This window comes from Paenibacillus sp. P4_A9 (genome assembly GCF_056402415.1).
On sequence record NZ_JBFUHL010000042.1, the window covers coordinates 1 to 48,054 of the forward strand.

The 48,054-nt window shown below is 44.6% G+C and carries 44 protein-coding genes; 8 read left to right on the forward strand and 36 right to left on the reverse strand.

Annotation, left to right across the window (positions count from 1 at the left end; all coding sequences use genetic code 11):
• The 6 genes from AC1DVJ_RS22100 to AC1DVJ_RS22125 form a co-directional block, all read right to left on the reverse strand.
• Positions 1-171 (reverse strand): transposase (locus AC1DVJ_RS22100; protein ID WP_477591112.1); only part of this gene is annotated, 171 nt, incomplete at its 3' end.
• Between the two features lie 200 nt (positions 172-371).
• Positions 372-1,328 carry an NAD(P)/FAD-dependent oxidoreductase gene (locus AC1DVJ_RS22105; RefSeq protein WP_477593344.1) on the reverse strand — a complete coding sequence of 319 codons (957 nt, stop codon included), beginning with the start codon at positions 1,326-1,328 and terminating at the stop codon, positions 372-374.
• A gap of 92 nt (positions 1,329-1,420) precedes the next feature.
• Positions 1,421-2,650: an MFS transporter gene (locus AC1DVJ_RS22110; RefSeq protein ID WP_477593346.1), complete on the reverse strand. Its 1,230-nt coding sequence runs from the start codon at positions 2,648-2,650 to the stop codon at positions 1,421-1,423.
• A gap of 104 nt (positions 2,651-2,754) precedes the next feature.
• Positions 2,755-4,077: an ABC transporter substrate-binding protein gene (locus tag AC1DVJ_RS22115; protein WP_477593348.1), complete on the reverse strand. Its 1,323-nt coding sequence runs from the start codon at positions 4,075-4,077 to the stop codon at positions 2,755-2,757.
• 160 nt (positions 4,078-4,237) lie between these two features.
• Positions 4,238-5,074 (reverse strand): carbohydrate ABC transporter permease, encoded by an 837-nt coding sequence (locus tag AC1DVJ_RS22120; RefSeq protein ID WP_477593350.1) that lies wholly within the window; start codon positions 5,072-5,074, stop codon positions 4,238-4,240.
• A complete protein-coding gene (locus tag AC1DVJ_RS22125) occupies positions 5,074-5,943 on the reverse strand; it encodes a carbohydrate ABC transporter permease (protein ID WP_477593420.1) in 870 nt (289 codons plus the stop codon). Before AC1DVJ_RS22125 ends, AC1DVJ_RS22120 begins: the two co-directional genes overlap by 1 nt.
• A 171-nt stretch (positions 5,944-6,114) precedes the next feature.
• Here AC1DVJ_RS22125 and AC1DVJ_RS22130 point away from each other — a divergent pair, with 171 nt between their 5' ends.
• The 4 genes from AC1DVJ_RS22130 to AC1DVJ_RS22145 are packed head-to-tail and all read left to right on the forward strand — an operon-like array spanning position 6,115 to position 11,131.
• The gene (locus AC1DVJ_RS22130) at positions 6,115-7,944 is read left to right on the forward strand and encodes a cache domain-containing sensor histidine kinase (protein WP_477593352.1); all 1,830 of its coding nucleotides are present in this window, start codon (positions 6,115-6,117) and stop codon (positions 7,942-7,944) included.
• 1 nt (position 7,945) lies between these two features.
• The gene (locus AC1DVJ_RS22135; RefSeq protein ID WP_477593354.1) at positions 7,946-9,574 is read left to right on the forward strand and encodes a response regulator; all 1,629 of its coding nucleotides are present in this window, start codon (positions 7,946-7,948) and stop codon (positions 9,572-9,574) included.
• 52 nt (positions 9,575-9,626) lie between these two features.
• The gene (locus AC1DVJ_RS22140) at positions 9,627-10,058 is read left to right on the forward strand and encodes a hypothetical protein (RefSeq protein ID WP_477593356.1); all 432 of its coding nucleotides are present in this window, start codon (positions 9,627-9,629) and stop codon (positions 10,056-10,058) included.
• A complete protein-coding gene (locus tag AC1DVJ_RS22145; RefSeq protein ID WP_477593358.1) occupies positions 10,058-11,131 on the forward strand; it encodes a phosphodiester glycosidase family protein in 1,074 nt (357 codons plus the stop codon). Before AC1DVJ_RS22140 ends, AC1DVJ_RS22145 begins: the two co-directional genes overlap by 1 nt.
• Before the next feature lie 369 nt (positions 11,132-11,500).
• On the opposite strand, the gene AC1DVJ_RS22150 is transcribed toward AC1DVJ_RS22145, so the two are convergent.
• Together AC1DVJ_RS22150 and trmL are read right to left on the reverse strand one after the other, a co-directional pair.
• The gene (locus AC1DVJ_RS22150) at positions 11,501-11,755 is read right to left on the reverse strand and encodes an AbrB/MazE/SpoVT family DNA-binding domain-containing protein (protein WP_477593422.1); all 255 of its coding nucleotides are present in this window, start codon (positions 11,753-11,755) and stop codon (positions 11,501-11,503) included.
• Positions 11,756-11,950: 195 nt separating this feature from the next.
• Entirely contained in the window at positions 11,951-12,415 is a 465-nt protein-coding gene (gene trmL / locus AC1DVJ_RS22155) for a tRNA (uridine(34)/cytosine(34)/5-carboxymethylaminomethyluridine(34)-2'-O)-methyltransferase TrmL (RefSeq protein ID WP_477593360.1), read from the reverse strand.
• 143 nt (positions 12,416-12,558) lie between these two features.
• Between trmL and AC1DVJ_RS22160 the strand changes: the two genes are divergently transcribed.
• A complete protein-coding gene (locus AC1DVJ_RS22160) occupies positions 12,559-13,272 on the forward strand; it encodes a response regulator (RefSeq protein ID WP_477593362.1) in 714 nt (237 codons plus the stop codon).
• A gap of 65 nt (positions 13,273-13,337) precedes the next feature.
• Here the strand turns inward: AC1DVJ_RS22160 and AC1DVJ_RS22165 are convergent, their stop codons facing one another.
• Genes AC1DVJ_RS22165 through AC1DVJ_RS22180 form a run of 4 tightly spaced genes read right to left on the reverse strand, consistent with a single transcriptional unit; the run spans position 13,338 to position 17,031 of the window.
• Positions 13,338-14,885: an MDR family MFS transporter gene (locus tag AC1DVJ_RS22165; protein ID WP_477593364.1), complete on the reverse strand. Its 1,548-nt coding sequence runs from the start codon at positions 14,883-14,885 to the stop codon at positions 13,338-13,340.
• A 56-nt stretch (positions 14,886-14,941) separates the two neighbouring features.
• Complete coding sequence (locus tag AC1DVJ_RS22170) at positions 14,942-15,682, reverse strand: bactofilin (RefSeq protein ID WP_477593366.1); 741 nt, start codon at positions 15,680-15,682, stop codon at positions 14,942-14,944.
• Positions 15,683-15,707: 25 nt separating this feature from the next.
• Positions 15,708-16,385 carry a polymer-forming cytoskeletal protein gene (locus AC1DVJ_RS22175; protein WP_477593368.1) on the reverse strand — a complete coding sequence of 226 codons (678 nt, stop codon included), beginning with the start codon at positions 16,383-16,385 and terminating at the stop codon, positions 15,708-15,710.
• Positions 16,386-16,398: 13 nt separating this feature from the next.
• Positions 16,399-17,031 carry a YhbD family protein gene (locus AC1DVJ_RS22180; RefSeq protein ID WP_477593370.1) on the reverse strand — a complete coding sequence of 211 codons (633 nt, stop codon included), beginning with the start codon at positions 17,029-17,031 and terminating at the stop codon, positions 16,399-16,401.
• 289 nt (positions 17,032-17,320) lie between these two features.
• Between AC1DVJ_RS22180 and AC1DVJ_RS22185 the strand changes: the two genes are divergently transcribed.
• Together AC1DVJ_RS22185 and AC1DVJ_RS22190 are read left to right on the forward strand one after the other, a co-directional pair.
• Entirely contained in the window at positions 17,321-17,638 is a 318-nt protein-coding gene (locus AC1DVJ_RS22185) for a transposase (protein ID WP_477593372.1), read from the forward strand.
• A gap of 11 nt (positions 17,639-17,649) precedes the next feature.
• A complete protein-coding gene (locus tag AC1DVJ_RS22190) occupies positions 17,650-18,513 on the forward strand; it encodes an IS3 family transposase (RefSeq protein ID WP_477593424.1) in 864 nt (287 codons plus the stop codon).
• A gap of 293 nt (positions 18,514-18,806) precedes the next feature.
• Here AC1DVJ_RS22190 and nrdF read toward each other — a convergent pair whose 3' ends face one another.
• The 19 genes from nrdF to liaF form a co-directional block, all read right to left on the reverse strand.
• On the reverse strand, positions 18,807-19,793 hold the full coding sequence (gene nrdF / locus AC1DVJ_RS22195) for a class 1b ribonucleoside-diphosphate reductase subunit beta (RefSeq protein ID WP_477593374.1): 987 nt from the start codon (positions 19,791-19,793) through the stop codon (positions 18,807-18,809).
• A gap of 21 nt (positions 19,794-19,814) precedes the next feature.
• Positions 19,815-21,899, reverse strand: a complete 2,085-nt coding sequence (gene nrdE / locus AC1DVJ_RS22200; RefSeq protein WP_477593376.1) for a class 1b ribonucleoside-diphosphate reductase subunit alpha — start codon at positions 21,897-21,899, stop codon at positions 19,815-19,817.
• Entirely contained in the window at positions 21,886-22,245 is a 360-nt protein-coding gene (gene nrdI / locus AC1DVJ_RS22205; RefSeq protein WP_056609533.1) for a class Ib ribonucleoside-diphosphate reductase assembly flavoprotein NrdI, read from the reverse strand. The genes nrdE and nrdI overlap by 14 nt, the downstream gene beginning before the upstream one ends.
• 590 nt (positions 22,246-22,835) lie before the next feature.
• Positions 22,836-23,924, reverse strand: a complete 1,089-nt coding sequence (gene serC, locus AC1DVJ_RS22210) for a 3-phosphoserine/phosphohydroxythreonine transaminase (RefSeq protein WP_477593378.1) — start codon at positions 23,922-23,924, stop codon at positions 22,836-22,838.
• 80 nt (positions 23,925-24,004) lie between these two features.
• The gene (locus tag AC1DVJ_RS22215) at positions 24,005-24,475 is read right to left on the reverse strand and encodes a mismatch-specific DNA-glycosylase (protein ID WP_477593426.1); all 471 of its coding nucleotides are present in this window, start codon (positions 24,473-24,475) and stop codon (positions 24,005-24,007) included.
• Between the two features lie 57 nt (positions 24,476-24,532).
• Positions 24,533-25,765: a DUF1501 domain-containing protein gene (locus tag AC1DVJ_RS22220; RefSeq protein ID WP_477593380.1), complete on the reverse strand. Its 1,233-nt coding sequence runs from the start codon at positions 25,763-25,765 to the stop codon at positions 24,533-24,535.
• Positions 25,766-25,777: 12 nt separating this feature from the next.
• Positions 25,778-27,106 carry a DUF1800 domain-containing protein gene (locus tag AC1DVJ_RS22225; protein ID WP_477593382.1) on the reverse strand — a complete coding sequence of 443 codons (1,329 nt, stop codon included), beginning with the start codon at positions 27,104-27,106 and terminating at the stop codon, positions 25,778-25,780.
• Between the two features lie 124 nt (positions 27,107-27,230).
• Positions 27,231-27,788 carry an NADPH-dependent FMN reductase gene (locus AC1DVJ_RS22230; protein WP_477593384.1) on the reverse strand — a complete coding sequence of 186 codons (558 nt, stop codon included), beginning with the start codon at positions 27,786-27,788 and terminating at the stop codon, positions 27,231-27,233.
• Between the two features lie 190 nt (positions 27,789-27,978).
• Positions 27,979-29,403, reverse strand: a complete 1,425-nt coding sequence (gene glnA, locus AC1DVJ_RS22235) for a type I glutamate--ammonia ligase (protein WP_477593386.1) — start codon at positions 29,401-29,403, stop codon at positions 27,979-27,981.
• A gap of 239 nt (positions 29,404-29,642) precedes the next feature.
• Complete coding sequence (gene aroF, locus AC1DVJ_RS22240; protein WP_477593388.1) at positions 29,643-30,686, reverse strand: 3-deoxy-7-phosphoheptulonate synthase; 1,044 nt, start codon at positions 30,684-30,686, stop codon at positions 29,643-29,645.
• Positions 30,687-30,840: 154 nt separating this feature from the next.
• Complete coding sequence (locus tag AC1DVJ_RS22245) at positions 30,841-31,353, reverse strand: DUF2062 domain-containing protein (RefSeq protein ID WP_477593390.1); 513 nt, start codon at positions 31,351-31,353, stop codon at positions 30,841-30,843.
• A gap of 63 nt (positions 31,354-31,416) precedes the next feature.
• Complete coding sequence (locus AC1DVJ_RS22250; RefSeq protein ID WP_477593392.1) at positions 31,417-32,373, reverse strand: 4-hydroxy-3-methylbut-2-enyl diphosphate reductase; 957 nt, start codon at positions 32,371-32,373, stop codon at positions 31,417-31,419.
• A gap of 46 nt (positions 32,374-32,419) precedes the next feature.
• Positions 32,420-33,910, reverse strand: a complete 1,491-nt coding sequence (locus tag AC1DVJ_RS22255) for a sensor histidine kinase (protein WP_477593394.1) — start codon at positions 33,908-33,910, stop codon at positions 32,420-32,422.
• A gap of 1 nt (position 33,911) precedes the next feature.
• Positions 33,912-34,601 (reverse strand): response regulator transcription factor, encoded by a 690-nt coding sequence (locus AC1DVJ_RS22260; RefSeq protein ID WP_477593396.1) that lies wholly within the window; start codon positions 34,599-34,601, stop codon positions 33,912-33,914.
• 123 nt (positions 34,602-34,724) lie between these two features.
• Positions 34,725-36,314 carry a S1C family serine protease gene (locus AC1DVJ_RS22265; protein ID WP_477593398.1) on the reverse strand — a complete coding sequence of 530 codons (1,590 nt, stop codon included), beginning with the start codon at positions 36,312-36,314 and terminating at the stop codon, positions 34,725-34,727.
• A gap of 139 nt (positions 36,315-36,453) precedes the next feature.
• On the reverse strand, positions 36,454-36,867 hold the full coding sequence (locus AC1DVJ_RS22270; RefSeq protein ID WP_477593400.1) for a YugN family protein: 414 nt from the start codon (positions 36,865-36,867) through the stop codon (positions 36,454-36,456).
• Positions 36,868-36,968: 101 nt separating this feature from the next.
• A complete protein-coding gene (locus AC1DVJ_RS22275) occupies positions 36,969-37,619 on the reverse strand; it encodes a response regulator transcription factor (protein WP_477593402.1) in 651 nt (216 codons plus the stop codon).
• Between the two features lie 2 nt (positions 37,620-37,621).
• Positions 37,622-38,656 (reverse strand): HAMP domain-containing sensor histidine kinase, encoded by a 1,035-nt coding sequence (locus AC1DVJ_RS22280; RefSeq protein ID WP_477593404.1) that lies wholly within the window; start codon positions 38,654-38,656, stop codon positions 37,622-37,624.
• 9 nt (positions 38,657-38,665) lie between these two features.
• Entirely contained in the window at positions 38,666-39,724 is a 1,059-nt protein-coding gene (gene liaF / locus AC1DVJ_RS22285; RefSeq protein WP_477593406.1) for a cell wall-active antibiotics response protein LiaF, read from the reverse strand.
• A gap of 272 nt (positions 39,725-39,996) precedes the next feature.
• Between liaF and AC1DVJ_RS22290 the strand changes: the two genes are divergently transcribed.
• Positions 39,997-41,283 carry an ammonium transporter gene (locus AC1DVJ_RS22290; RefSeq protein ID WP_477593408.1) on the forward strand — a complete coding sequence of 429 codons (1,287 nt, stop codon included), beginning with the start codon at positions 39,997-39,999 and terminating at the stop codon, positions 41,281-41,283.
• Positions 41,284-41,323: 40 nt separating this feature from the next.
• Here the strand turns inward: AC1DVJ_RS22290 and AC1DVJ_RS22295 are convergent, their stop codons facing one another.
• From AC1DVJ_RS22295 to ytxC, 5 genes are all read right to left on the reverse strand, one after another.
• The gene (locus tag AC1DVJ_RS22295) at positions 41,324-41,704 is read right to left on the reverse strand and encodes a hypothetical protein (protein ID WP_477593410.1); all 381 of its coding nucleotides are present in this window, start codon (positions 41,702-41,704) and stop codon (positions 41,324-41,326) included.
• A gap of 78 nt (positions 41,705-41,782) precedes the next feature.
• Positions 41,783-43,306, reverse strand: coding sequence for a methyl-accepting chemotaxis protein (locus AC1DVJ_RS22300; RefSeq protein WP_477593412.1), 1,524 nt, complete (start codon positions 43,304-43,306; stop codon positions 41,783-41,785).
• A gap of 338 nt (positions 43,307-43,644) precedes the next feature.
• On the reverse strand, positions 43,645-44,295 hold the full coding sequence (locus AC1DVJ_RS22305; RefSeq protein WP_477593414.1) for a 3D domain-containing protein: 651 nt from the start codon (positions 44,293-44,295) through the stop codon (positions 43,645-43,647).
• A 185-nt stretch (positions 44,296-44,480) separates the two neighbouring features.
• The gene (gene thrS / locus AC1DVJ_RS22310; protein ID WP_477593416.1) at positions 44,481-46,415 is read right to left on the reverse strand and encodes a threonine--tRNA ligase; all 1,935 of its coding nucleotides are present in this window, start codon (positions 46,413-46,415) and stop codon (positions 44,481-44,483) included.
• 347 nt (positions 46,416-46,762) lie between these two features.
• A complete protein-coding gene (ytxC, locus tag AC1DVJ_RS22315; protein ID WP_477593418.1) occupies positions 46,763-47,710 on the reverse strand; it encodes a sporulation protein YtxC in 948 nt (315 codons plus the stop codon).
• Positions 47,711-48,054: the final 344 nt, after the last annotated feature.

Sequence of the window (48,054 nt, forward strand, 5' to 3'; positions counted from 1 at the left end):
GTTAACAGGTTCATGATCAAACTCCCGGTATTTCCCCAACCAGTTTCGTAGGGTACCAGGATTGATGTTCAATTCATCCGCGATATGCTCTAAAGATTTAGTCTGCTCTTGCACATACTTTACAGCTTCACGTTTGAAAGTTTCATTATATCGTTGTCTTGAATCGCTCATGGACAGACACCTCTTAGTTATAGTTATGATTATTATTACTTCTACACTAAGAGACGTCCACTATTAATTCTAAGAGCATAGTTCGGCAGAATCGGACTATTGGACTTCTTTTAAAGTAATTTCTCGTTTTAATTCGGTAATATCGGACTAATGCACCTTTTGGAGAAGAATAAGTGATGCAACAATTCGTTCCACTCAAACTAAGAACGAATAACAACCCGATGAACACTCGCTTCCTCGTTCATCCGCAGCAGCGCTTTGTTCATCCAAATCGCCGACTGCGAGCCTTCACCCATCGCGATCGTCACTTGCTCCGCATGAACGCCAACATCGCCAGCGGCCCAGACGAAGGGGACGCTCGTCATCTTACTGCGGGGATCGGTCATGATATGCCGATTCTCCATGCGTTCAGCCCCCAGCTGGCGCGCCAAGTCAGATTTCACTTCATTCCCGCCAAATGCAATAAAGCCTCGCTCAGCTTGTAGACGCCCGCCATCTCTAAGCACGACTCCCTTGAATCGTCCAGGTGATTCGACCTCAATTTCTACAAGATCTTCTGCCACATAGGTGATGCCCTTATTCTTCATTTCCGTCAGGTACTCACTTTTCACTGCCCGTTGCTGATGATTCACATAAGTCATGTTCTCCGTTCGATCGCGGAGCTTAATGGCCATCGCAGCCCCTGCATCTCCAGAGCCCATCACGAGCGTGCTCTTATCCCTAATCTCGTATCCGTCGCAATCGGGACATACATACACTGTTAGTCCCAAGCATTCCTTCAGGTTCGGTAGTTCAGGCATGCGGTCCAATAAGCCCGTTGCTAGCAGCAGCGTTCTCGCTTCGTAGCCGCGTCCGCTTTTTCCCCATAGCTCAAAGCCATCACCGATTCTTCCTTTGGCGACAGCTTGTACAACTTCATCTTGGACAAAAGTAACCCCTAGCTTCTCGGCTTGCAGCCTGCCTAATCGACGCAGCTCTTCCCCCGATACCCCATCTGGCCAACCTAGAATATTATGATAGCTCCTGCACAGGGTAGAACGGCCATAACCAGCGTCAATCACAAGTACTTTATGCTCATATCTGCCTAGCTGAATCGCCGCTTGAAGTCCGGCAATGCCTCCTCCGACGATAATACTGTCGACTTTCTCCATTTGCATAATGCCCCTCTTTTCCAATTCACTACCAACTAGGATAACCGAATTGAGGGACTATCATCCTTATAGAGGTTGTTGAACACGCACTTATCTGCCTATCGATTCTTAAGCGACCAGACGATACCAAACTGCGTTAGAGCGGCTACCAGCAGGATCCAAGGAATTTGGCCGCCATCCAAGTCTTTGCCGAAGGTAATGAGAACTAGAATGGAAATAACCCGCCCCACATTCAAGAAAAATTCCCGTACGACCACACTTTCTACCTTTAACTCCCCTTTAAGTGGCAGTCTAGCAATCAAGCTATAGTAGTAGCCCGTCATGGTATTCCCTTGAAGCGGTGCAAAAATCGAATACAAAATCATGAAGCCGACTACCGAGTACACATTTAAACTTCCTATAATACAAGAAATGCCAACGAGATAACCCACAGTCGATATCGTCAAATATAACCTCGCTCTGCCCGCGTTCGCATATTTCGAAATAAAGATGCCCATGACAATACTTAAACTCGAATAGAGTACACCTAAATATCCGACCAGATCTTCACGCGGCAGCACCTTGAATAAAAGAATGTTAGGTAGAAACAACATCGTGCCTTGCAGCAAGCCCATACCGAAGAAGCCAAACAGTGCTTTCGACCACTCTTGCTTTTTCTTCATGATCAGACCTGTGTATTTCAAGTAGTAGACTCGATGATGACCGCCTAATGCCTTAATCTTCAAGGAAATGATGGCAGCCAATAAAAACATAATGAAAGCAATGGCGAAGACAATTGTATATCCGCTAAGACCCTCTTTTAAACGAATAATGAAGCCTGCAAGTGCCGGTCCTGCGAGTGTAGCCGCGGTGAAAAACATCATATTATAAGCCAGATATCGGATCCGATTCTGCTCGGTCGACACGTCATACATCAGGGTTAAATAACCGACCCAGTAGAAGCTGCCCGCAAGTCCATTAAATATCGCAAATAGCACGTAATAATCGACAAGCCGCTCCCCAGCAATACTCACACTTAAATAGAAGAGAGCGATCAGTACGATACCCAGACGGTATGATACCATGCGATCCTTCTTCTTAATCATATAACCGCCAATGGCGAACCCAATCGGTGTTAAGATATACACAATCAAGCTGTAGGTCCCATTCACAACAACGCTATGCGTTAACCGCCATAAGTATAAATTAAGAAATACCCCTGACATGGAAGCACCGAATTGAAAAATGGAATGAATGATTAAGGAAATGACCGCTTCACGAGACAGTTTTTTCTCTAGAGGTAGCGTATTCCCTCTGCTCTGCAGCCAAGCTCTGATTTTAAGATTCATGGTAAACCTCCAGTCCTCTTCATTGTAACAGCCATTCCATCATCTGTTAAACAGCAAAAAGCCTCAGCATAAGCGCTGAGGCTTTATTAACGTCGGGATTAGTGTTACTTCTTAAGGCTATCCCATGTTTTCTGGAATTCTTCCAACATTTGATCCTTCGTGTACTTCTTCGCTACGTAACCTTGCATAACATCGCCGAATTTTTTGCTGGACGCTTCGCCGCCTGGGAATTTGAACCAGTTCCAGCTCAATGTTTTACCAGCTTTGCTATAAGCGATAATGTCTGCTGCTAATGGTCCAAGAACTTTTTCGTCAGCAGGGATTGATTTGAAAGCAGGGATAAACTTGAACTCTTCCGTGATATATTTCTTACCGATATCGGAGCTAACCATCCAATTTAAGAATTTCTTAGCTTCGTCTTTCACAGCGGAGTTCTTGTTGATAACCCAGTTATTCGGTACGCCTACGAACAATTTATCATTCGCAGTGGCGTCATCGCTGATCGGCATTGGCAAGAAGCCAATTTTGATGTCTGGGTTTGTTTTGGTAATTTGAACTTGTGTCCAGTTACCTTGTTGCGTCATCGCTGCTTTACCCGTAGCAAAATCCGTTACTTGGGTATTGTAGTCGGTTTGTAATGGGTTTTTGTTGCCGTATTGCAATTGCAAGTCAAACAATTTCACCCATTGATTGAATACTTCGTTACCTGTAATCTTCGCAGTTCCTTTGTTCAAGCCATCGATGAACGCATTCGGATCCTTTTGATAAGCAAATGGAAGGTTTACGAAATGGTTACCAAGTACCCACCACTCTGCGTAACCTGTTTCAAACGGTGTGATACCTGCATCTTTTAGCTTTTTAGCCGCTGCTTCTAATTGAGTGAATGTTTTAGGCAGCTCTGTAATGCCCGCTTTTGCAAAAAGATCTTTGTTGTATTGGAAGCCATAGCCTTCAAGGTTTAGCGGTTGACCATACAATTTACCACCTTTGGTCATTGGCTCTTTGGCTACATCCACAAGGTCTTTCACCCAAGGTTGATCCGATAGATCTTCCAAGTTATCGATCCATTTATCTAAATCCGTGAAACCGCCATTGTTGAAAATATCCGGTTTGTCACCTGAGTTAAATTTCGCAAGCAAGGCAGCACCGTAATCTGCTCCACCGCCGACGGTGTCAATTTGAATTTTCACATTGGGATTCAACTTCTCATATTCTTTTACCATTTTGCCAAGTTGATCTGCGATCTCCACTTTAAATTGGAACATCTTAATTGTAACAGGTTTGCCGCTTGCCGCAGGCGTTGTCGTTGCTGCACCTGTAGTTGCTGCTGGACTTGGACTTACTGTCTCGTCTTTTTTTCCACAACCAGCTGCGAGTACGGATAAAGATAGTACAGTCGCCATTGAAACCATTGTTAATTTTTTCATGTAGGTAATGCCTCCCTTTAAAATGTTTCTTCTTTTGAACTCACCGTGCTTGTTCCTGCTTTGCTACCTTACAAGATTCATTGTAAACACTTACATCCTGGCTTAACACCGAGTATATTGAACATAAAGGTGGAATATCTTGAACATATTTGCAAATTTGTTATCCTTTTACTGAACCTGCCGTAATACCTTCTACAATGTGCTTCTGTAAGAACAAGAAGAAGATAACGATCGGTAACACGCTTAGTGTTAACCCAGCAAGTGCTAAATCCCACTGCTTCGTATACTGTCCAAAGAAGGAGAACGTTGCAAGCGGAATGGTTCGCAGCTCCGGGTTGCTTAGTACAAGAGAAGGAAGCAAATAGTCATTCCAAATCCATAAGCTGTTCAGGATGATAATCGTAATCGACATCGGCTTGAGCAATGGGAATATGATTTTCCAAAACACACCATACGCCGAGCTGCCATCTACTCTGGCTGACTCTTCAATTTCCAGCGGAATGGACTTAATGAAGCCATGATACAAGAACACATTCAAGGAAACACCAAATCCGTAATAGCATGCAACCAATCCCAGCTTGCTATCCATCAAGCCAACTTGGCTTGCTACGCGAACAAGCGGAATCATAATCGACTGGAAAGGAATGACCATTGCGGCAACGAAAGCCAAGAAAACGAGATTATTGAACTTACTCGATCTTCTCACCATGCGATATGCGGCCATGGAGGAGATGATCACGAGACCTGCGTTACTCAAAACGGTAATGAACAACGAGTTGAAGAACGCCTTGGGAAACTTCATAATACTCCACACTTTGGTGTAATTATCGAGATATAGCGAGCTAGGAAGTTTAGCTGTATTCGCTGCTAGCTCGGGAAAGGTCTTTAAGGAATTCGCGATGACGAAGTAAAACGGAACTAAGAACAGTAAAGCTAATAGGATGCCGAGTACTTCTAGGGTAAATAATCGACCTGTGTATTTTTTTACGGAATCCATTACACTTCAACCTCCTTGCGCTTGGTGTACATCACTTGGATGGTTGATATAATCGCAACTACGATGAAGAATACGAGCGCCTTGGCTGTACCCAAACCATAGCGGTTGTTCCTGAATGCTTCTTGGTAAATGTTGATCGAAACCGATTCAGTTGAATTGAAGGGTCCACCTTTGGTTAAGGAGAAGTTCAAATCAAAGATTTTGAATGACCACGAAATCGTCAAGAACAAGCAGACCGTAATGGCTGGCATAATTAGCGGAACGATGATGCTTCGCAGTACTTGCAAGCGTGATGCACCATCGATGTGCGCTGCTTCGAGCATATCTTTAGGTACGTTGGATAAGGCAGCAATGTAGATAATCATGAGATAACCCGAACCTTGCCACACACTAACGATGACAATTGCCCAGAAGGCTGTTGGGGCATCCCCTAACCAAGGCAGTTCGAAGAATCCGATATGCGTAAGATCTCCTAGAGTTGCAAACCCTTTTACAAAGATAAACTGCCATATAAAGCCGAGCAATAAACCACCGATCACGTTAGGCATGAAAAAGATCGTGCGCAGCACATTCCTTGTTTTCAGCGCTTGTGTGAGCAGCAAAGCCAGTAAGAAACCTACAAGGTTCGTCAGAATCACATTCGTCACGGTCAATCGTGAAGTGAAGCTAAAGGCATTGCGATAATCCTTATCGTGGAATAGGATTTGTTTGAAATTGTCCAGACCATTAAATACTACTTTCGTTGTAACACCATTCCATTCGGTAAACGAATAATAGATGCTCATCATAAATGGAATCAGAACTATGATACTAAAAAATATCAATGCAGGTCCGATGAATACCCATTGTTGTAGCCATCCTGAAAGCATTCTTTTTGTTTTCACTGGGAGTCCCCCTTACCATTCTGCTACTATACCCCAAGTATAGAGTGCTGCAGTACCCCAAAACACAGACGATCGTGACGCATTAGGTGGAATTTGTTGACCTCTCCTGCTACAATGTAGGGGAAAATCCCAATACAGAAACCGAGTTGATGACGTGTGATTCGACACAGTATCCGTAATAAATTGATCTTATTTTTACTCATTGCCACATTAATCCCCTTCCTAACCTCCCTTGTCGTGTCCTACTATTTCACGAAGCAGAAGGTTACCGAGGATACCCTTACGAACAATTCTGCGTTACTTTCACARGGCACAACGAATCTCATGAACTATCTGGATGGTGTGGTTCAAGCCTCCTCCACGATTTACACGGGAAGGACTCCCCTCTCTGAGATTGACCAATTCTATGAGATTATTCAAACGAAGCCCGAGATCGATTATCAGAGTGATAAAGTGATCAAAAGCGGTCTGCAGGTCATGTCACACTCTGTGAAGGAAATCAAACAAATTTATATGTATGCTTCCATTAGCAATAGTTCTTTTCTCTCCAACAATGATGCTCAAGTTAGCTCCGCCGGTAAGTACGATGGACTACAGCCGTTCCCGGAGGGCAAGCTTGTGTATTTCGAAACAACTCACCCAAGCCATTTGTATGGGATGTCACTCCCTGCATATTCTAACCAAACGCCAGTTATTTCTATGCACCGAAACATCATGTACTCCCCTAGTAATCAATCCATTGGCGAGCTTATCATTGACTTAAAATTGGACTTGGTTTCTGACATTTCCCAGAGCCTATTCACGCATGATCAAGAAGAACTATACATTTTAGATGAACAAGGGCATATCGTATTCGGTCCGGATCCCACCAAGTGGGGACTTCAATTAGAAGGCATGTGGGGAGATGAAGCGATACATAGTTCCTTGGAGAAGGGCAGCTATGAATGGAATAAAGGTGCTTATGCAGGGATTAATATGTATGAGAAAATGCGGACGGACTATTTGAACTGGACGATTGTCAAGCGCCTTCCATATGACCAGCTAACTAAAAACGCTAAACAATTGACCTTTATTAACGCCCTCATTCTTTCGTTCTCTATGCTGATTGTCATGGCCGGCACGGTGTATATTAGCATTCGTTTTACCGCTCCCATCAAGCAATTGATTCGGTACATTACAAGAATTCAAACTGGACAAGTTGGGCTCGGTGATCATCAGAGCGACATTGAGTTAACCAGGGTCGATGAGATGGGGATACTAGCGAACCGTTTCCATGGGCTTATGCAGGACTTAAATCATATGGTAATGCGCGAATATCGGTTAGAGCTGGCGAATAAATCGAATCAGCTGATGGCGCTGCAAGCGCAAATTAATCCCCATTTCCTGAATAATGCCTTACAATCGATCGGAACACTTGCTTTGCAGCATGAAGCACCTAAGATCTATGCCCTGATTAATTCGCTAGCCAAAATGATGCATTACAGCATGAATACGAATGAATCCGTCGTGCCATTGCGGAAAGAAATCGACCATATTAAGGCCTATTTAGAGCTGCAGAAGCAGCGTTTTGAACACCAGTTTGATATCATCTATGAGATTGAAGAAGAGACTCGAACCTTTACTGTGCCGAAAATGATTCTACAACCGCTTGTCGAAAATTATTTCAAGCATGGTTTTAAACCAAGCCATTCTCAAGACGTGGGTATATTACGCATCGAAGCTGCGAAGCTGACCACCCCTGAGGGGGACTTTTTAAAGCTCACCGTAGCAGATAATGGGATCGGGATGACGGATCAGCGGATGAGCGAGGTCCGTAGTCGATTAAAAACGCCATCCGTCACGGATGATTCCTATATTGGGTTGCGTAACGTCCTGACGCGTGTCCAGCTCTATTTTAACGATGATGCAACACTTGCGATCGACCATGTGCATCCTCAAGGCCTGCGGATTGTCATCCATATTCCGATGAAAAAGGAAGGCGCCTGATATGAAAGTATTACTTGTAGATGATGAAAAGCACGTTCGGGATGCGATACGATTGCTGGTAGATTGGAAGCAATATGGGATCGATACGATTTTGGAAGCACCTGATGGGGAAGTAGCCATTGCATTGGTTCAAAGTGAGCATCCTGAAATTATTATGACCGATATGATGATGCCCATCATGAACGGCGTCAAGCTGCTAGAGTGGCTGCATCGCTACGCGCCTAATTCCAAAACCATTGTCATCAGCGGTCACGACGACTTCTCTTTACTTCGACATACGGTGAAGTTTGGCGGAACGGATTATATTTTGAAACCAATTGATCCGGATCAGTTAAATGAAGCTTTGGATAAAGCCATTCAAACATGGCTCAAGGATGAGGAGCAAAGGCATACCAATCGTGAGTTGAATATGGAGGTTAATCAATTTAAACCTATTTACTGGGATAAGCTGCTTTCCGCATTAGTCGCTGAGCCCAGTACGTATGAGCCGGTGGCAGACCAGCTGGAGCGCGAGCTTCATTTGACCAGGAGCGTTGCAACCTGTCGTGTTGCCATTCTCACTTTAGATACGATGGAAGCTAGCATCAAGAATAAATTCAGTCAGAATATCGATCTTCTTCTCTTCTCATTGATTAATATTTGTAATGAATTTCTCGTCACGCAGAAGCGCGGCTACGCATTCCGACACTGGCATAATGCCAATGAAATTGTGCTCTTCTTATGGTCATCCCCATCCAAGGGGGAAGAGCTGTTGGCGACGATTAATGATGGCATTCGAACTGCGCTCCATGCTCGTGTGGATTTTGGGATTGGGAGTGCCCACAGCTTCCCTGGTCAATTGAAGCTGTCCTATCAAGAAGCTCGTGATGCCCTGCGACAACGTAATCTGAGAACCAAAGAAACGTGGGTACATAACACATGGCATCCTAATAAGGGTTCACAGCCTACGCTGACTTTTCACCAATTTGAGGAACAGATGAGTCTCGCTTTGCGCAGCGGAAATGTCGAGCAGATTCAGGATATCGTGAAGATTTGGATCGATGCCGTGAAAAGCTGTGAAATCATCACACCTGAACAAATTGAGCATTGGTGGGGAGAATATCGGGTGATGATGCGTCGATGGGTGCAGCAATTGATACCTAATAGCCGAGAGGACGATATCCATCCGCTGCTCCTTGATGATAGTTCAGCCGCGATTATTACACTCGACGAGAAAGGCACTCTCTCCTTGTCTCTATGGCAGCAAGAGCTGACCCGCAGCCTCGTTCAGGTATCCAAGCTTCATCTTGAAAGTCAACACAAGGATAATAATGTGATTTTTGAAATCGCTAGCTTCTTGGAAAAGCACTATCATGAGGATATTTCCCTCGCGGATATTGCCAGTCGATTCTATCTCAGCCGGGAGTACATTTCCCGCAAATTCAAGCAGGAGTTCGAAGTCAACCTCTCTGATTATTTAGGGCAGCTCCGAATGAGTAAGGCAAAAATATTGCTCTGTAATCCGAATCTTCGCATTTCACAGGTAGCTGAGATGGTTGGCTATCAGGATGAGAAGTATTTCAGCAAGGTTTTCAAAAAAATGTCAGGCATGACCCCCAATGAATATCGAAAAACAGCGAATTCTATCTAATATTCCGAGAAAATAATGGAATATGCTATACTAGTAATAAGAGGTGATTTTCATGAGTATGCCCATGGAGAGTGCAACGGCGAATTCTTTTCCCCGAACGTCGAAAGCAACTAGGGTCAAGAAGAAAACGTATGCCTTCCTATTTGTGGGTTGGGTCATGCTGATCGCAGTCGGAGTAGCAGCTACGATGATGTACACGGAGCATCTGAAGCAACAAATATCAACCGATATCGCACAGCAAACCCAACAGCAATTACAAGTCATTCAACAAGATTATCAGAAGCAAGTCTCTCAATTGAAGGATAGTGTGACTTCCGATATGAAGACTCTGCAAGCCAAAGTAGATTCATTGAATGAATTACTGGCTTTCACCAAAGATAGTGCTAACAGCAAGACCGATAATAGCAATCAACTTTATACCCAGCTAGCTGACGTCAAGAAGAAGCTGGATGAGCTGACCAAAAATCTGGATGTGTTGAAATAATGACAGCGAATTCGATCCAGCAATTCAACCGTGTTATGTTGCTTGCCTGCGCACCTTTTGTGGGTATGCTGATTTGGCTGCTCTTCATCTCTCTGGATATTTCTATTCCAACGATGATGCCTCAGGCATCGACACCGATCAACTTAGGGCAAGAATCAGCCAAGCTCAACAGCTCGTTAACCCAATCGAATAACGATGCGGTCCAAACCAAAACCATTATTCAGCAATATTTCCAGCTGTATGAGAAAAGCACGGCAGAAGTAACCGCCTTGCTCCAAAGCGCGGCTTCGCAAATCGCAAAACCCGGACTTATCTATGATGTACGGATTACAGACAAGCTTGGCAGCCCCATCCGCCAAGCCACTTCTGGCAATATCGACATTCAACTGTTCGCTTTGAATGAAAAACATTATTCAGGTTATGCTCTTAAAGTGAACCTCAAGAGCGATAAAGCCATTAAGCTCGTGTTGGGGAACGATAAGCTCGGCTCCAGTGAAACAACATTAGCCGCGGCTTCGCGCTATGGCGCCGTTGTTGGGATTAACGCAGGCGGCTTCGCGGACGACAACCGTGGAAGACGCTATCCGCTTGACACAACCGTGATGAATGGGAAATATGTCAACGGCTTCTTCCCCACCAACAATGACACTGCTTTCATCGGCTTGAACAAAGACCGCAAGCTGATTGGCGGCAAGTTCAGCTCTCAGTCGGAGCTCGACAAGCTGAACCCTCTGATGGGTTCGACCTTCGTCCCTGTGCTGATGAAAAATGGCAGTAAGACGTCCATTCCGTATCAATGGCAAAGCTCACCAGCACGAGCAGCTCGAACGGTGATGGCCAATTATAAACATGATCAGCTCTTATTCCTAGTCACGGACGGCTATGATGAGAGCGGTAATTCAGGTGCTACGCTTGCTGAGCTGCAGGACAAATTGCAGCAATTAGGCGTTGTTGATGCTTATAATTTGGATGGAGGCGGCTCTACGACATTAGTCTGGGGAGGAAGCGTGATCAACCGCCCTTCTGATGGAAGACTCCGACCTCTCGCTACGAACTTCTTGTTTTTCAAATGACCCAAATTATTCACACAAAATTCGTTTCTTTTTTGGGGATGGTTGGGTATAATAAGCCTTAACTATGCAAAATAAACGGCTACACCGTCCTCTAAGGACGTATCACAGTGTTTATGGGGAAATATAGCCGGCTTATTATGTGAAACATATAAATTCTATATTTTGCAAAATCGCTCTTTAACCCTATAGGAGGTGCAGCAATGTTCGGTTTATCCACAACATTTTGGCTCGTTAATTCCGTTTTTCTTTTATTCATCGTCGCTATGATGACGGCTTCCTATAACGAGGACAAAACAAAAGGCCTTTAAGCCAAGAAAAAAAGCATCGCTCTCCATTGGAGGAAGCGATGCTTTTTCTTTTTGCCGACTACTAGGCTTTCGCCTTAAGCAGGTTCATTTCAGTTATACAAACGCCGCAAATATAACGATCTTTGAATTCACTGACACTTTCCATGCTGCCGCAGAACACACATTTCGGACGGTATCTCTCGAGAATGATATGGTCACCCTGCACTAGAATTTCTACAGGATCTCCCTCATTCATTTGGTATCGCTTTCGTAACGATTTAGGCAATACGATTCGTCCCAATTGATCGACTTTACGTACGACTCCAGCTGGCTTCATCATAGGACTTCACCTCTCTTTTCGCAGACGTTTACAACGCTTCCTGCAATTTCACTTCGACCAACGAATTAGTTTCGAGCTTACCGAGTACTATTCGCCGTGATTCATGAAATTCCTTCTGCAAAAGACCCAAAATCTTTCTTTTCTTGCCAAAAATGTCGGCTTAGCACTAAAAAACATAGGTCGTCAGAAATCCTACTCCAGACCTACAAACCCAGTTTGGCGTAATCCCTCATATAAAATAATAGCCGCAGAGTTGGAAAGATTTAACGATCTTACCACATCGGACATTGGCAACCGTATTAAGGTATCAGGGTGCTGACGTAATAGCTCCTCTGGTAGCCCTTTCGTCTCTTTACCAAACACGAAGAAATCGCCATCTTGGAAGGTAAAGTCCGAGTAGCGTTTGCTCGCTTTCGTCGATGCAAAGAAGAATCTATGGCCCTGGTATGCAGCCAAAACCTCATCGAAAGAGTCGTGGTAGTCAATCTTCACCGAATGCCAATAATCAAGACCAGCACGTTTGAGCGTCTTATCATCGGTGTCAAAGCCAAGGGGTCTAACCAAATGAAGATGAGTGCCTGTTGCGGCACATGTTCGTGAAATATTGCCTGTGTTTGCAGGAATTTCGKGTTCTACTAATACAATATGAAAAGCCATCTCTGTTCATTCACCTCATTCTCTATCCTATTATAACCTGTGGTGGATTGCAATTTAACACAGGGTTAACTTTATCTTAATATCGCGATGATAGAGGTACGTCATACTAGAGATATCCTTCATTAAAAGGAGTCTACCTAACGATGAAAAAGAAAATTCTTATTGTTGATGACGAGCCTTCCATCTCCATGCTCATTGAATTCAACCTCAAGCTTGCCGGCTTCGAGGTACACTGCGTGTTCGACGGGGAAGCTGTCTTCGGTGCGATTCAATCGTTCCGCCCTGATCTTATCGTCCTTGATCTCATGCTGCCCAAAATGGACGGCTTACAGGTATGCCGCAAGCTTAGAAGCCAGAACAACCTCGTTCCGATTATTATGTTAACGGCCATGCAGGATCTTACCGATAAAATTGCCGGCTTGGACAACGGTGCAGATGATTACATGACGAAGCCTTTCTCACCGCTCGAGCTCGTCTCTCGCATTCAAGCGATTCATCGCCGCATCCAGACATTGCCTTCGAACACGGAAGAAGCACCGATTGCGATTGGTCAAATCTCTGTCAAAGCGGAGCAACGCGAAGTGACGATGAATGGCGCGCCTATCGAGCTTACACCGAAAGAATTCGAGCTGCTGCTTTTCCTCTGTAAGCATCGTGGAAAGGTGCTTAGCCGGCAACAGCTGCTTCACGGCGTATGGGACTATCATTTCCTTGGGGATACGCGCATCGTTGATGTCCATATCTCACATCTACGAGACAAGATCGAGCAAAATGCACGGCATCCTGAATATATCATGACGATTCGCAATGTCGGCTACAAGCTGACTGAGCCTGTCATCAAGGAGTCTTACGCTTGACCCGGTCTCATAAAAAAAAGGCCTCATCAAAGTAGAATTATCTACGTTGATGAGGCATCTTTCATTTAAGCTTTCTGTTCTGCTGCAGCTTGTTCAGCTTGCTTATGCTCTAACGATTCGGTTAAGCGTTCTTTACTCATGAGCACAGCTGCTACGACAGCCAAAGCTGTTGGAATCAGCGCCCACATGAATGTATACGAAATCGAGGATGATAGACCATCTGTAATTTTCTCTAATATTGGCGCCGGGATTTGTGCACGAGCCTCGGGAGCAAGAAGTACCCTTGGATCACTGAACGCCGGATTACTCGCCATATCACCTTGCCCGCTACTAGCGAAAATCTCCTTGAGCTTCGCTGTAAAATCATTCCGTTGAATGATACCAAATAGCGTGATCCCTAACGTCATACCCAGAGAACGGACGAAGGACACAGTCGCGTTCACTGAACCGCGTTGGGACGGATCAAAGTGATGAATCGCAGAATTGGAGAGCACGGAGAAGCTCGCACCGATACCAACACCGACGACAATCATGCACATTGTCACATACAAGCGGCTTGTATCAGGCTCAAGCTGCGTTAGCATGACCATACCTGCTGCTAGAATCACAACAAAGACCATCATAATATTGCGGTATGGCATTTTGTTCATTAAGAAACCGCCACCTACGGCTGAGAACACGGAACCTACCATCATAGGCAGTAGAACAAGTCCTGAGTTAGTCGCTGTTCCGCCAAGTACACCTTGAACATAAATCGGGATATACACAGACGCTGTAATAAAGCCCATCCCACTTAATAAACCAAGCGCATTACTTGTCGTGAACAAACGGTTTTTGAACATCGGGAACGAAATGATCGGTTCAATGACTTTTCTTTCAATAAAGATAAAGGAAACCGTAAGAATCGCAAAAGCGGCAAATAGTCCTATAATAATACTGGAATCCCATGCATATTCATTCCCGCCAAGCTCAAGGGCGAACATCATGCTGACAACGGCACCAACAAGCGTGACGGCCCCCCACCAGTCGATCTTTTGCTTCGTATGGATAGGTGATTCTTTATAGAACATCGCAACAAAGATAAGAGCCAAAATACCAAGTGGAATATTCACATAAAATACCCAGTGCCAGCTAATATAATCCGTTATATAAGCACCAAGCAGCGGTCCGAAAATACTCGATAAACCGAACACCGCTCCGAACAAACCGCCTAGCTTTCCACGTTGCTCTACAGGTACGGTATCAAACATGATTGTGAAAGCAATTGGGATTAGCGCACCGCCGCCAATACCTTGCAGGGCACGGTAAATACTAAGCTGTACAATGCTTTCTGCAGTACCACATAGGATGGAAGCTAACAAAAATACGATCAATCCAAAAATAAAAAAGCGTTTGCGTCCGAACATATCGGACAATTTTCCGAAAATCGGCATACCAGCCATTTCAGCAACCATATAGGCGGATGTAACCCATACAAACTTATCAAGTCCGCCAAGATCTCCTACGATAGTTCCCATTGCTGTGGCAACAATCGTATTGTCCATAGACGCCATCAACATGGCCAAGAGTAGACCTGCTAAGACAAAGCCTACATTATTATTTTTACTCGTCATGCTCACACATTCCTTTACATTTGTTTTCGCCTTACCAGCCTGTATGTACAGGCATTCTACATCTTGCGTGATTCCTTCACAAGGGCACCCTTCTTTTTCTCTAGATGCACCTTATATTCCACCAGATCAATTTCGCAACCAGGACCAATGACGACTTGGTTACCGCGAACAACCTTCGCTCTCGTATGCTCCAAGTAAATGTCATCACCTTCAATGACCGAAACCGTTACCGCGGCATGCGGTGAGGGTCTGAAGAATAAGCTGAACGGATGAAGCATACTCGCTTTACGGATTCTTATTTTCTCTCCGCCGATCTCCTTCGCCGTAGAGTCCTGGAACAGTTTGATATCGATCTCACCTGCGTTAAGCAGTCCCCCAACATCAAACATGCCCTTCAACTTAAAGACATCGACTTCGCAATCCCCGCCAGATGAGATATGACCATATAGTGCGAGCTTGTTTCCTTGGATATGGCCTTTCACTTCCATCGTCCCAGAACCAGTAAGTGAGCCAATTTCCGCATCACCACTGATACTCACCGTCCCCGAATTTTTCATTGTATCGCTTTGAACATTACCCGTCAATGAAAATGTGCCCACAATGCCAGTATGGCCTGCTTGCAGATCACCCTCCATCTCTAAGGTTCCTACACATTTCAGATGACGGCATTTCATCTCACCTTCGATGATGCCTTCGCCAACAATTTTCACTCGATCATAGAGGCCGCCTGCCGCGGTCGAGCTGCCTGTAATCTTCAAATTCCCGATTAACGAACGCTTGTTTGTATCTTTTCCCATTGTACCTCAAACCCTCCTCTCTTTGCTACAGTTTTTCGCTATGCTTCACTTTGGATCTTTTATCTTGCTCAAGCTTCGCCGTATATTCAATGAGTGCGATCTCACAGCCGGGTCCAATCTTAATATTCGCTCCTCTTACAACTTCAGCAGTGGTATACTCCAGATATATATCATCGCCTTCAATCGTTTGAGCCGTCAAATGATTGCCAACAGCAATAGGCAGAATCTTCAACCAACGAGCCAAATTAATGCCCGGCTGCTTACGTACTTGGATCCGTTCTCCGCCGATCTCTTCAATTTTGCAATGCCCATGCAGCGTAACAAGGATGGTATCCGCATTGAGCGTTCCAACTTGCAGCCTGCCGTTCGCATTAAACTTCTCAGCCTCACAGTTACCTGTAATCGTTGTCGCACCATTGATTTCAAGGCTCTCACCAGCATAATTGCCCTCAATCTTGACCTTGCCATGAATACGTGTACGGTTCGCCTTCAGATTCCCGTGAATCGTTAGGGTTCCATTCATCTCAGCTGTTTCAGCTGTCACGCTGCCATTCACTTCTGCTCGACCATTTAGATTAAAATCGGAGCAAGTAATGTCCCCTTCCAACCGTCCAAGGCCATCAATTTTGACTGCACGAAAGCTCCCGCCGTTCGAAGAGCCTATCCCGGAAATCATCAAATTACGTTTCGTTTCTGCATGCATGGATACCACCTCCTCACAATGTTGTAATTCTCAGCTTGAGCTCTTCAATCTTCTTCGCCACCTGCACGCGGAGCACGACCTTAACACCATGCTCGAAATACAGCTCACTGCCTGTCGTTACGAGCAGAAACACAGTTAAGCCCATCTTACGTATAAAAATCAAATCACAGGGCTTGCCTTCTAACTTGGCATATTGCTCTTTCATCGTAAGAAGCAGGTGCTTCCCTTCATCGAGGCCCATTTCGCCGGATTGTAAGCAATCCTCTAATAAGAACAGAAACAATGTTTCTTCAAAGCTATATACCGCAGTCGAGCCCMAAAATGGGGACGCATAGTCAATCGTTTGCAGAGAAACAATGTTACGTTTCACTAACTCTAATTTGTCTATTTTCAGATCACTTGAAACGATGGAGAATACATCCGCTAATTCGTCCAATGATAAATCATCTTTCATATTCAAAATTTTATCGATACGCGCAAGCATCTGTCCCTTCGGAAAAAAGGTTTCCTGCCCGGTAAATGCCGATTTACGTATAAACCATTCCTCGGGAACTAAGTTTTTACGTTTCCAACGGTATAATTGACCATAAGATATACCTGTTAGCTCTAGCAGCTCTTTTTTCGATATCAATTCCTCTTCCAACATGCATCCCTCCTTCGCTATTCCAATGTAACATAACATTGTTACGCAGTAAATCAGCCTTGCGACTGAACTATTCCCAATTACTCCAATGGAGCCAATTGGCCGGAGTTAGTCGATTTTTTCGACTTAGGGGACTCCAATAGAGCCTTTTGGCCGGAGTTAGTCGATTTTTTCGACTTAGGGGACTCCAATGGAGCCTTTTGGCCGGAGTTAGTCGATTTTTGCAACTAGAATAAAAAGTGGACACTTCGTTAAGAGATCAAGATAATAAACTTAACGAGGAGGTGTTCACATGGGTGAACAGCGGCAAAGGTTTAATGATGAATTTAAACAACAGACAGTAAAATTTATTCAAGAGCAGACGAAGTCCATAACGCAGATCGCGGAAGAATTGAATATTCCAGCGGGGACCCTACATAAATGGGTTGCGAAATATCGACAGTTTGACGGTGAATCCATTGCAACCCCAGAAAGACTCCGTCAACTGGAGCAGCTCTTGAAAGAGAAAGAACGTGAACTCGCAGAAAAAGATCGCCTAATTGCAGATGCCCAAGAAGAACTAGCGATCGTAAAAAAGGCCGTACACATCTTCAGCAGACCAAAGAACTAAGGTTCCAGTTCATTGAAAATCATTGCTCAGAATTTTCAGTGGAGAAGATGTGTCAGATACTCGAGGTATCGAGGAGCGGTTATTACAAATGGTTACTTGGAAAAGCACTTGTGAACAGCTACCAGAAGCGCAGAGCTGCCCTTTTAGCACGCATTACATTCATTTTCCATGACTACTTTGGCCGGTACGGAAGCCCTAAAATCACAGAGACATTAAAACGTGAAGGCTGGACGGTTTCTGAGCGTCTGGTAGGGAAACTGATGAAAGCCAACGGGCTTCGTTCCTGCGTTTCCAAGAAGTTTCGAGTGAATACCACCGATTCCAATCATGAATTTCCGATTGCACCAAACGTGCTGAATCAGAAGTTCCAAACAACGGCGCCAAACAAGGTTTGGGTAACGGATATCACCTATATTCCGTGTCGACAGGGCCGTTTGTATCTAGCAAGTGTTTTAGATATATACACACGCAAAATTGTAGGTTGGAAGCTCGGAGACCGTATGACGACCGACTTAGTTCTCGCTGCCTTAGATCAAGCATACGAGGCTCAGAAACCTCCGGAAGGCCTGCTACATCACTCAGATCGCGGTTCGCAGTACGCATCAATTGAGTACCGCGAAAGACTTGAAACATACAAAATGCAAGCAAGCATGAGTCGGAAAGGTAACTGTTATGACAATGCGTGCATCGAATCATTTCACAGTGTATTAAAGAAAGAGTTTGTTTACTGCACGAGATTTTTGACAAAAGCCCAAGCACAACAAGATATGTTCGAGTACATTGAACTTTTTTACAATCGTAAAAGGATCCATGGTTCTTTGGGTTACCTTTCACCAGTTCAATTTGAAAAAAGCTTCTACAAAAGTGTTGGTTAATTCTCTTAACAGGTGTCTACTTTCTTGACAGAGGTCCATTTTTCGACTTAGGGGACTCCAATGGAGCCTTTTGGCCGGAGTTAGTCGATTTTTTCGACTTAGGGGACTCCAATAGAGCCTTTTGGCCGGAGTTAGTCGATTTTTTCGACTTAGGGGACTCCAATGGAGCCTTTTGGCCGGAGTTAGTCGATTTTTCAACTTTCTCCTTCCTACTGGAACTTCAACTACAAGAAACAAAAACAAACCACCCAGAAATCCTGAGTGGTTTGTTCTTCATCTATATGCTTCAAATCTTAAAATACAAAGTCATCGTCCGTCAAAGCCTCGACGTGGATTGTGCGCACATAGCCGTTTCCTTTTTTGGAGAAAAAGTCATGCTGCTTAGTCCGCGTGCTCAGTCCGTTGAGAACAATCGGGTTGATCTCCTCTTCAGGGAACATCGGTTCAACACCCAAATTCATAAACGCTTTATTCGCGTTATAGCGCAGGAATGCTTTCACCTCGTCTGCCAGACCCAGCGGTCCGTACAGACTATCTGTATAGCCTTCTTCATTCGCATGAAGCTCTTTCAACAGCTCACACAGCGTCGCGTATGTAGCGTCCTGCTCTGATTGACTAAGCTCCGCATAGACCTCTTGTGCCAACACGCCGATGTACAACCCGTGGATGCTCTCATCGCGTAGAATCAAGTCAATGATTTCGCCGCTGCTCGTCATTTTACCTTGTCCAGCCAAATACAACGGATAGTAGAAACCGCTATAGAACAAATAGCTTTCCAGCAGAACAGACGCCGCCATCGCTAGATACAGCTCTTTGGTCGAATTAATATTTTCATAGAAATGTGAAATCTTATTCGCCTTAAACTGCAAGTGTGGATTGCGCTCCACCCATTGGAACAGCTCATTAATCTCTTCTGTGGAAGATAGTGTAGTAAAAATCGAACTGTAAGACTTCGCGTGGATTTGCTCCATCATCCCCATGAAGCTGAGCACAGCTTTGCGCTGAAGCCCTTCAACATGCTCAAGAATCTTCGGCATCCCGGTGCCACCTTGCATCGTATCCAGCAAAGTCAGGCCGCCAAGCACCTTCATATAGAGCTCACGTTCCATGTTGCTGAGTGTAATCCAGGACATTTTATCATCAGACAGCGGAATTTCTTCATCTGTCCAGAATTGCATAATATTTTGATTCCAGAACGTAATCGTAAAATCATCATCAGGCCGGTTCCAATTCACCGCTTTTTTGACGATTGGTTTATTGATCGTTGGTGCACTTGTCATGAGAGGTATTCCCCTTCCTAATTATACTGAGCAGCTTACACATTCCTCAACGGATAGCTGATTGGTTCGTGTGTAGTAGAGCGATTTAAGTCCTTTGTGTGCCGCATACAGGTATAATCTAGCAAGTTCTCTTGTTGAAACATCACTGTTTACGTGTAAAATGGTCGAGATCCCTTGATCCACATGCGTTTGAATCTCCGAAATAAGGTCAAGAATCTTGAACTGATCCATTTGATACGCGGATTTATAGTAGAAGAAATTGTCGCGCGCCATGAATGGCATCGGGTAATACGTTGTTGAGTTCGCATATGTACGCGTCTCAATCGGTTCAACAATTGGCATAACGCTGGATGTTGAATTTTGAATATACGAGATGCTTTGCGTCGGCGCAACAGCCAAACGGTAGGCATGGTAAAGACCGTGCTTCTGCACCTCCGCTTGCAACGCTTTCCAATCGCTTGGCGACGGAATCGGCATGCCTTCGAATAAAGCCTTCACTCTATCCGACAGCGGGCGGTAATCTGTTTCCGTATAACGGGTAAAAAAGTTTCCATTCGCATATTCAGAAAGCTCAAAGCCTTCGAATGTTTGACCCGATGCTTTGGCAATCTCCATACTTTTTTCGATGGAATAGAAATTCATCGCTGCGAAGAAGGTGCGTACGAAATCCCTCGCTTCGGCACTCTCGTAGGCAATTTTGTTCTTGGACAGATAGCCGTGCAGGTTCATGACACCAAGACCGACAGAATGCAGCTCACGGTTCGCTTTGGCGACACCTGGCGCATTGTGAATTGTCGTCATATCACTCACCGAAGTTAAGGCGATCATGCCTTCGTGTACGGTTTCGCGCAGCTTTTTACGATCCATCACGTTCGCGATGTTCATGGAAGCTAGATTACAGCTGATATCGCGAAGAATCGTATCTTCTTGGCCATAATCTTTTATTTCAGACGTTTCCTGCAGTTGGAAAATTTCCGTACAGAGATTGGACATCTTGATCGTCCCAATCCCCTTCAGGGCATGATCCTTATTGGCATTGGTACGATTCATCATATATGGATAACCGGATTCCAGTTGAGTTGTCGCAATTTTGGTCAGCATATCACGCGCATTCATGACGGCTTTCTTTTTTACCTTCGGGTTCGCTAAGAGTTCCTCGTACATGACATCCATATCAAGATCATCCATATGTTTGCCGTAAGCTTGGAGAACGGTGTAAGGTGCGAAAATATGTAGAGGCTTATTCTCCTCCGCTAGCTTATAAAACTTATTCGGTACAATAAGTCCGATCGAGAGAGTTTTCAAACGGGATTTCTCATCCGCATTAATTTTCTTGCTATCTAGGAATTCCAATACATCCCAGCCGAAAATGTTGTAATACGCCGCTCCTGAGCCCTTGCGTTGACCCATTTGATCCGCGTAGGAGAACGCATCCTCCATAAGCTTTAGTACAGGTATAATGCCTTTGGCCGCGCCTTCAACGCCTTTAATCGTTTCACCGCGCCCGCGAAGCTTGGATAAATTCACGGCTACACCGCCGCCAATTTTGGAAAGCTGCATGCACGTTGCCAACACATAATTGATGGAGTTTAAAGAATCATCCATTTCTAATAAGAAGCATGATACCATTTCGCCACGACGACTCTTGCCTGCGTTCAGGAATGTAGGTGTCGCTGGCTGCAAGCGCTGCTCCATCATGGACAAGGCAAGCACGCGTGCTGTCTCCGCGTTTCCGCGACCCAAGTATAGTGCTACGATCGCTACGCGATCAGCGAAATGCTCTAGATAAAATGTCTTATCATCACTGCGTAATGCGTAATCTGTATAAAATTTCGAAGCTGCCATGTAAGATGCGAACTCGAATTGATTGTCATGTGCTACTTGATACACGCTGTTAACTTCAGCTTCGGTGTATTTATCATAAACGTTCTCGTAGAAGTTGTTATCGATCATATAACGAACCTTCGAAGAGGTATCKGGGAATGTGAGGCTTCGGCTGTGGACTTCCTTCATGAACACTTCAACAGCTTCTTTATCCTTCTCTAATTGGAAAAAACCATCCGTACCGCGTTGCATTAATTCATTATTAAGTTCAATGTGCCGCAATTGCCTGTACCCCCTGAACAAATCGTTCTACGTCATTTTTGGTGCCTGATAATTCAAATTTGGTTAAAACGGGAACATCGTAAAGCGCTGAGATTGTATCTGCACTTTTGGCGAAGCCGTCTCCCCAGTTGCGGTTACCGCTTGCTGCTACGCCTTGAAGACGAGAGGAATTACTTTCTAAGAAAGAAGCTACCTTGGGAGGAATTTGACCAAAACCCGTTGTATATGTCACCAGCACGAAAGGCTCGTCCATTGTCATCGCTTCCTCAATTTGAACAGCGGGCATTTGGAGCTTCGCAATAAAACGGCGAACATTTCCAGTCTTCGAATCGTAAGCAATCAACATAGCTTCCGTCTCCTATCATTCTCAATTCACTCTATCTTAAGCATTCACTTGCGGGCAACCTATATGTAGTAAACATTCACATTCTATCGTCTGTCATTCGTGGGTGAAGCCAATCATTAATCGACAGAATCTGCATTTTCTTACCTACTCCGTATGCGGTCAAAAAAGCTTGATACCTGTGATTTCGCTTGATTTCCGGCTCTATTTAAGCCTTCGGCTAGCAATCTCGTAATGCGCTTTTGATCACGACATCTAGTTGATAGATTCAAATTTATATCAATATATTGTGTTTGTCAACGAGCAAAACGGCCTATTTACTTTTACAAAACACCTAAACCTAGACAGGGCGTGGCTCGCTAGGTTTATAAAAAATATTTTCATTTTTTACTTGATTTTTTCGGAAATGTCGAAATGCCTAGGACTATAAGCTCCTACTATATCTAGTTACTGATCCTGCCGAAATAACCGTCTCTAAAACCTCTCAGAGACCCTCTACAGGCTTCCAAACCTTCAATCGAAATCTACTGCCTCCAACAAAAAAAAGCTATTCACGCGCACACGAGGGTGCCATGAATAGCTTAATTGGTTTCCTAGCTGTTGCGACGTTGGAAATCCGTCATGAACTCAGCTAGTGCTTTACATGATGTGTAAGGTACAGCATTGTACGTTGAAGCACGTAATCCGCCAACACTGCGATGACCTTTCAACCCAACAAAGCCTTGTTGTTCGGTTTCTTTAATGAACTTCTTCTCCAGCTCTTCATCTTGCAAGCGGAAGGTGATATTCATCATTGAACGGCTTCCAAGATCCACAGGTCCGCGATAGAAGCCATTGCTATTGTCGATTGCACTATAGATAAGGCCTGATTTTTCTACATTATTCTTCTCAATAACCGTTAATCCGCCTTGCTCCTCAATCCACTTCAATACGAGATTCACCATGTAGATGGAATAAGCAGGCGGCGTATTGTATAGGGAATTGTTTTTGCTATGCGTTTCATAACGCATCATAGTCGGAATTGTTTTTGGCAGATCAACAAGCAAATCGTCTTTAATAATCGCTACAGTCACACCAGATGGCCCTAGGTTCTTCTGTGCACCCGCGTAGATCATACTGAACTTCGACACATCCACTGGACGGCTCAGAATATCACTGGACATGTCACCAATCAAAGGAATGTTCCCTGTCTCAGGGAAGCTTTGGAACTGTGCCCCTTCAATCGTTTCATTGGACGTGATATGCAGATAAGCTGAATTCGGATCCAGATTGATGTCACTCAATGCAGGAATTTTCATAAATTTCTGTTCCTTCGAGCTAGCCGCAAGGGAAACTTCTCCGAATAGAGCTGCTTCTTGCACAGCCTTCTCGGCCCAAGCGCCTGTCAGCACGTAGCTGCCAACCTTGCCTGGCTTCAAGAAATTCATAGGAATCATTGCAAACTGAGAGCTTGCTCCACCTTGCAAGAAGAGAATTTGGTAACCATCTGGAATACCAAAAATACGCTTCAACAATGCTTGCGTTTCATTATGTACTTGCTCATATTCTGCACTACGGTGAGAAATTTCCATGATGGACATGCCAATACCTTTAAAATCAACAAACTCCTCTTGCGCTCTCTGAAGTACTTCGAGCGGTAACGCCGCAGGCCCTGCGTTAAAGTTATAGGCCCTGTTTCCCATGATGACCACACCTTTGCTTTTTTGTATTATGGCTATGATAGCAATATTCTGTTCAAGCATCAAGTAAAACCTCAAACGAGTTATACGAAACTTGTCAGAATTCCACGATATATCGCTACCATGTCTTCCAGCTTCATACGCACAAGTCCGCTAGAAGATGGGCACACATAATCAATAACGCCCTCTACCATCGGCTCCGGTTGACTTCCCCATGAGATGCCTTTGCGACCGCTATACTGCTCGTAAACGCCCTTTCCAACGAAGCAAACAACTTTGGGTCGGTAGGTCTGAATTTTCTCTTTTAAAATGTGCCGGCCCTCTCGGTACTCTTCTGCAGTGATTTCCGCTGCTGTCAACGAGGGGCGTGACACAATATTCGTAAAGCCGTAGCCGATTTGAAGCAGATCGCCATCTTCTTGCGGCTTGTAGAGCCAAGGGGTTAATCCCGCTTGCAGCAGGATGCGATAAAATCGATTGCTCGGATTCGCATAATGATGTCCGGTTTCCCCTGATCGGATACTCGGGTTGTAACCAACGAAGAGAATTTTCATATTCTCCGCTAGATGATCTGAGATTGCCGCAAGTTCCAAGCGCGCACCTCTTTCTATTTATATAAACTTTAAATTCTCATAAGTTTTACCTAATACGGTCGCTGTATCACCTTTTAACCACGAATCGATTAACGTACTATATACGGAGCGGAAATCCACCTCATATTTTAAATCACCATTATCCAGGTTGCTCAAACTCGGATAGCTCCCATACAGCCCGCCTTTCACCTTACCGCCAAAAACGAACATCGGTGCCGCTGTACCATGGTCTGTACCGCCGCTTCCGTTCTCCTTCACGCGACGTCCGAACTCGGAGAACACCATCACGGCAACACGATCCTGCAGCCCTTGTGCCTGCAAATCCTGATAGAACGCAGTTAGCCCTTCATCGACCTGCGTCAGCATTTGCGCATGCTGCTGCTTCTCATCCGCATGATCATCGAATCCGCCCACTTCTACATTGAAGAGCCGCGTGCCTGACTTTCCTGCTAATAGCTTCGTCACTAGCTGTAAGTCCCTTGCAAAATTCGTATTCGGATACTCGATTTTCTTCGTATAGGTAGCAGCAAGCGTTTGAATGGCTTCAACACTTTTGTACGCCTCGGAGCCTCTCGCCGATACGACACGCAGTTGCTCCAACGGATTCGATGCACCATACATATCCAAGAACGCTTTGGTTATTCTATTCTTGTCCATCAATGCGGTCTTGGGATCAAATACATGATAGGACTCCAGGGATTGAATCACTGGAAAGCTCGATTTATCGGAAGAGAACGCTTTGCTGCCCGAACCGCCAATCTGAATCGCTTTGAGCGGATTAGGATTACTCTGTAAGGAAGCTTCCGCATAACGAGCCAACCAGCCGCTGCGGCTCATCTTCGCAGGCTCTGCAGTTTGCCAGATTTCCATGGAACGAAAGTGAGAATGATTAGGCTCCGGATACCCAACTCCTTGTATAATAGCCATTTTGCCTAACTTATACAACGCTGCCAATCCTGTGAGACTAGGATGTAAGCCAACATGATTATCGAGCGCCAGAATTTCCTTCTGCCCATAAGCGAGTGTAGGCCGCGAATCATAGTAAATGCCTTGTCCATACGGGATCAATGTATTGATACCGTCATTGCCGCCGCTTAATTGCACAACAACCAGCACCGGGTCATCCACATCTGATTCGGAGTTCCCAGTCCATAGTGATTTACCCGTTTCTGTGAAAAGTGCTCCGCCAAGCCCTAGGGTTGCGAATAACGCTGTACCTTTGATCAGAAAATCCCTTCTCGTTAATTTCACCATGTTCCCCCCCTATTTCATCTGAGCTTCAGGACTTATCAATACGAGGTGCAATAGACCGCGCAAGCCTGTCATTTTCTGCTTCGTCTGTTGGGTATGTACAATGGTGTCATCCGCATAAGCGCTCAAGCTCATCTGCGTTTGCTCTGATAATTCCGTTATTCCCATGAGTTGCGCACAGAACTTCACCCATGCCATCGGCGACTCCGTTTGATCTGGTTTGAACTCTGATGAGCTTAGCAGCTGCCCGTTTATTTGCTTCGCAATGCCCTCAGCAAATTGATACCTCGCCAACAAACAGTTCGTTGTGAGCCAAGAGGTTCCGCCTCTCCAGCCTGCAACATCTGGAGGGACGAATAGTTCCTGCCCCATCTTCCGCATGGCTTGTGCGTGACCCTTGGCCACGTTGAGCTTGCAGCATTTCAGAATACCCGCTACATAATCAGCTGGTGTTTTAATTAGCGCCATTCTATATTTCTCATCGTAGAATTCATCGAATAAGAATAGCTCCTGCAGCACTTCACCCACTGTATGCTTCTGTATGATTAGTCCTGCTAAGGTCTGAACCCAACTCTCCGAAGGTGTATCGGTGACAAAATAATTCAACAGCTTCGCAGCCAGGAAAGTGGGCAAAGCTTTTTTATGAAATAAAATATCGATCACATCGTCTGCATCCAGCTTACCACTTTCACCCAACAATGTTTTGGAGTCGTTATCGTGCTGTTTGGCATTATAGTTGACCTTATGTTCATTCTTATTGTACGACCAGCCTGTGAATGCGCGTGCGGACTCCTGCACATCCATTTCGGTATAGTGACCAATGCCAAGCGTGAATAGCTCCATCACCTCTCGGGCATAATTCTCATTCGGCTTGCCCTTCTTATTCTGATTCACATCCAGCCAGATCATCATGGCAGGATCTTTGCCGATCTCAGTCAGCAGTTCTTTGAAATTGCCCAGGGCATATGTACGAAAGAGTTCATTTTGCCCCACCATGAGCGCCGTATCCTTCACCTTATAATTTGCCGTCGCAAAATGACCATGCCAAAACAGCGTCATCTTCTCGATGAGCGGCGTGGGTGAATTCACCATCCGATAGAGCCAGTACATCTGTTGATCCACTAACAGGAGTGGGTCCAAGGCTTTCTTCCCGTCCGCATGAAATTGATCAAAGGGAGCTAGCTTCATTCCATTATCTATCAAAGCTTCACCACTAACTAAGCGTCGTACCGATTCCGCCCGTCCGAGCGCCAAGCAAGCTGCAACTTCCTCTTTCGTTGAACCAAATCCTGCACGCAGTAAAAGATGCACAACTTCCTTGTTCGTCCACTGGGATCCCATGTTCTCCCCACCGTTCATTTTTTTCCATACTGTACCATATTAATGTGTCAAAAGTGTGTAGAAATACAAAAACCAAGTCAGGTGACTTGGTTACATTGTTTATTCCTGTCTTTAGCCGCAGCAATTACACATTCTTCTGTACCGAAAGTTGTTCGGCAAGCCCAAGGAAATATGTGACTACACGACGGATTCGCTTTTCCACATCGGGGTGGATGTCCTCAAAGCCAACATCTGTACGGAAGCTCTTGCGTTGATCGCCGCCAATCGAAATCCATTCTGGGCAGTTAATCCCATGTAGATTACGGACAACCGTCTGCAGCTGTGTCAGCGAGCTAACAGCAACCGCCCCGCCTGATGAGCTGACGGATAGCACAGCTTTGTCGTTGAAATGATCCTTTCCAACATGATCTAACGCATTTTTCAATACGCCAGAAATACCGCTGTGATACTCAGGCGTTGCCAGAACAATCGCTTCCGCGGATAGCATCGCTTGTTTGAATGCCCCCAGAGCTTCGTGATTGTCTCCATCGTCTTCGGGAGTATAGAAAGGTAACGGCGTCCGATACAGGTCGATCAGTGTTACGTCGTGTTGCTCCTGTGTTGCCAAGAATTGAATATATGTGGCAAGTCGTGTACTTGTTGCAGCTCCATGATTGCTTCCTGCAATAATTGTAATTTTCATCGTCTTTCATCCTTCCCAAAACTAATTATCGTTACGAATAGTATACCTAACATTTTTCGCTACTTCAACCTTAATTATAATAATTATAAAATAATAATTATTATATATATTACAGCAAAAAAACTACCCCCTTCATAGTGAGAGCTATGAAGGGGGCAGTTCTATCATGATATCGAATGAGTGCTAAGAATTAGCAATCAAAGTAAAGGTTGTACTCGTGTGGGTGAATACGGATTGCAACTTGTTTCGCTTCGCCGCGTTTCAAGTCGATGTAGTTATCGATGAAATCTTGTGTGAATACGCCGCCTTCAAGCAAGAAGTCGGAATCAGCTGCAAGTGCATCCAAAGCCTCGTCTAATGTACCAGGAACGCTGCGGATTTCAGCTTTCTCGCTATCAGACATTTCATAGATGTTAGTATCGAAAGGACCGTATCCAAGAGCACGTGGATCGATTTTCTTTTTGATACCGTCAAGACCAGCCATCAACATTGCCGCGAAAGCAAGGTATGGGTTAGCTGTGCTGTCTGGTGTACGGAACTCAATACGGCAACCTTTAGGTGTCACAGCTGCGATTGGAATACGAACTGCTGCAGAACGGTTACCTTTGGAGAATACAAGGTTTACCGGAGCTTCGTAACCAGGAACTAGACGTTTGAAGGAGTTTGTACTTGGGTTCGTGATCGCGATCAACGCTGGAGCGTGATACAGGATACCACCGATATAGTTAATAGCCATTTCGGAAAGGTTAGCATATGCGCCTTTTTCGTAGAACAAAGGGTTACCTTCGTTGAAAATGGACATATGAACGTGCATTCCGCTACCGTTGTCACCAAATAGTGGTTTCGGCATGAAAGTTGCAACTTTACCATATTCTCTCGCTGTGTTAGCAACGATATACTTGTATTTAAGCAGGTTGTCTGCTGTTTTAGTCAATGTGTCAAAACGGAAGTTGATCTCAGCTTGACCAGCTGTAGCTACTTCATGGTGATGACGCTCGATACGAAGACCTGCGTCAGCAAGTTTATTACACATTTCGGAACGGATATCTTGTTGGGAATCCATTGGTGCTACTGGAACGTAACCGCCTTTAACTGGAACTTTGTAACCAAGGTTACCGCCTTCTTCTTTACGGCCTGTGTTCCAACCAGCTTCTTCGGAGTCAACTTCGAAGTAAGACTTGTTCATACCGTTCTCAAAACGAACATCATCAAAGATGAAGAATTCGGATTCTGGAGCGAAGTATGCAGTTGTACCAACGCCTGTTGTTTGCAAATACTCTTCAGCCTTTTGAGCGATGCTACGTGGATCACGGTCATAACGGTCGCCTTCAGGTGTATGGATGTTGCTCATAATTACTAGTGTTGGGTGTGCTGTGAAAGGATCCACATAAGCAGTTTCTGTATCTGGCATCATTACCATGTCAGATTGTTCAATACCACGGAATCCTGGGATTGATGAACCGTCAAAAGCTACGCCATTTACGAATGTTTCTTCATCTACTTCTGTAGAAGGCAAAGAGATATGTTGCGCTTTACCGGAAAGACCTACGAAACGAAAATCTACCCACTCAATATTTTTTTCCTTAATTAGGTTCAACACGTTTTGAACTGACATTTAAAAACCCTCCCATTTCCGTACATTCAACGTACTTTGCATGATTAATGTTCAACTTTTGCTTGTTTTCTTTCACATATTATATAGCGATACCTCCAACACAGTCAATACTTATGTCAGGTATTTTTTAAAGATGTGTAAGCTATTCTTACACTTAAGCACAATTTACACATGTATCCAAAAACAGGAAAAAAGTTTCTCCCTATTTATGGAGAAACCCATTCCCGTGAAACCGTATATTACGCCAAAATGGCTTCTTTCTTCGTATCAAACTTCTTACCAAGTAATGGAGCAAGTTTCTCAAGATCAGATAACAAATGAGCAAATTGATCTGGGAACAAGGACTGCACACCGTCGCCTGTCATTGAATTGTCGGGATCTGTATGCATTTCAATGATTAAGCCGTCAGCGCCAGCAGCTACGGATGCTTTCGTCATTGGAACTACAAGCTCTCTCCGCCCGGTTCCATGACTTGGATCTGAGATAACTGGCAAGTGACTTAATTGTTTAAGCACTGGAATCGCCGACAAGTCTAACGTATTTCTTGTATACGTCTCGAATGTGCGGATTCCGCGTTCACAAAGCATAACATTTGGGTTGCCGCCAGCAAGAATGTATTCAGCTGCATTCAAGAATTCATCATATGTAGAGCTAAATCCACGTTTGAGCAATACGGGTGTTTGAATCGTTCCTAATTTACGAAGGAGATCAAAATTTTGCATATTACGCGTTCCCACTTGCAGGATGTCCGCGTATTGTGCACATACATCAACGTACTCAGGTGTCATAACTTCCGTAATTGTAAGAAGACCATGCTTCTTACCCGCTTCAGCCATCATGATCAAGCCTTCAACACCAACGCCTTGGAAGCTGTAAGGACCTGTTCTTGGTTTAAAAGCACCGCCGCGAAGCACCTGTCCGCCAGCTGCTTTCACCAAGCGAGCAATCTCATCGATTTGCTCTGGTGTTTCTACCGCGCAAGGGCCGCCCATCACGACGAGTTGCTCCCCACCGATTTCAACACCTTTGATATTAATGACGGTATCCGCTGGATGGAAATCACGGCTAGCCAACTTGTAAGACTTCGAGATTTTCACAACTTGCTCAACGCCTGACATTTGACGAAGCTGTTCAGCTAATTTCGGATCCGCTTGACCGATGATGCCAATTACCGTACGATCCTCGCCTTTGGAAACATGTGCTTGAACTCCTTGCTTTTCGATAAATTGCACGATTTCCTGAATACGCTCATCCGATGTTTTGTTTGATGTAACTGCGATCATGTGATCCACGCTCCTATTTGATTTATTATGGGATAATTAATTATCATTTCACTTACATGCTTCAACGCTTGTTCGCTTCTACGCTTTTATGCTTTTAACCACTAAAGTAAATATACAACGCTTGACGAGATTTCGTCAAGCGCTAATTTATTTTCTATTCATTTGTTTGCGACGGTGCTAACTGATCTTTACGTATTCTACGCTTTTCTTTCCGGCGATTCGTGTGGTACTTGAGCAAGAGCACAACTGGGAAATAAGCAATAATGCCAAGAACAAGACCGACTACCATACCACCGACAATTAAATCCAAACCACTTCGAATAATATTAGAGAGAAGATTCGGCAAATGGTGGATCAAATAGTGCTTTAAACCCTTAGGTACTAACGCTTCCCCAACCTGCTTATTTAGAATGGACATGGGAATATAGATGACTTTACCGAAAACAAAGCCAATTAAAGCCGCAGGCAGGTTCGCTCTCAGTAGATAAACCAATGGAAATATGAGAACAAAAGCAAAGCCCGCAGTCGGTAATGTGAACATCTCAACGAATAAACCTATCGAAAAGCCCCTTGCTACCATGGAAGGACCGCCCTTGGCACGTAAAAGAAGTAAATATTTATACTTAAACCAACGTTTAGTACTTTTCCAATCGTAGCGAGCTTTCATCATTTTCACCTTCTGAGTACTTTGCATGCTAGTTTCAATCCCGTCGAGTGGAATAAGCAGGAGTTACACATTACTTGCTGCTTTAGATTTAACAGGGGGAATCAGTTTCTTCATATTAATAGTACGTACGATTTCCCAACTGGTTTCATCTTTCGCATCGTAGTTCTCCAAATAGGTAATAACCTCTTTGGTTATCGGTGTTGGCGTTGAAGCCCCTGAGGTTACACCCACTTTACGAACATTCGCCAACCATTCACGTTTCAATTCAGAGACATCTGAGATTCGGTAAGCCATAACACCAGCGATCTCTTGAGAAACCTGTGCTAAGCGGTTCGAATTGTTACTTTTCGGATCTCCAACTACAATGACAAGATCAACTTCCTTTGCTTGCTCCGCGACAGCTTCTTGTCGAACTTGCGTAGCCAAGCAAATTTCATTATGAATTTCAGCTTTCGGGAAAAGTGCCAATAACCGATTCATAATATGTTTAATATCCCATTGACTCATCGTTGTCTGATTCGTAATGATGATACGGTTCGACTTCAGATTGAGCTGTTCAGCTTCCTCAAGCTTCTCAATGAGGTGCACATGTTCAGGAGCTACGCCAATAGCCCCCTCTGGCTCTGGATGACCTTTTTTGCCAATATAAATAATTTCGTAGCCGTCTGCGACTTTCTCACGAATCAAATCATGCGTCTTCGTAACATCCGGACATGTAGCATCGACAACGGTCAGACCTTTGTCACGCGCCATACGTCTTACTTCTGGCGAAACGCCGTGAGCAGTAAAAATAACAGTCCCTGTTTCGACTTGCGACAAAATCTCGAGACGATTCTCACCATCCAGCGTGATGACGCCTTCTTCTTTAAAGAAATCGGTCACATGCGCGTTATGAACAATCATGCCTAGAATATATATAGGTCTGGGAAGATTTAAATTTTTAGCAGTTTGCATGGCGAGCGCCATAGCGTCAACAACCCCATAACAGTAACCTCTGGGGGATATTCGAACAACTTCCATTTCTTCCACCTGCCTAAGCCATCGTATTTCCTCTAATTATATCTGATTATATGGAATGAGGGAAGTTTGCCGGCAGCCAGATTAAAAAGGTACTTCCTTCATCCTTCCGTGTGGTGACTTCAACAGACCCGTCATGCTCATCAATAATCCATTTGGCTATGGAAAGACCCAATCCCGTCCCCGTCGTAATCCCTCTCGATAAATCAGCGCGATAGAAACGATCGAAAATATGAGGAATATCTTCTTTATCCATCCCTATGCCGGTATCCGATATGCGTATGCCAATAAAGTTGTTCCTACGTATCGCCTCAATGGTAACAGTCCCCGCGGGTGTATATTTAAAAGCATTTTCAATAAATATAAACAACAATTGCTGCAGATAATCGCGGTTTCCTTGCACAATTGCATCTTCGAGCGCTTCTAGATTGCCCACTTGCCACTCGGCCGTATGCTCGAGCAATTGTGATCTCCTAACCACCTCATGAACTAGCGGCATGAACTCGATCGGTTGTTTCTCCATGAGTACACCGGCATCCGCCCTCGCAAGCGCAAGTAAATCATTGACTAACCTACTCATCCGCTGCGCTTCTCCGGCAATGTCGTGCATAGCCTCTAGTGAAATCTGGACTTGGTCTGGCGTTGCCAGCGCTTTGGTCCCCGACGTTTGCTTCCACATTTTCTCCAGCAAATCCACGTTACCACGTATCGTCGTCAGTGGCGTACGAAGCTCATGCGAAGCATCCGATACGAATCGTCGCTGCGCGCGGTAAGCTTCATCTAATTCCACATACGTAATCTGTATGCGCGACAGCATGCCATTAATCGTATTCGTCAACCGCCCTATTTCATCTAGAGGACCATCATAGTGAATTCGCTTCTCTAGATCATCACCACTCTCAATTTGGTTCGCAGCATCAATCACACGCTCAATTGGCTTAAGCGCTTTACGCGCCAAGAACCAGCCCAACGAAGCGGCAACGATAATGGTTAAAATAGCCCAAATGATCAGCGTATTACGAAGTGTGACCGCTGTTCTCTCATAACTCCCTATGGGCACAGCAGATTGAAGAATACCAATGAGGTTTGATTTATTATCCGTTATGCCTAAGTGATAAATGAGAAAATCTTGATTAAGAATCTTGGTTTTCTCAAAAAAACCAACCTCAGCTTGACGCTTGTCGACTTGCTGTTGCAGTTTATCAATCGTCGACTGCACAATGGGAAGTGTTTGATCATAATATTGCAAATTAGCCGATCGGTTATAGCTCTTCAGCACAATATTATATAATTGTAAAAACGTATTCGTGGAGTAAAAATCTCTACTTTCTAACTCTAGATCGACAACAAGCCCCTTTTGAGAAAGAGCGATGCTTTTCTGAATACGTGTGGAGCTGCTGACGGCTTCCCTTTTTACATCTTGACGAATTTGATCATAAAGGAAATAGTTCAAGAAGAAATAGAGAACAATGCCAAAAAGCAGCATGGTGATGGCCAATATGCCTGAATACCAGAGCGTTAGCCGCAGGCGAAGCGACATCTTAATTTTCCCCTCTCATTACATAGCCTGCTCCTCGAACCGTTTGAATCAAACGTTTATGACCAAATTCTTCTGTCTTTTGACGCAATAGTGCTATGTAAACCTCTAAGACATTGGACTCACCACTATAATCGTAGCCCCATATCTTCTCCATAATGATATCCCTCGACAGTACTCGTTTTGGATTTTGCATGAATAAATGCAATAAATCAAACTCTTTCGTCGTTAATTCAATCAGCTTCTCATTGCGGAAAACCTCACGTGTATCTAAATCTAGAATGGCATCTTCAAAGCTTAGCCGATTGTTCATCTGTTCAGGTCGTTCCGTTCTTCGACGAAGTAATACACGTACTCTCGCTAGCAGCTCTTCCAAAGCAAAGGGCTTGACCAAATAATCGTCAGCACCCAAATCCAGACCTTTCACGCGATCGCTTATATCATCCTTCGCAGTCAGCATAAGAATCGGCACTTCACTGCCGCTCTCACGAATCCGGCGAACAACTTCCCAGCCATCGATATGCGGCATCATGACATCTAAAATAATTAGCTGCGGCTCTGTCACCAGCATTTGCTTGAGACCCTCTAAGCCATTAGCTGCTGTGGTCACTAAATAGCCTTCAAAGGCAAGTCCTCGTCTAAGCATGGATGTGATCTTCTCATCATCATCAATAACCATAATATTTTCTCTCATTGGTCCGCCCCCCATTCTTCTATTCTATTGTAGCAAAATTACCGCCTAGCAAAAAGAAGCAGAGCCTGCAAGCTTGAGGCCGCGGACTCTACTTCCCTTCATTTAATTCATTAAGCTTACAGTTTACTCAGCTGGTGTCTCAGCAAGCGTATTTTTATCGCCAACCGTAACTGGGACTTCAGTTCGCTTCCCATCACGAATAATACCTAACGTAACTTTGTCGCCAACCTTCGTTGCTTGAACCTTAGTTATCAACTCTTGCGAGTTTTTGATCTTCGTACCATTCAAATCTACGATCACATCATATTGGCGTAATCCAGCTTGGAAGGCCGGGCTCTTACGGGTAACACTGCCAACCAACGCGCCATCTGTGTTCGGAAGTTTCAATTCACTAACCCAATCTTGGCCGATATCTTGCAGACCAACACCAAGGTAAGGAATTGGCTCCTTCGGAATTTTCACATTATTTTTGAGATTTTCTAGAACAGATGAAATTGTGCTTGTTGGAATCGCAAACCCAATACCTTGCGCTTGTGAGCTTACCGCTGTATTGATCCCAATCACTTCACCGTTTAGGTTAAGCAGCGGACCGCCTGAGTTACCAGGGTTAATGGAAGCATCCGTTTGCAATAAATGCTTATATTCACGAGTACCCTTCTCATCCGGAATGCTAATTGGACGCTCCTTCGCACTAAGCACACCAACAGTTACCGTGTGGTCGAACCCGTAAGGGTTTCCGATCGCAACAACCCAATCACCAACATTAACGTCATCCGCTGATCCTAGCGGGAGGATTGGGAATTCTTTCTCTCCCTCTATTTTGAGTACGGCCAAATCCAAATCGTAGCTGTTACCCAGCAATTTCGCTTTAAAAGGCTTCTCATAACCTTCTACGGTTATTTGAATTTCGTCCGCACCGTCAACAACATGCTCATTCGTTAAGATATAACCTGTTTTTTCGAAAATAAAGCCAGTTCCCATGCCCGCTGGTTGTAACTGTCCGCTTCCTGCGTCATTTTGACCACTCTTAGGTGTTGTTTGACCACCACCGTTGTCGCCAAAAAACTGACGAAAGAACGGATCATCGAAAAGTGAGTTACCGCCGTTACCGCGGCTGGATTGCTTAGGTTTTACGAGTGCTTCAACCTTAACAATGGCAGGTCCTGCGTTCTGAGCAATCGCCGCGATGTTACCAGGGCGAACAACGTCAAGAGCAGCATTCTTCACTTCGCCGCCATTGCTGTTCGAGCTGCTTGCTGTGGTTGTCGCTGAGCCAGAAGCTAGCGGTTGGTTACCTGAAAACATGTTCGTTTTATCCGCTGTAAACATCAACGCACTGACAACAAGTGCTCCTGCCATGAAAGCAGCAAAAATGCTTTTCACCGAGGATCTCTTCTTCGCATTCGGATCCCAGCCTGCTGGACCTTGTGTCCCATTCTCTGGTCCAAAGCTGAACGGGCGCAACGTCTTCGGCGGCGTTACTTCTACATTCGTCGTGACTTCCGAACTTGAGGAAGAAGTAGTTAAGGATTGTCCTTCACTTTCTTCATTAAAAGCGGATTTGTAAGGCCCATATGAATAGTAGTAGGAAGGTCTTTCTTTATTTGGCTCATGCCCCTCATTTGCACGTGATTGTTCTTGTGTATTGTCCTCATTGTTATCATTATTCTGCGGCTTGAAAAAGTCGCTGTAGTCTTTTTTGTTATCGTCCATAGGTCTTACCTCCATTGATTAAAGTTATAAGTGCATGTTCTCTTGAAGGATCATGTTGTTCTCTATGTGTCTATCATGCACTCACAACCTTAAGCGAATATTAAAAAACAATAAATGGGAGGTAAAAATAGGACATAATTTAATGAATCCAGGCTTTTTCAACTTTTTGCAGCACGCTCGCAGCTTCTTTCACCCATTTGTCCTCGATGCTGGCATCGGAGTCCAGTGGCGCTTGGAACTGATCGATCAATGCGCCTGCCGTCTCAATTTCAGCATCAGGATCTAGTCCTTCATTATAGACATGCTTCAGCACAAAAGGGGTACCTACTTCGACGACTGCATCCGTCGCCTCAACATCGCCGTCAATTCTACCGGTAATGACTTGTACGGGAATTCGCAGCCAAACCTTATTCGCCTCATCCAGAGAACGATCAAAGTAGCCATGGTCGTAATCCCAGCCCCCGCCCAAGTTAAAATCAAACTGTTCTAGCTGGGCACGCACCTTGTCAAATGATTCTTGAACCTGCTCCAGTGAGGAAGATAATGGTTTCATTGAGATGGACACTCCTTAAGCGCTCATAGTATTTTACTTACGCATAGAATGTGCCAAATTGACGTTTTTATGTGCGATAGTCCCTCTATTTATTCATTTTGCTAAACCCATCCTTTGCGATGAGCGAAAATGGCTAATTGTGTCCGATCATCAAGTTCACACTTCATCAACAGGTTACTGACGTGTGTTTTGACCGTTTTGATACTAATAAAGAGTTCTTCGGAAATGTCCTTGTTGCTTTTCCCTTCGGCAATTAACAGAAGCACTTCCCGTTCCCGAGCCGTTAATCCTTCTTGTTCCGGCACTTCACTTCGCTGTCTAATGCCTCTAGTCAGTGCTTGCGATACTTCAGCATTCATAACAGGCATCCCGCGGTATGCGCTCTGAATCGCGTGAATCAGCTGGTCCGAAGATACGGTCTTCAGCATATAACTAATGGCACCCGACTCAACAGCCTCCAGAACTTTGGCTTCCTCCAGAAACGAGGTTAACATGATCACTTTCACCTGTGGAAACTTGTCACAAATCAGCTTCGTCGCACCAATACCATCCAACACTGGCATCGTTAAATCCATAAGAATAACATCCGGAAGGGACGGTAAACGATCTCCTTTTAATTGATCGAAAGCATCTTGACCATTCGAAGCCTCTCCGACGACTTCCAAACCTAGTTCCAATGAGATATACGTCCGCAAGCCCACTCGTACCATATCGTGATCATCGACAATCATGACTTTAATGTTCGGATTCATCGTTATTTTCCCCCTGATTGCCCAGAAAATCGCGGAATACGCACGCGCACGCGAGTTCCAGAGCCTAATTTGCTATCAATCTCCACTTCGCCGCCTAGCTTTTGTGCTCGTTCTCGCATGGTTGACAGGCCATGCGAAGCAGAAGGAATATCTCTTCGTTCAAAGCCTTGACCATCATCCTGCAATTGCAACACATATTGATGTTCTCTTTCGTAGATCACCAAGCGAACTTGCTTGGCCGAGGCATGCTTAATGACATTCGCAAGACCTTCTTGAATAATGAGAAAAAACTGATGCTCAATCGCCTCAGAGATAAGTTCAGGCAGCGAAACATCAAGTTGACCCTGGATTTCATGGGTCCGGCAAAATTCCGGGAACCATTTCTCCAGGGCTTCTTGTAAGCTCATATCCTTTAATTCAATCGGTCTTAGCTGTGAAATGAGCCCCCGCATCTGTTTCTGAGCATGATGGGACATCTCGATGAGTTGATTCATCAAGGTAGGTGCAGCGGCTGGGTTTCTTTCTAAAATCTTCGGAAGGGAGGAAGCCGACATATGGATAGCAAATAGCTCTTGGCTCACCGTATCATGGAGATCTCTCGCAAGTCGGCGTCTTTCCTCCATAACTGCGTTCTCGGTTAACTCCTGATCCCGAATCGCTTCTGCTTCCCCTAGCTTTTGCATGAGCTGTACCCGTTCTTCGATCGATGCAGCCATGCTGTTAAAAGCAGCATACAAGTAGAGGAAAGGCTCCACAGGCTCCATATCGATACGAACCGAAAAATTCCCTTTAGACAACTCCAGCATAGCAACATGCAGTTCATCTACCTTGCGCTGCCATCTTCGAGTCGCAATATACCCAATGGTCAAGCACACCACAAGAATGGCTATAACAAACCACATCCGAAACTCCCAAGAACTAAGTTGCTCCTCATAATATTCAAGTACGATATAAATACCCGATACCGTCAGTACACTCGAGATCAGAAAGTAATTCAGCAGCTGCCACTTCATATTGAACATTCGCAATTTGTACATGCTCCATCCTTAACCTATCCTTTTAATGGTGATATCACCGATAAACATGCTGGTCGTTACGACGATTTTATGTTCAGCTTCTTCATAGTGAGAGGTTTGCGTTCGAATGTTGCGTAAAAAACCACTTTCAAAACGATCAAGTACCTTCATATCGCCAATAAAAGAGCTGGCCATGACACGAACCTCAACGTCCATGTCATTCGGGATGAAAATCTTCACATCGCCAATGAAGGCCGTAACATGAATCGTTGTTTCTCCACGAGGAATAGATGCACGTGTTAGGTCGATAACGGAGTCACCAATAAAGTGAGAGATTTGAACCGGCTTTAATTCCCAAGCCTCTTGACCAAGATGAACATCTCCGATAAAGCCATGACGGTGAAGAACATCACCCGAATCGAAATTCCGAACAAAACCATCATATTTGTTATGGGGTTGGCCATCCTTCCATTCATCATGCTTCTCGTTATCGGGGTATGCACCGTGAATATCCTTTAGCACTTCCTTCTCTTCATCGGTTAGACCCTGTTTCACATTGTTTGACGAAGAATGATTCATCCGTTCTTTCAGATTACTCGATGAACCTTTGGAAGTATTCCACGCACCTGACTCCCATTGCTGCTTATGGTGATGGTGTGAATGGCGCAATCGATTCGCTTCTCGCCGTGCTCTTCTTTCTTCATCTCTTGCTTTCTTTATTGCAGGCCAATCAGGTGACTCTTTTTTGCTTGGTCTAAAAATAACATTTAAACCAATCAATATTAAAGCTACTGGAATCAGAAATTTAAACATTTCACTAAGTGATAGATCGGTAAGATTTAAATTGTTCAATAGAAAAATAGTTCCGACACCGCACATCATCAAGCTGCCAATGGAACCACCCCAATGATACTTACGCTGTGAGACGAATCCAATTAGCCCATAAAAAATAAGAATAACAGGCCAATACGTTGAAAACATATAGGCGACATCCACTTTAAGGATTCCCAATTGATTTAGTAAAAAGAGAGTGCCCGCGGATACGAGAACAAGCCCCCAGATCATTCTTTGAAACATATGCGGATTCATACGTTCTTCCTCCATTTGTGTGAAGCGTTGTTAAGATAATTCTAGTTTATAAGATACTAGGTAGAATGAAAAGAGACGTTGGATTGAAGGCGTCCTCCGTCTTGAGACCGATATTTCAGAGACTACCACAACCAAACCTCACATGACTGTTGTATAAGACGAACATTTTAATTCTCATGTTATGTATTCTTACGTAATTCGTTGACATGCTTATCATCAGAACCGTATAATTGGTGCTGAGAACGCAAGTATTATAAGGAGAGATTACAAGGATGGATCAAATCCAACAACTTACTTCTGGCCTAGACACTATTTGGGTTGTTTTGACTGCTGCCATGATTTTATTAATGGAAGGCGGCTTCGCCTTACTTGAAGCAGGGTTTGTACGACAAAAGAATGCGGTAAGTATTATCATGAAAGTATTTGTAGATATTGCATTCGGCGCTCTTATTTTTTACTTCTTTGGATTTGCACTGATGTATGGGAAAGACATAGGGGGAATCATTGGTACAACAGGCTTTTTCATGGGGGGAGATTTAACACATATCGCATTAACCATCTCACATGATACCTATTGGTTATTCCAATGCGCCTTTGTTATTGCCGTTATCTCGATTGTATCCGGAGCTGTAGCAGAACGCATCAATTTTCGCGCTTATATTCTTTATACGATAGCCATGACTGGATTAATCTATCCCATTGCTGGTCACTGGGTATGGGGCATTAATGGATGGCTTGGCAAGCTTGGCATGGTCGACTTCGCTGGCTCAGCCGTTATCCACGGACTTGGCGGTTTCTCTGCTCTTGCCGCAGCAATGATCATTGGCCCGCGAATTGGCAAGTTCACTGCCGATGGGAAAGCTAACATCGTCCCCCCATCTAATCTGCCGCTTGCCTCTGTAGGTGCATTTATCCTTTGGTTCGGTTGGTTTGGCTTTAATGCTGGAAGTACATTAAGCGCTACCAATACATCGATCGGGCACATCGCAGTCACCACGATGCTATCCGCTGCAGCAGGCTGTGCGGCCTGCATTCTATTCACTATGATGCGTTATCGCAAGGCAGACCCACCCATGGTTATCAATGGTGCGCTTGCTGGACTCGTTGGAATTACCGCAGGCTGCGCCTTCGTCAGTGACGCTGCAGCGATCTGCATTGGCGCGATATGCGGGATTGCCATGGTCTTCGCAACGGAAATACTGGAAGCCAAACAGATTGATGATCCCGTTGGCGCCTTCCCCGTACATGGTATCAGCGGCAGCATCGGTACACTCGCCGTTGGTTTATGCTCAATGCCAGATGCAATCCGCGAAGGAACAGCTGGATTATTCTATGGCGGAGGCTTTCATCTCCTAGGCGTTCAAGCACTAGGTCTCGTTACCGTCTGCGCATGGGGCTTCTTCATCACTTGGGTTATCATGAAGCTGATTAAGCTAATTGTACCCTTACGTGTAAGTCGGGACGAGGAATTAGTTGGTCTAGATGTTGGCTCTCACGGTGTTCCAGCCTATAGCCAGGAAGAAGGATTCTTGGACTTACAGCATTTGAAAAAAGAATGAATACATAAGAAGAGGACACTGCAATCGCAGTGTCCTCTTCTTATGTTGAAAATATATCTTCGAATTCGTCCGGGAACGTAATATCGTCACCCTGCTTAGAATCATTCATGATTTGTCTTGCTTGCTGGATTTCAGCACGAAGCTTTCTTACTTGCTCCATAGGTTTCTTCACATAATGGATATACTCTACAGCAAGATGATGATCGGGCTTCTTACCGGAGAACATGCGTCGAAACGATGACATTGTTTGATAAGCCCGTTCTTCCTTCATTCTCTTGATCTCATATCGCTCAACGACCTGCTCAATCTCCCGAGCCTGTTGTTCTTTGCGTGCAATAAAAGCTTCCAAGAAGGGAAGTACCTCCGCGGCTTTCCTAGGTGTTCTCAGGGGCTTTCCATCCGATCGTAATGCTTGCAGCATGTTCCATCACCTATCTCTCCGTGTCAAGATTTATAACAGTAATCTTATTTTACACTAAAAAGAGTGGTTTGAGAACTATTAATTTAACACTAAATCGATTCCAACGACACCAATTGGCGTTCCCATGTCATCTATGACGGATTTAGACAATGTAATACATGGTTTTTTCGTAATAGCTGACACGTACTCGTCCGAAATGAAGAGTTCACCCGCCATTGCACGCTTCCACCACTCTCTCCCTTTGGCATTCACCAAGCCCGCCTCTGGCTGCGAGTAGATAAAGGTTCCATCCCCGCGATTCGACCAAATCGCTTCAATCCCTGCTGTTTTCTTCAATATTCCGTGCAAGTGCGAGGCATGCTTATCTTCCACCAATGATTTGATGTCAGGTACTCGAACAAGCGCGTTTAACAATTGCTTCATTTCATCAATATTGACATGAACACTTCCATGCTTACTCTTCATCCCTACGGCCTGAATGGCCTGAACGAGCTCTGCGGAAGAGCGATCTAAATTTTGATTGATATGTTGCAGTCTCGAAACCTCATGCCGCTGCTTTTTCATTTGATCCAGTGTATGCTCTACACTCGACATCGTCTCATTCATCAAATCCACCACTTCACCTAAAGAAGTTCTAGTCCCAGTAACCAGGGTGGACTGGTGTTTCGTTGAACTAGTTGTACTTGCCACTAGGCTATTCACGTGAAGGATCAATGAGAAAATCGTATCAATTTTCCCTTTCATCACCTTCATCTCATCAATTCCGTGCGTAACAGAAGCTTTCTCTTCTGCAACGGCCGCAACCACTTGTGAAACGCCACTCTCAATATCAGCTAGAAGCTCTGACGACTTCTGAACGGCTTCATGACTTTGCGCAGCCAACTTCTTAATTTCCTGTGCAACGACGGAGAAGCCTCTTCCATGTTCACCAGCTCTAGCCGCTTCAATCGAAGCATTCAAGGCAAGCAATGACGTTTGAGCAACGACTTCCGTAATGAACGTATTGATTTCTTCAATTTTCGAGGTATGCTCGGTTAGATCTTGAATTTTCTTCTGCATCGTATCGTTGTTCACATGTAAATCGTTCATAACCTCATCTGTCGCATTCAGGGAGCGACATACATCAACCACCGTATCTTTGGTTTGTTCACTTTCCCGATGCATATGTAACGACGAATCTAAGATTTGATCAGCAGCCGCAGCCACCTGTTGAATCGCAGCAAAGGCTTCTTGGAGCTGCCCTGCAGCGTGCTGGCTTCGTCCCTTCAATTCCTCTTCCCCTTGAATAGAAGCATCTGCAATCTGAAGTAGATGCCCGATAGAGCGATTGACCTCTTCAACCGCTGCTGCTAGTCGATCTGCAACAACCTGTGATTCTTGAATAAATGTACGGAATTGTTCTTCGTGATCAAGCGATCCCAGCTCTTGTGCTCGAACGGATGCTCTCGAAACAAGCAATGCGCCTACTCCCATAATGAGGAAAACAGCGATACTAACTAGCGTAACCCAAGCTGATTCCGAAAATAAAGCGAATACATTTACACCCATGCCAATAAGTACAAAACCGTAGAACCAAGCTTTCTGCTTTGAATCCGTCGACATCAGCAAGCGGAACTCCTCCCAAAAGGAACAAAATGTTAGTTTTTGTTACATTATATCGTAGGAGGGCTTGAAAAGAAATGAAAAAACTTTTACATTCTAACGCAGAAAAACGGAGACCCTTTCGGATCTCCGTCTTTTCAACAAAGCTATTTTTTATTTATTTTGGTTTTGTGTGTTGTTTTGTTGCTGCTTATTAGGTACCGCTACTTCAGTAGCAAATTCCGTGTCTTGCGCTGCTTTCTTGTTGTTCTTGTTCTTTGCCATGTCAATCACCTCCTGTAATAGTATGATTTCCAAAACAGGATTTTTTATGAATTTCTTTTTTACAAAATTGAACTTTACAGCGCTTTTGCAGGAGTCAGTATTTCATCCTTTAACTGCTTCCAAATGACCTCAGTCACTTTCCCATTTCCTTTTTTCACCACAAACACCTTGACGGTCTTCTTCCCCCACTCTTTATAAACCTGGTCCTTCGTGTTGAAATACAGGTCGATTTTCTTCCCTTTAATCGCACTTCCTGTATCTGCAACTACCCCGTAGCCATAACCTGGTATAAATAAAACTGTACCTAAAGGGAACACCTTGGTATCTGCCGCGATCGTCGATAAAGCCTTATCATCACGCATGACTTTAATCCCTGAATACGTAATCCCATAGGAAGGGTGGTCCGGATTCTTACCTGTAGATTCTTTACCTGCAGAATACCCGGTTGCTGTCACTTCGACTGCCGTGTATTTGGATAAATCCGAATCTAGATTTGGAATAAAGCGGTAACTAGCTTGTTGTTGATGCTCTTGTGCAACAGGCCATGCAGCAGGAAGCACAATCCTTGCCTTATTGTCCCGCTGATCTCTTATATGGGTATCGGTGTTTACCGCCCTATTGTTACCTTGATTGCTAGCCTCTTCTCCAAAAAACACAACCAAAACGGTGAGCACCATCCATGCTAATATCCATTTGGATTGCACCTGCGCATCGGTTATTCTCATTGTTTTAAGCCTCCCCCTACTAAAGTAGGCTTTCCATTTCCTTTCATCAATAAACCTCCACAAACAGACTCACTGTATAACATGTCCCCCTTTTGCCTACTTATGCACGTAGAAAACACTTTTTTGGAACGCAAAAAGCAGAGAAGTGAAAAGCACTTCTCTGCTTTTATAGGAACTAATAAGAGTTACAGTTTGTTTTTGATCTCTTCTTGAATCATGTTGATGACTTCAGCAATCGGTTGAGTACCCAGATCCCCTTGTCCCCGCTTACGGATGGACAAGCTTTCATTCTTCACTTCGTTCTCGCCAACGACGAGCATGAAAGGAATTTTCTCCAGCTGCGCTTCTCTAATTTTGTAACCTAGCTTCTCATTCCGATTATCAGCTTCAACACGAATACCAGCTTCTCTTAGTTTGTCAGTCACCTGATTAGAGAACTCTTCAAACGCAGGTGATACTGGAATAACTTTCGCTTGTGTTGGCATTAACCATGTTGGCAAAGCACCAGCGAAATTCTCAAGCAAGAAGGCTGTCATGCGCTCCATTGTAGAGATGATTCCTCTATGAATAACGACTGGACGATGTTTCTGACCATCTTCACCTGTGTACTCCAATTGGAAACGCTCCGGTAGCAAGAAATCAATTTGTGCCGTTGAAAGTGTTTCTTCCTTCTTCAACGCTGTTTTGATTTGAACATCTAATTTAGGACCATAAAATGCAGCTTCACCTTCTGCTTCGTAGAACGGCAAACCTAACTCCTCGACTACTTCACGCAGCATGCGTTGGGAAGTTTCCCACATTTGATCATCCTGGAAGTACTTTTCTGTATCCTTTGGATCCCGGTAAGATAAACGGAAACGGTAGTCTGTGATTCCGAAATCTGCGTAAACTTGACGGATCAAGGTAACAACGCGGGAGAACTCTTCTTTTATTTGATCCAAACGGCAGAAGATATGAGCATCATTCAATGTCATCGCACGCACACGGTGCAAGCCTGTCAATGCGCCTGACATTTCATAACGGTGCATCGTGCCAAGTTCAGCGATACGAACCGGCAAATCACGGTAGCTGCGCATGTCACTCTTGTACACCATCATATGGTGAGGACAGTTCATAGGACGAAGAACAAGCTCCTCATTGTCCATGATCATTTTCGGGAACATGTCTTCTTGATAGTGCTCCCAGTGACCAGATGTTTTGTATAACTCTACATTGGCAAGTACAGGTGTGTACACGTGTTGGTAGCCTAGACGTTCTTCCAAATCAACAATGTAACGCTCCATTGTGCGTCTAAGTTTCGCGCCATTTGGCAACCAAAGCGGTAAGCCTTGACCAACTTCGCGTGAGAAGGCAAACATTTTAAGTTCGCGGCCTAATTTACGGTGATCACGTTTCTTAGCCTCTTCGAGCAAGAGCAAATGCTCATCCAGTTGTGCTTTCTTAGGGAAAGCAGTTCCGTAAATGCGCTGCAGCATTTTGTTTTTCGCATCGCCGCGCCAGTAAGCACCAGCAACACTCAACAATTTGAACGCCTTAATGCGTCCAGTTGAAGGCAAATGCGGCCCGCGGCACAGGTCAAAGAATTCACCTTGATCGTAGATCGTTAATACGGAGTCTTCCGGTAGATCACGGATCAATTCTAGCTTGAACGGATCCTCCATCTCTGTGAAAATACGAAGAGCTTCATCACGGGAAACAACGCGGCGTGTAATCGCCAAATTTTCGTTTGAGATGCGCTCCATTTCCTTTTCGATTTTGATCAAATCTTCAGGATTCAGCGGTGTTTCCAAATCGATATCATAGTAGAAGCCATCCTCAATCACAGGACCAATTCCTAGCTTAACCGCTTTGTTGCCATAAATGCGTTTGATCGCTTGTGCCATCAAATGCGCTGTGCTATGACGGTACATCTCTAGGCCCGCTTCGCTATCGAGCGTTAGGATTTCAACATCCGCATCATTGTCCAATGGAAAAGATAAATCAACGGATTTACCGTTAACTTTGCCGCCAACTGCATTTTTCTTTAGACCGGTTGAAATGGATTCCGCCACTTGCTCAATTGTTGTCCCCACTGCATACTCTCTTACTGCACCATCTGGTAATTTTACTTGTACAACCATCTTCGTTGCCTCCTAAATTCTGTGAATTGAACGCAAAAAAGCACACTTCATCCCATAAAGGGACGAGTGCGCTCAGCTCGTGGTTCCACCCTAGTTCGATTCGCTCATACCCAAAGGGTAAGTCGAATCCTCATAAGCATTCGTTAACGGGAATGATTCCGGTACTGTATAGTATCGCACCTGCAAGTCAGGCCGAATTCCACAATACGGCTACAAAGGGGTAAACAATCCGATTCGCTGAAGGAGATTGCAGCCTGGTCTCCTCTCTCTGAGCAGTTCATACAGAAAGTTCTTGTCTTTGATACTAACGCCTTCGATCACTATTATAAATGGCAAGGAGAGCAAGGTCAAGGGGATAGTTGATCCTGCTTCTTGGCATCTCCGAGATAAAGGTCACAAGTACGGCAATAGCTGCACACGGATGTACGGTCCTCGAAGATCTGCCCTATCGTTTTGATGATCGTCAATTCAGGATCCCGTGTATGAATGTAAATGTTGGCGGGAGAAACCGTAATGAGTGTACTCACGATCATATCCTCGAAATTGATGTCCTTCTCCAGCATTTCCATTCGAAAGCTTGCATCAAATTCATTCGCATCAATAGGCTCCATTCTGTCATTCAGAATGACAAACTCATGGCCACCTTTATGAATGAGATGAGCAGCTGGTATTTTGGCCTCTTGAATATAAACGAAATATTGCAGAAGCGAAATAAATTCCTGATACTGGCGGTCCATCATGAACTCATCAATCGCGTACTCGACAATTTCTCGTAACTCTTCCTTGTACTCCTGGATCCGAAATTTCAGGAAGCCATCTAGGCTGATCTGAGGATTTTCCTCGAGCAAGCCGTTTATCTGTTCCTTCAGCATTTGTACGCGACGAAGCCGGCAAGGGCTGCTGTTCACCAGCGGTAACCCTTCCAGCACACTCTCTTGGATCAATGATTGCTTACAGTATCCTTCAATGGCTTCAATGTCTGTCAATTTCTCATATTTAAAATCCTTCGTGATCAGATTACGCACAATGCTGGATTCCTTGTCCGCTACAATGTGGCTCGCCAGCACTCCTGCTAAGCAGGCTCTTACCTGAGCTTCATGGACCTGCGGATCGTGGTGTACACTCCCCGCTTCCGCTTCCACATAAATAAAAGCACGTGTCTCACTACAAGTGTAAGTAGCCGTTAAACCATTTTCTACGATATGTAAATACTGCAGCGCTTGCTTCACCTGCGCGCTCAGCGAACGTACATAGGATTCTTCGACATCGATTAGGGCAATTGCAAACAGTTCCATGTGCTCACTCCTTCCATCTATCCATCCTCCTCTTAAGAGTATATGGTCGATAGCAGAGAGATATACAACGAACAATTTGCCATTTGTGGGTGGGGCGGAGGGGACAGATATAGCTTAGCTCGTTTTCCGAGCCTATTGGCGCGAAGCAATCCGATTAGGCTCGTTTTCCGAGCCTATTGGCGCGAAGCAATCCGATTAGGCTCGTTTTCCGAGCCTATTGGCGCGAAGCAATCCGATTAGGCTCGTTTTCCGAGCCTATTGGCGCGAAGCAATCCGATTAGGCTCGTTTTCCGAGCCTATTGGCGCGAAGCAATCCGATTAGGCTCGTTTTCCGAGCCTATTGG

Coding starts and splice junctions, on each gene's coding strand:
- AC1DVJ_RS22105 (WP_477593344.1), bottom strand. CDS start 1,328: ATGCAAATGGAGAAAGTCGACAGTATTATCGTCGGAGGAGGCATTGCC.
- AC1DVJ_RS22110 (WP_477593346.1), bottom strand. CDS start 2,650: ATGAATCTTAAAATCAGAGCTTGGCTGCAGAGCAGAGGGAATACGCTA.
- AC1DVJ_RS22115 (WP_477593348.1), bottom strand. CDS start 4,077: ATGAAAAAATTAACAATGGTTTCAATGGCGACTGTACTATCTTTATCC.
- AC1DVJ_RS22120 (WP_477593350.1), bottom strand. CDS start 5,074: ATGGATTCCGTAAAAAAATACACAGGTCGATTATTTACCCTAGAAGTA.
- AC1DVJ_RS22125 (WP_477593420.1), bottom strand. CDS start 5,943: ATGCTTTCAGGATGGCTACAACAATGGGTATTCATCGGACCTGCATTG.
- AC1DVJ_RS22135 (WP_477593354.1), top strand. CDS start 7,946: ATGAAAGTATTACTTGTAGATGATGAAAAGCACGTTCGGGATGCGATA.
- AC1DVJ_RS22140 (WP_477593356.1), top strand. CDS start 9,627: ATGAGTATGCCCATGGAGAGTGCAACGGCGAATTCTTTTCCCCGAACG.
- AC1DVJ_RS22145 (WP_477593358.1), top strand. CDS start 10,058: ATGACAGCGAATTCGATCCAGCAATTCAACCGTGTTATGTTGCTTGCC.
- AC1DVJ_RS22150 (WP_477593422.1), bottom strand. CDS start 11,755: ATGAAGCCAGCTGGAGTCGTACGTAAAGTCGATCAATTGGGACGAATC.
- AC1DVJ_RS22160 (WP_477593362.1), top strand. CDS start 12,559: ATGAAAAAGAAAATTCTTATTGTTGATGACGAGCCTTCCATCTCCATG.
- AC1DVJ_RS22165 (WP_477593364.1), bottom strand. CDS start 14,885: ATGACGAGTAAAAATAATAATGTAGGCTTTGTCTTAGCAGGTCTACTC.
- AC1DVJ_RS22170 (WP_477593366.1), bottom strand. CDS start 15,682: ATGGGAAAAGATACAAACAAGCGTTCGTTAATCGGGAATTTGAAGATT.
- AC1DVJ_RS22175 (WP_477593368.1), bottom strand. CDS start 16,385: ATGCATGCAGAAACGAAACGTAATTTGATGATTTCCGGGATAGGCTCT.
- AC1DVJ_RS22185 (WP_477593372.1), top strand. CDS start 17,321: ATGGGTGAACAGCGGCAAAGGTTTAATGATGAATTTAAACAACAGACA.
- nrdF (WP_477593374.1), bottom strand. CDS start 19,793: ATGACAAGTGCACCAACGATCAATAAACCAATCGTCAAAAAAGCGGTG.
- nrdI (WP_056609533.1), bottom strand. CDS start 22,245: ATGTTGATTGCTTACGATTCGAAGACTGGAAATGTTCGCCGTTTTATT.
- serC (WP_477593378.1), bottom strand. CDS start 23,924: ATGGGAAACAGGGCCTATAACTTTAACGCAGGGCCTGCGGCGTTACCG.
- AC1DVJ_RS22215 (WP_477593426.1), bottom strand. CDS start 24,475: ATGAAAATTCTCTTCGTTGGTTACAACCCGAGTATCCGATCAGGGGAA.
- AC1DVJ_RS22225 (WP_477593382.1), bottom strand. CDS start 27,106: ATGGGATCCCAGTGGACGAACAAGGAAGTTGTGCATCTTTTACTGCGT.
- AC1DVJ_RS22230 (WP_477593384.1), bottom strand. CDS start 27,788: ATGAAAATTACAATTATTGCAGGAAGCAATCATGGAGCTGCAACAAGT.
- glnA (WP_477593386.1), bottom strand. CDS start 29,403: ATGTCAGTTCAAAACGTGTTGAACCTAATTAAGGAAAAAAATATTGAG.
- aroF (WP_477593388.1), bottom strand. CDS start 30,686: ATGATCGCAGTTACATCAAACAAAACATCGGATGAGCGTATTCAGGAA.
- AC1DVJ_RS22245 (WP_477593390.1), bottom strand. CDS start 31,353: ATGAAAGCTCGCTACGATTGGAAAAGTACTAAACGTTGGTTTAAGTAT.
- AC1DVJ_RS22250 (WP_477593392.1), bottom strand. CDS start 32,373: ATGGAAGTTGTTCGAATATCCCCCAGAGGTTACTGTTATGGGGTTGTT.
- AC1DVJ_RS22255 (WP_477593394.1), bottom strand. CDS start 33,910: ATGTCGCTTCGCCTGCGGCTAACGCTCTGGTATTCAGGCATATTGGCC.
- AC1DVJ_RS22260 (WP_477593396.1), bottom strand. CDS start 34,601: ATGAGAGAAAATATTATGGTTATTGATGATGATGAGAAGATCACATCC.
- AC1DVJ_RS22265 (WP_477593398.1), bottom strand. CDS start 36,314: ATGGACGATAACAAAAAAGACTACAGCGACTTTTTCAAGCCGCAGAAT.
- AC1DVJ_RS22270 (WP_477593400.1), bottom strand. CDS start 36,867: ATGAAACCATTATCTTCCTCACTGGAGCAGGTTCAAGAATCATTTGAC.
- AC1DVJ_RS22275 (WP_477593402.1), bottom strand. CDS start 37,619: ATGAATCCGAACATTAAAGTCATGATTGTCGATGATCACGATATGGTA.
- AC1DVJ_RS22280 (WP_477593404.1), bottom strand. CDS start 38,656: ATGTACAAATTGCGAATGTTCAATATGAAGTGGCAGCTGCTGAATTAC.
- liaF (WP_477593406.1), bottom strand. CDS start 39,724: ATGAATCCGCATATGTTTCAAAGAATGATCTGGGGGCTTGTTCTCGTA.
- AC1DVJ_RS22290 (WP_477593408.1), top strand. CDS start 39,997: ATGGATCAAATCCAACAACTTACTTCTGGCCTAGACACTATTTGGGTT.
- AC1DVJ_RS22295 (WP_477593410.1), bottom strand. CDS start 41,704: ATGCTGCAAGCATTACGATCGGATGGAAAGCCCCTGAGAACACCTAGG.
- AC1DVJ_RS22300 (WP_477593412.1), bottom strand. CDS start 43,306: ATGTCGACGGATTCAAAGCAGAAAGCTTGGTTCTACGGTTTTGTACTT.
- AC1DVJ_RS22305 (WP_477593414.1), bottom strand. CDS start 44,295: ATGAGAATAACCGATGCGCAGGTGCAATCCAAATGGATATTAGCATGG.
- thrS (WP_477593416.1), bottom strand. CDS start 46,415: ATGGTTGTACAAGTAAAATTACCAGATGGTGCAGTAAGAGAGTATGCA.
- ytxC (WP_477593418.1), bottom strand. CDS start 47,710: ATGGAACTGTTTGCAATTGCCCTAATCGATGTCGAAGAATCCTATGTA.